Genomic DNA, 55397 nt, shown 5'->3' on the forward strand with positions numbered 1-55397 from the left:
CCTGGAACACGCCGATCTGCGGCGCGGCGCGGTTCAGGATGCCGAGCGCGAGGTTCGCGATCAGCAGCGCCGCGACCACCGGCAGCGCGAGCAGCAGCCCCATTTCGATCACGGTCGCGCCGAACGCGGCGAGCGTGCGCCAGCCGGGCGCATGCAGCAGGTCGGCCGACACCGGCAGCGACTGGAACGACGCGGCGAGCGCGGCGAACACCTGCAGGTGGCCGTCCACCGCGAGGAACGCGAGCATCGCGACCGCGTTCAGGAAGCGGCCCATCACGGGCGTCGCGCCGCTCGTGTGCGGATCGAAGAAGGTGGCGAAGCCGAGGCCCATCGACAGCCCGATGAAGTCGCCGGCCGCCTCGACGGCCGCGAACACGATCTGCATCGTGAAGCCCATCGCGACACCGATCAGGAACTGCGTGACGACGATCCAGATGCCCTGCGCGGAGAACACGGTGACGTCCGGCATCGCTCCGAGCGTCGGCGCGACAACCAGCGCCATGAACGCGGCGAGGCCGATCTTCACGCGCACGGGCACCGCCGCGTGGCCCACGACGGGCGCGGTCGCGACGAGCGCGAGCATCCGCACGAACGGCCACAGGAAGGCGGTGAGCCAGCCGTTGAGCTGCGCGTAGGTAACCGAGAACATCGCCGCCGGGTGTCGCGCGCGGCTCAGCCGGCGCCGAGCGTCGCGACGTGCAGCAGCGTTTGCCGCAGGTAGTCGAGCATCGTCGTCAGCATCCACGGGCCGGCGATCACGAGCGTCGCGGCGACCGCGAGCAGCTTCGGGATGAACGACAGCGTTGCCTCGTTGATCTGCGTCGCCGCCTGGAACAGGCTCACGACCAGGCCGACCGCGAGCGCGACCAGCAGCAGCGGGGCGGCGAGCAGCAGGCCGACCATCATCGCCTGGTGCGCGAGGGTCATCACTTGTTCGGGCGTCATTGCGCGATTCCTCCGCCGCTTACGTGAAGCTCTGCGCGAGCGAGCCGATCAGCAACTGCCAGCCGTCGACCAGCACGAACAGCATCAGCTTGAACGGCAGCGACACGGTGGACGGCGACACCATCATCATCCCCATCGACATCAGCACGCTCGCGACGACCATGTCGACGATCAGGAACGGGATGAATACCGTGAAGCCGATCTGGAAGCCGGTCTTCAGCTCGCTCGTGACGAACGCGGGCACCAGCAGCGACAGCGGCACGTCCTCGGGGCCCTGCATCGGCGCGGCCTTCGAGATCTTCGCGAACAGCGCGAGATCGGTCTCGCGGGTCTGCTTCAGCATGAAGGTCTTGAACGGCGCGACGCCGCGCTGCACGGCCTGCTCCATCGGCATCGTACCGTCGGAGAACGGCTTGTAGCCGTCGTTGTAGGCCTTGTCGAGCACCGGCGACATCACGAAGAAGGTCAGGAACATCGCCAGGCCGACGAGCACCTGGTTCGGCGGCGTCGTCGCGGTGCCGAGCGCCTGGCGCAGCAGCGACAGCACGATGATGATGCGCGTGAAGCTCGTCATCATCAACAGCATCGCCGGCAGGAACGACAGCATCGTGAGCAGCAGCATCGTCTGCACGCTCAGCGAATAGGTGGTGCCGCCATGCGGGCCCGGACTCGCGTTGAACGCGGGCAGGCCGTTCGCCTGCGCGCACGCGAGCGCGGGGGCGAGACAGAGGATCAGCGCGGGCGCGAAGCGCGCCGCGCGACGCAGGAATTCGTGTTTCATCGGAATGCGGAAACGGAAAGAGGGCGCGGCGCCATGTCAGCGGTCCTTGCCGCGGCCGAGGCGCTTCGCGGCTTCGCCCGCGAGCGCGTCGCGAAACCGCGAGCCGAACGTGCCCGGCAGGCCGCCTTCGGACGGTGCGGCGCCGGCCGAAGCCGATGCCGCCGTCGGGCCGGCCGGCAGCGTATGCAGCAGCCGCACGTTGCCCGGCGCGACGCCGAGCACGAGCCAGGTATCGCCGATCTCGACGAGCGTCGCGCTTTCCTTCGCGCCGACCGCGACGCTCGACACGACCTTCAGCGGGCCGCCGCGCCGCGCGGGCTGGAAGCCGAAGCGGCGCGCGAGCCACGCGCACGCGAAGACGAGACCGATCACGACCGCGAGCCCGACGAGCGTCTGCAGCACCGCGCCGATGCCGAGCGACGGCGCGGCCGAACCGACCATCACGCTCGACGCGATCGAACCGGCATGGTTTACCGCGTTCATGTCGGCGGCGCCGGCCGGCGCGCACGCGAGCGCAGCGGCGACGGCAAGCGCCGCCGCGATCGCGATGCGCACGCGGCGGCCGCGCTTCGCGACGTTCATCGATTCAGCTTCCGGATGCGTTCGGCCGGCGTGATGATGTCGGTCAGGCGGATGCCGAACTTGTCGTTGACGACCACGACCTCGCCCTGCGCGATCAGGCAGCCGTTCACGAGCACGTCCATCGGCTCGCCGGCGAGGCCGTCGAGCTCGACCACCGAACCCTGCGCGAGCTGCAGCAGGTTGCGGATCGCGATCTTCGTGCGGCCGAGTTCCACGGTCATCTTGACCGGGATGTCGAGGATCATCTCGATGTCGTTGTGCGTCGAGCTCGCCGCGGCCTTCGACAGCGGCTGGAACACGCCGGCGCCCGTCGCGCCCGCCTGCACCGGCTGCTGGTTCTGCTCGGCGAGCGCGGCGGCCCAGTCGTCGATGCCCGGATCTTCTTCCGCCGCGGCCGGTGCCGCGTGAGCGGCGGCGGCCGAAGCCGCGAGGGCCGCATCGGCCATCGCTTGCATGTCGTCCTCGGGCGTCTGGTTCAGCTCACTCATATCCACCTTCCTTCATCGTATCGCTCGCGCTGATCATCTTCTGCACGCGCAACGCATATTGACCATTGAAAATGCCGTAGCCGCATTCCATCACCGGCACGCCGTCGACCTTCGCGGTGATCGAGTCGGCGATCTCCAGCGGCAGCACGTCGCCCGTGCGCAGGTTCAGGATCTTCTCGAAGGTCGACGAGATCTCGGCAAGATCCGCGCTCAGCTCGACCTCGGCGGCCTGTACCTGCTGCGACAGCACGCGCACCCAGCGGCGGTCGACTTCGAGCGCCTCGCCCTGGATCGGCGAACTGAGCACGTCGCGGATCGGCTCGATCATCGAGTACGGCATGCAGATGTGCAGCGTGCCGCCCGTCGGCCCGAACTCGATCGAGAACTGCGTGACGATCACGATCTCGTTCGGCGTTGCGACGTTCGCGAACTGCGTGTGCATCTCCGAGCGCACGAATTCGAACTGCAGCGGCCGCACGCTCTTCCACGCGGTCGCGTAGTGCTCGAACACGAGGTTCAGCAGCTTGCCGATGATCCGCTGCTCGGTGGCCGTGAAATCGCGGCCCTCGACGCGCGTGTGAAAGCGCCCGTCGCCGCCGAACAGGTTGTCGACGACGAAGAACACGAGGTTCGGGTCGAACACGAACAGCGACGTGCCGCGCAGCGGCTTCACGTGCACCAGGTTCAGGTTCGTCGGGATCGGCAGGTTGCGGGTGAACTCGCTGTACTTCTGCACCTTCACCTGGCTGACGGAGATTTCCGCGGTGCGCCGCATGAAGTTGAAGATGCCGATCCGCAGCAATCGCGCGAAGCGGTCGTTGATGATCTCGAGGCCGGGCATCCGGCCGCGGACGATCCGCTCCTGCGTCGCGATGTTGTAGGGACGGACGCCCGATGTGTCGCGCTGCTCGTCGACTGCATCGGTTTCGCCCGTGACGCCCTTGAGGAGGGCATCGACCTCCTCCTGCGACATGAATTCTTCGTGGCCCATCCCCGCTCCTTTCGCGGCCGCGTTACTGGACGACGAATTCGGTAAACAGCACGTCGTCGACCTTCGCGCGCTGGTTGCCCGGCTGCGTCGGCTGCTCGATCAGGTCCCGCAGTTCCTTCGCGAGCGAACGTTTGCCGTCCGGCGTCGCGAGATCCTCGGGATGCTTGTTCGACAGCGCGAGCAGGATCCGGCTGCGGATCTCCGGCATCCGCGCGGTCAGTTGCTCCTGCGCCTTCGGGTCGGTGAGCTTCAGCGACAGGCCGACGCGCAGGTAGTGCTGCGCGCCGTCGTCCGACTGCAGGTTCACGGTCAGCGGGTCGAGCGGGAAGAACACCGGTGCGGCGAGCGGCGCCGGCTCGGCGGGCGCGCTCGCATGGCCGACGCCTTCCTTGCTCAGGAACACGTACATGCCGCCGGCTGCGGCGGCGGCCGCGCCCAGCGCGATGACGGCGATGAGCGCGATGCGCTTGAACTTGCCGGACGAAGCCGGCTTGTCGGCGGTCGGGTTTGCGGTCGTGGAGGCCATGTGAATGCGTGCGTGATGTCTCGTAGCATGCATTGTTCGGCATCCGGGCCGAGCCCGATGGGCGGAAAAGAGGGGGGATTTGCGGCTATCTCAGCCGATTGTCGGCCGGCGCGGCCCGATGCAGGGTGGGGGCAGCGGCGGAAAGCGGTTGTTCGGGGCGCGGCCGGGGCGGCCCGGCACGCCCGGCGGGCGTCGGCCGCCCCGGCGCGGGCCGTCAGATCGGCAGCAGCGTCAGCAGCGGCGCGATCAGCACCATCGCGACGCCCGCGATCATCATCGTGAGGCTCGACACGACGCCTTCCTCGCTGCCGATCTCGCGCGCCTTCGCGGTGCCCACGCCGTGGGCGGCCGCGCCGAACAGCGCGCCGCGCGCGAGCCGCGTGCGCATCGGCACGAGCGCGAGCACGATCTCGCCGAGCAGCATCCCGCAGATACCGGTCGCGATCACGAACAGCGCGGTGAGATCCTTCGGCGCGTGGATCTTGTCCGACACGGCAAGCGCGAACGGCGTCGACACCGAGCGCGTCATCAGCGAGCGCTGCAGCTCGGGCGACAGGTGCAGCAGCTTCGCGAGCAGCAGCGACCCGCACACGCCCGCGCCGATCCCGACCGCGACGCCGACCGACAGCGACAGCCAGTGCCGGCGGATCAGGTCGCGATACTCGTAGATCGGCACCGCGAACGCGATCGTCGCCGGGCCGAGCAGCCACATCAGCCAGCGCGTGTCGCGGAAGTAGACCGAATACGGGATGCCGGTCAACAGGACGAGCAGCACCAGCACGCCCGGCACGAACACGAGCGGCGAAAACAGCAGCGTCTTCTTGTACGCGTAGAGCCGCTTCGACGCGAAATACAGCACGACCGTCAGCACGAAGCAGCCGAACGAGATCGCGGTATTCACCTGGTCGGCGGACAGGTTCGACAGCAAGGCAGGCATGCGCGGCTCCGGTTCAGTGGGCCGACACGGCGCTCAGGCGCGCGCGGCGGCGTTCGGCGAACACGCGCTGCGCGGCGAGCCGGCGTTCGAGCTTCGCGGCGAGGTCGACCGCGACGGCCACCGCGACCATCACGAACGCGGTGCCCGCGACGACCACCAGCGCGAGGCGCCAGCCATCCTCGCGGAACAGCCCGCCATACTGCACGGCCGCGACGGCGGCCGGCACGAAGAACAACAGCATGTCGGACAGCAGCCAGTTCGCGCCGTCCTTCACCCACGCGGGCGCGACACGGCCCGAGAACAGCAGCACGAGGAGCACCGCGAGGCCGATCACGCCGGACGGAACCGGCAGCCCGACCCTCCGCACGGCCCAGTCGACGGCCATCCACAGCGCGCCGAGCGCGGCGGCCTGCAGCGCGATCCGGCTCGTGTGTGCCATGCTGCCCGGAGCGGCAGGGCGGGCGGCGGCAACGGCGATCGGCTTGTTCATGGCGGGCTCCATACAGATATTTCAACGATGGGGCAAGTATAGGATTCCCTTATCCATAAATAAAATGACTTGTCTCTATCCTTCACATTCCAATTCGGAATTCGTTTGAGATCGTTGCACCAATTTGGGGAGTGATCGATGGAATTGCGCGCGCTGCGGTACTTCGTCGAGGTGGTCCGCCAGCAGAGCTTCACCGCGGCAGCCGACAAGCTGTTCGTGACCCAGCCGACCATCAGCAAGATGGTGAAGGCGCTCGAGGACGAGATCGGTTCGCCGCTGTTGCTGCGCGACGGCCGGCAGATGGTGCTGACCGACGCGGGGCGGATCGTGTTCCAGCGCGGCCAGGACGTGCTTGCCGCACAGGCGCAGCTGCAGTCGGAGCTGAACGATCTCGGCACGCTCGGGCGCGGCGAGCTGACGATCGGTGTCCCGCCGCTCGGCGGGTCGCTGTTCACGCCGATCATCGCCGCGTACAAGCAGCGCTATCCGAACATCGAGCTGAAGCTGTTCGAGCAGGGCGCGCGGATGATCGAGGCGGCGCTGATGTCGGGCGAGCTCGAGCTCGGCGGGCTGCTGGAGCCGGTCGACCCCGGCACGTTCGAGCGGCTGCCGATGGTGCGCGCGCCGCTGTGGCTCGTCGCGCCGCGCGAATCGCGCTGGGAGGATCAAGCGGCCGTGCGGCTCGCCGATCTCGCGCGCGAGTCGTTCGTGTTCTACGCGGAAAGCCTTGCGCTGCACGACGCGGTGCTCGATGCGTGCCGTCAGGCCGGCTTCACGCCGTCGATCGTGAGCCGCAGCGGCCACTGGGATTTCATGGCCGCGCTCGTGCATGCGGGGGTCGGCATCGCGCTGCTGCCCGAGCCGTATTGCCGGCGGCTCGACACGGGCCAGTTCACGTGCCGGCCGATCGTCGAACCGGAAATCACGTGGGCGATCGCGCTCGGCTGGCTGAAGAAGGGGTATCTGTCGCACGCGGCGCGCGCGTGGCTGGAAGTTGCACGGGCGACGCTGCCGATCGCGCCCGGCGACGATCTCGCGTTCGGCGGGTTGCGGGCGAGGGCGTGATGCCCGGGCGTGGCGCGCGATCAGACGTGCTGGATGGGGCCTGATAAGAGCACCGGGCTTGTGCGGGAATGCAACATCATGCGTCGCCCTCGAACAGCTTCCCAATAGCAGTGTTGCCCATCGCACCGAAATCTTCCGGGATACGGATCTGCCCCTTCATGAAGCCGATCCGGCTCAGTGGAGCGGATTCGTGCGTATTGATCGGCACAACCTCGACGAGCGGCTTGCCGGTTTTCGTGATCACGAAGGGTTCGCCGGTATGGACGGCTTCATCGATCAGACGCGACAGATTCGTCTTCGCGTCATGTATGTCATAGGTTCGCATCGCATTTCCAGTACGTGCCAGGCTCAAACACCTTCCTGGTCCGACGCAATTGGGCAACGTGACGAAGGTTACGCCATCTCACGCCGCCCTCAATGCCCCATCGCCGGCCCCGCACCCTTCTTCGGCTTCGTGATCCACACGAGCGCCGCGAGCGCGATGAACATGAACGCCGACAACAGGAAGAAATCGTTGGTCGCCATCATGAAGCCCTGCTGCGTGACGAGCTGGTTGAGCTGCGCGTTGGCCGTCTGGCCGACGATGCCGAGCTGCGACAGCGCGCCCTGGTAGTCGGTCGTGTTCTGCGCATAGATGCTCACCGATTCCGACAGCCGCGCATGGTGATAGATCGCGTCGTTCTCCCAGAACGTCGAGCTGGCCGCGGTGCCGATCGCGCCCGACAGCGTGCGCAGGAAGTTCGACAGCCCCGACGCGCTCGCGAGCCGATCGTCGGAAATGCTCGACAGCGTGATCGTCGTCATCGGCACGAAGAAGCACGCGACGCCGATCCCCTGCACGAGCCGCGGCAGGATCACGTGGTTGAACGGCACGTCGAGCGTGAACGTCGAGTTCCAGATCGACACGCCCGCAAACACGATGAACGCGAAGCTCGCGACCATCCGCAGGTCGAGCCGGTGCATGTTGCGGCCGATCAGCGGCGACAGCACGAGCGCGAGCAGCCCGACCGGCGCGGTCGCGAGGCCGGCCTTGCCGGCCGTATAGCCCATCACCGTCTGCAGCCATAGCGGGAAGATCACGACCGAGCCGAAGAACGCCATGAAGCCGAACGAGATGATCAGCGCGCCGAGCGCGAAGTTGCGATCCTTGAACAGCGACAGGTCGACCACCGGCTCCTTCTCGGTCGCCTCCCACACCAGCATGAACGCCAGCGACACGACCGCGATCAGCGCGAGCGCAGTGATGAACGACGAGTTGAACCAGTCGCGATCCTTGCCGAGGTCGAGCATCATCTGCAGGCACGACACGCCGATCACGAGCAGTGCGAGGCCGATCGCGTCGATCCGCTGCTTCGACGTCTTCGTCTCGCGGCCGCGCAGCAGCACGTACGCGCAGGCCGCCGAAAAGATGCCGATCGGCAGGTTGATGTAGAAGATCCACGGCCACGTGTAGTTGTCGCTGATCCAGCCACCCAGCAACGGGCCGAAGATCGGCGCGACGATCACCGTCATCGCCCATAGCCCGAGCGCGAGCCCGCGCTTCGCGGGCGGGTAGCTGCGCATCAGGATCGTCTGCGACAGCGGCACCATCGGCCCCGACACGAGGCCCTGCAGCAGCCGGAAGGCGATCAGCGTCTCGAAGTTGGTCGCGAGGCCGCACAGCGCCGACGCGACCGTGAACGCGAGCACCGACAGCGTGAACAGCCGCACCTCGCCGACCCGCCGCGCGAGCCAGCCGGTGAGCGGCACCGCGATCGCGGACGCGACCGAGTACGACGAGATCACCCACGTGCCTTCGCTCGTCGCGACGCCGAGGCTGCCCGAGATGGTCGGCACCGCGACGTTCGCGATCGACGTGTCGAGCACTTCCATGAAGGTGCCGAGCGCAAGCCCGACGGTGAGCAGCGCGAGTGCGCCGCCGGTGAGCGGTGCGGGTTCGGCGGCGGGGGAGGCGGCAGATGCCGTGGTGGCGGACATCGGAATCTCCTAGACGCGGCGCGCGCGACGCGCCGGCACAACGCACGGGTGCGCGACGCAGCGCGGCCCGGCCGGGTGGAACGGATAAGAGGAAAAGCGGAGCGCGTGCCCTGTCATCTTCTGCCCAGACAGAGAAATAAGCGAATGCTTAACCTAGACATGGGGCCTCCGTGCGCATCAGCAGTCCGCTTCGTCGGGCTTCGGGCAACCGGGCGTGCCGGGCCCGTTGGCGATGAAGCGCTGCAGCAGGCCGGTGAGCATTGCGAGTTCGTCGGCCGAGAAACCGTCGAGCTGCGCGTTGAGCGCGGTCGCGATCAGCGACGGCAGCGCGCGGGCCGCATCGGCGCCGCGTTCGGTCAGCGTCAGCTCGATCATCCGGCGGTCCTGCTCGCTGCGCGAGCGCGCGACCAGCCCCTTGCGTTCGAGCCGGTCGAGCATCCGCGTCATCGAACCGCTGTCGTACGACATCTTGCGAGACAGCTCGAACGGCGTGCGCGCATAGCCGCGCGACAGCAACAGGATCACGCCGATCTGCTGTGCGGTGAGGTCGAGCGGCTCGAGCGCGCGGTCCATTCGCTCGACGAGCGCCTGCCGTGCCTTCGTCAAGTAATAGCCGAGGCTGGTTTCCAGCGCGATGTTCTCGGGATCGTAGAGGCCGCCGGTCATGCGATTGCGCTCGCAGCAATAGTGCGTTTCAGGTTAAAACGCGCCCAGTATCTTGAAAATTGATTGCTTAGTCAATATTATTTGAGGCAACCAGTTACGACGTGCATGTTGCACTGCCGGAGACGATGTTCTGACCGATTCGCCCGCGCTGCCGGGCACCCGAGGATGTTCGCGATGCTGTTCCTGAAAAATGCCGCCGGCGCGCTGCGCCGCAACCTGACCGATACCGCTCATCATGTGTTTTCCGGGCCGCACCGCGGCTGGAAGATCGCGCTGTACGTGACGATGCTGGTCGTGCCGGGCGGTTCGCTCGCGGCGCTCGGGTTCGCATGGTTCGATCATCACCGGCAGCGCAACGCGAAGGGCGGCGCACGCCGCACGAGCCAGCCGGCCGCGACGGAGCCGTCGTCATGGCGGGCCGCCGCCGAACCCGTGCCGGTGCCCGTGCGCTGTCACTGACGCCACGTCGCTCCCGCCATCCCGACTGATCGCCGGCCGCGCTACCCGCGGCCGCCGTCGCGCGCCTGTCTCGTCGCAAGCGATCCGTAATGGCCGGTAAACCGGCCGCTCGCGCCGGTAACACATTCCTGCCGTCGCGCACCGTACCCTTAGGGCTGCGCAGCTTCCCCGCCGTCAGTTACCATTTGTCCGCCAGCGGCATGACGACCGCATCGCGCGACGCCGCTCGCCGGCCGCCGCGCCCAGACAGGAAAACCACGATGCCGTACGCCTCCCTCCCGCGCGCCCTTCGCCCGCTGAGCGCCGCCGTCGCCGTTGCGACGGCCGTGCTGCTCGCCGGCTGCGCCGTCGGGCCCGACTATCATCGGCCCGACACGTCGATCCCCGCCGCGTTCAAGGAAGCGCCGGCCGGCTGGAAGGTCGCGCAGCCCGCCGACCGCACCGATCGCGGCGCGTGGTGGACGGTCTACAACGATCCGCAGCTCGATGCGCTGATCGGCAAGCTCAACGCATCGAACCAGACCATCGCGCAATCGGCGGCCGCGTACCGGCAGGCGCGCGCGCTCGTCACCGAGGCGCGCGCCGCATATTTCCCGACCGTCGGGCTGACCGCGTCCGGCTCACGCGCCCGCACGCCGCGCACGTCGCTGTCGTCGGGCTCGTCGTCGAACGTCGGCAGCGGCTCGTCCGGATCGATCGGCAACAGCTACAGCGTCGGCCTCGACGCAAGCTGGGAACCCGACCTGTGGGGCAAGGTGAGCCGCACCGTCAGCGCGCAGCGCGCCGGCGAAGCCGCCGCCGCGGCCGATCTCGCGAACGCGCGGCTGTCGCAGCAGGCGCTGCTCGCGCAAACCTATTTCCAGCTGCGCACGTCCGATGCGCTGCAGAAGCTGCTCGACGACACCGTGAAGTCGTACGAACAGTCGCTGAAGCTCACGCAGAACCAGTACGCGCAGGGCGTCGCCGCGCGCGCGGACGTGATCCAGGCGCAAACCCAGCTGCAGAGCGCGCAGGCGGCGCTGATCGACAACGGCGTCGCGCGTGCGCAGTTCGAGCATGCGATCGCCACGCTGATCGGCGAACCGGCGTCGACCTTCTCGCTGCCGCCGAACCCGCTCGCGGCCGAGCCGCCGATCACGCCGGTCGACGTGCCGTCCGCGCTGCTCGAGCGCCGGCCCGACATCGCGGCGGCCGAGCGCCGTGCGGCCGCCGCGAACGAGCAGATCGGCGTCGCGATCGCCGCGTTCTTCCCGACGCTTACGCTGTCGGCCACCGGCGGCTTCCAGAGCTCGGTGTGGTCGCAGCTGTTCACGCTGCCGGCGCGTTTCTGGACGGTCGGCCCGCAGCTCGCGGCCACGCTGTTCGACGCGGGGCTGCGCGCCGCGCAGACCGACGCCGCACGCGCGACCTACGACCAGGACGTCGCCGCGTATCGCCTCGCGGTGCTCACCGCGTTCCAGGACGTCGAGGACAACCTCGCGTCGCAGCGCATCCTCGCGCAGGAAATCGACGTGCAGCGGCAGGCCGTCGACAGTGCCGAACACGCGCTCGCGATCGTCACGAACCAGTACAAGGCCGGCACGGTCGCCTATCTGAACGTGCTGACCGCGCAGACCACCGCCTTCACCGCGCAGCAAAAGCTCGCGACGATCACCGGGCAGCGGATGACGTCGTCGGTCGGGCTCGTGAAGGCCCTCGGCGGTGGCTGGGATGCGTCGGACATGGCGCGCGAGAACGGCGACATGGCTGCGCCGGCGCCCGTCCCGGCGTCCGGTGCGGCCGCGCCGCTCGCGCAGAAGTAACGGAAGAAGGCGACGCGCGCGTCAGCGCATCGCGTCGCCGAAGATCAGCGAAACCTCGTTGTTCCCGATCGGGTGGCCGAGCAGGTTCAGCAGCCCCGCGAGGTTTGCCTGCTGCTCGGGCGCCGCATGCGCGGTGCCACGGAACGATCCCTGGCCGGCGCCGAAGTTGCCGTGCCCGTCGAGGAACAGCGGGCCCTGCGTCGTCGACAGGTCGAGATCGGCGCCCGCCCCCTTCGCCTGCAGCACCGCGCGGTACGAACCGAGCGGCTTCACGCGCGACACGCGCGAACTCATCGAGTCGATCGTCACCGTCAGCTGGCCGAACGCGTTGTGGCCGAACAGGCGCCAGTCGGTCCAGCCGAGCCGCACGTCACCCTGCAGGTCGAGCGTGTTGAACGGCGTGCCGAGCCCCGCGAGCAGCGACGCGGGCACGGCCATCGTGCCCGCCGACAGCACCGCGCCGCGCCACGTCGCATCCAGCGTGACGGCATCGGGCATCGCCTCGGTCTGCCGCATGCGCATCTGCACGCGCCCGGTCAGCAGCGGCCAGAAGCGCGTGGTCCATTCGACCCGGCCCGGCAGCAGCGTCGCCGCGCCCTGGTCGGCGCCCGGCGCGAGCATCAGCGTGCCCGAGCCGTGCCACAGCGACCCGTCCGGATCGACGAGATTCACGTGCCCGCCGGTCGCGCGGGCGAACTGTGGCGCGATCCACGCGGCCGGCGCGAGCGCGACGAGCGTCACCGCCGTCGCGAGCCCGCCTGCCACCACCCACGGCAACGCGGCGACGAGCCGCTTCGTCCACGGCCTCATCGGCGGACCGCCGCTTGCGTCATCCACTGCGTCATTTATTTCTGTACGGAAGGTTGCATCACGGCCGTCAGGTCGACCTGCCCGTCTTCCTTCAGCGCGGTCGCGTGCGCCTCGCCGACCTGCACCTTGAACTGCCGGCGCGCATCGTCGAGCCACTGCGTCCACGCCGGGAACGACACGTTCTTCATCTGGACCTGCACGCCGTTGCCGACGATCTGCACCTGCGCACCCTGCAGCCCGTGATCGGACAGCGACGCGATCAGCGCGTCCTTCAGCGCCAGGCCGGTCGGCGCGACGCCCTGCGCGGCGGCAGTCAGCGACTTCGCCTCGTTCGCCTGCGCGGTCATTTGCGCGAGCTCGCGACGCATCGTCGGCAGTTCGCGCAGGATCCGCGCGCGGCCTTCCTGCGCGGGCGACCACAGCACCGAATACGCGATCACGACCGCCAGCACGGCGCCGCCCCAGCCGAGCAGCGTTTTCTCGCGCGGCGAGCGCTCACCCCAGAACTGGGCCAGCGTCTGGTTCAGTTGTTCCGTCTTCATGAGCGGCTCCGGATCGTCCATTTGCCCGTGTTGCTGTCGACTTCGCCGGACAGTCCGTTGCGCGCGAGGCGCTGCGTGAAATCGGGATCGACCTTGACCTCCGGCTTGAAGCCGACGTCGAGCCGCCGGTCGTGATAGTCGAGCGACGCGATGCCGTTCAACGGCAGCGCGCCCATCGAGCGCGACAGCCCGCTCGACAGCGCGAGGAAATCGTTCGGCGACAGCTCGCCCGCCGCCAGACGCAACTGGTCGAGCTGCCGCTGCATCTGCGCGGGCGGATCGAGCACCGTCGTCGTCTTCGGGAACGCGGACAGCAGCGTCTCGGTGACCTGCGCGGACAGCGCATCGCGCTCGCGCGACAGCTTCCACCAGTGCAGGTTCATCCCGATCACTGCCACGCCGAGCGTCGCCGCGACGAGGGCGAGCGGCACGCGCAGGCGCTTCACCGTCGCGCGATCGAAGCGCCACGGCTGCGACTCGAATTCGAACTGGCACAGATCGAACCGCTCGGCCAGCGCGCGCCGCGCGAACGCGTCGAACGACAGCGGCGCGGCACCCGGCAGCAGCGGGCCGTCGGTGCGGCCGACCGATGCGAGCCGCGGCTCCGCGCCCGGTTCGCCGAGTTCGTACAGTTCGACGTCGCCGCCGCGCGCGAGCGCGGCAAGCGTGCCGGCGGCGCTCGACGCGGGCGCCGCAAAGCCTTCGCCGAGCGCACCGCGCGCAACCGCGAGTTCGAGGCGCGGCACACCGGCCGCGGCCGGCAGTGCGCCGGCCTCGACCAGCACCGGTTCGACCGACGTCGCGAGCCCGAGCACCGCGGCAACCAGCGCCGGGCGGGCGGGCGGCTCGACGGCGACCGCGGCAACCGCGGCATCGGCGAGGCCGGCGACCTCACCGTCGGCCGGCACGGCGGATGCCGCTTCGGCCGACGCGCGCGGCACCGGCAGGCAGCGGGTCGCGGGCACCGCGCTCAGGTGCCGATGGCCGGCCGCCGTGAACGCGTCGCAGATCGTGCGGAACCACGCGCGGTCGACCACGGCCAGCACGCGGCGCCCGTCGGGCAGCGCGTCCGGATCGAGCGCGATGTGGCAACCGAGCGGATCCTGGATCAGCTGATCCTCGACGATGTTGGGCAGCGCCTGGCGCAGCTTCGGTCCCTTGAGCGGCGGCACGGTCGCGGCCAGCAGCAGCACGTCGCGCGCGGCGACGATCAGCACCGTCGCATTCGCGCGCGGCAGCAGCGCGAGCGCGGCGCGGCCGGCGCGCTGCACATGCCCGGCCTTGTCGACGAGCGTGAACGGCAGCTCGGGCCACTGCCATTCCTGCAACGGCACGGCAGGCTCGCGCGGCGGCAAAGAAACAATCAACGTGCTCACAAGAGCTCCTCTCCCGAATGGCGTCGTTATAGCTGGTCGCGGATGCGCACGATCCGCGTCGAGTGCGTGGTCGGATCACGATACACGAGCGAAGTGCGGTCGACCTCCGCGCGGTCGTGCTGGATCCGGCCATGCACGATGAAATAACTCGAATTGACGTCGACGAGGCTCGAGTCGATCGTCACGTTCGGCGCGCCGGCGCCGCGCAGCGCGAGCTGCACGTCACCGACGTTGCGGAAAAACACGGTCTCGCGGCGCGACACGAGCGCCTGCGCGGACGACACGCTCATCCCCGGCACGAGCGCCGCGATCACCTCGGCCGGCGCGGTGTTCATGTTCACGGGCGTCGTGGTCGGCAGCACGGTGACGAACGGGCGCAGCCGCGCGACCATCTCGGGCGTCACGCCGTCGACGTCGAGCAGGCTGTCGACGCGCGTCATCATCAGCGGCGCGGGCCCGCGGTCGCCGCCGGACATGCCGGGATCGTCGGTGAAGTTGCTGCCGCCCTGCTGGTCGGTGGTCACCGGCGCGGTGGCCGGCGCCGTACCGCCGCCGCCGGGCAGCGTCGGCATCTGGAAACGCGTCGCCGAATGCATGAGGCCGGCGCGCACCTGCAGCGCGATGCGCTTCGCGAACGCGCCGTCGTAGCCGAGCGTCGTCAGCAGGCGCTGGAATGCCTTGAGCTGCGTGACGTTCAGCTGCAGCACGCCGGGCGCCGGCGCCGACACGAGGTTGCGCAGGTTGAACTTCGCCTGGGCGTCCTCGATCGAGCCGGAGATATAGGTGTCTTCGCCGCCCGTGTCGTTGGGCGCGCCGATCCGGCCGAGGAAGTCCGACAGCTTCGTCTTCGCGATCGGCACGCCCCAGATCCCGCCGAGATACGTGATGCCGGGCGCCGTGTCGCCTTCGGAGCGCAGGATCATCCGCGTCCAGTCGAGCGCGCCGCGCGCGACCCACTGCGCCTGCGCGATCACGCGCTGGTTCTCGATGCGGCGGATCTGCACCTGCTGGCGCCACAGCATCCCCGATACCAGGATCGCCGACAGCGCGACGACGAGCAGCGCGGTGATGATCGCCGCGCCGCGCTGGCGGCCGCGTGCATGCATACGTGCAGCAGTGCGGTTGGCGGGCGATGAGCGGTGAGGGCGCGCGCGCATCGTCATTCCCCGACGAGGAATATGCGCGTGACCGGCACGCGCAGCGACGTCGCGCCGATGCTGACCTGCAGCCCCGTCACCGCGCGCTGCGGCGGCGCGTTGCCGATCTGAGGCACCTTGAGCGCATCGTTGTTCTGCGCGAGCGCTTCATCGGCCGTCTGCAGGTTGGTGGTCCAGCCCACGCGCGGCACGTACAGCTTCGCGTCGATCGCGCCGACGCCGCCCATCAGCGCGACCCAGCTCCAGCCTTCGACGCTGCTGTCCTTCAGCACGCTCTGCAGCCGGTTCGCGTCGTCGAGCGGCGGCGACGCATAGCGCACGACGCGCCCGCCGGCGATCCGGTAGCGGACCACCTGCAGCCGCGGCGCGGCGCCCGGCACGTCGAGTTCGCGGACGATCTGCAGCGTACTGCCGGCGACGCCGATCGCGGGCTGGCCGGCCTCGTCGTCGGTCGCCGCAAGCCGCGCGTCGATGCGCATCTGGTCGAACATCTGCGCGAACACGCGCTCGTCTTCCATCGCGGACGCAACCTTGTCGCGGCCGCGCATGATCTGGTCGAGCCCGCGCCACGCGAGGATGGCGACCACCGCGAGGATCGCGATCGCGATCATCAGCTCGATCAGCGTGAAGCCGCGGGCGGGGCGGGCGGGCGGGCGGCGCATCGGCGCGTCAGAGCGGGCGGCTGGTTTCATTCGCGACCACCGTCACCATCTGCGCGAGCACGCCGGCATGCCCGGGCATGCTCACCGAAACCCGGACGCGCCGGAACACGGGGTTCGGCGTGGCGCTCACGCGCTGCGTGCAGACGAGCTGCACGTTGCCTTGCGAGCAGTCGAAGCTCTGCTCGCCGACCTGCGGCCACGCATGCGTGAGCCGCAACTGCGCGAGCGCGTTGTCGGCGCTCCAGCCGGCGAGCAGCCGGTGATGGAGGTCGGACGCATTGTTCGCCATCGTGCCGACCGCGCGGATCGACGCGGCGAGCGCGACCGCGATGATCGCCAGCGCGACGAGCACCTCGATCATCGTGAAGCCGTGCGCCCCGAGGAAACCGGACGCAGGCCGGTTTCCGCAGGACGTGCCGCGCCCCGCAGGAAGTCCCCTCGGGGGACTGGGGTGCGATGAGGAAATGGGGAAGGGCGAGCGACGACGCATCGTCATTGCACCTCGTAGCGGCCGTTGCCGGTGCCGACGATCGTCGCACTGCCGGCGGCCGAATGCAGCGTCACGCGCACCGGCGTGTCGATGCTCTCGGTGCCGAACACGACGCGGCTCGCGTGCGTGTCGGAGCCCGGATAGTCGATGTCGGCGCCCGTCACGCCGCCGTCCCAGTCGCGCGGGCGCAGCAGGTCGTCGCGCAGCGTGCGCCAGCCGTCGGGCGAACTCACGTCGAACCGGAAGCCGTGTGCGGTCGGTTGCCACGCGATCGGCCGGGCGCGCACCTGCGCTTCGTCGCCGGCGGTCTCGAACAGCAGCGCGACGCGCTGCGCTTCCTCGCGCAGGTCGGTGCGCGGATTGCGCGTCAGCGACAGCGACGCGAGCGACACGAGCAGCCCCGCGATCACGAGCACGACCAGCATTTCGAGCAGCGTGAAGCCGCGCGCGCGGTGATGTCGCGCGCCGTGCTTCATCGGCCCGCCATCGGCACGCGCCGATACGGACGGCACCGCACCGCGACGCACACGGCAATCGCGGCCGCAGCGGGAGGTCGTGCGAATGGCGCGCATGAAGAACGGGAACGAAGCGTCGGGCCGATCAGCGACGGCTTATTGCCACGAACCGATGTCGGTATCGTTGCCTTCGCCGCCTTCCTTGCCGTCGGCGCCGTAGCTGAACACGTCGATCTCGCCGTGCACGCCCGGGTTCAGGTACTTGTACCCGTTGCCCCACGGATCGTTCGGCAGGCGCTCGAGGTAGCCGCCGTCCTTCCAGTTGTTCGGGATCGGATCGGTGGTCGGCTTCTGGATCAGCGCGTTCAGGCCCTGCTCCTGGGTCGGATAGCGGCCGTTGTCGAGACGGTACAGCTTGAGGCCCTGCATGATCGTGCCGATGTCCTGCTTCGCGGCGATGCGGCGCGCCTCGTCCGGGCGGCTCATGATCTTCGGCACGATCAGTGCCGCCAGGATCCCGAGGATCGCGACCACCACCATGATCTCGATCAGCGTGAAACCGCGCTGACGACGCACGGCCGCGTTGCGGCGAGTGATCCACGTTTGCATGACTGACTACCTCTTTCCAAAAAATGTCGTCGATTGAGTGACGCACCCTGCGCACCCGGACGATTGCCTGACGGCAACCTTCCGAACCCGCGGGCGCGGAGCACGCATTGTAAGGCGCGCATCGCCGAGGGCTTTCACCCAACGCAAATTTCATATAGATCCGTACAATAGCGCGCATGAACGCGCTCTCGATCCGGATCCTTTCCCTAGCCCTCTTCGCGGGTTTGTGCGCGACGGCCACCTACTGGGTCGTCACGCTGTCGGCCCGCGAAGCGCCGCTGCCTGCCGCCGCCGCGCGGCTGCCGATCCGCACCGAGGACGCCGCGGCGCTCTTCGGCGGTCAGCTCGACAAAAATCCCGTGCAGGACATCCACCTGTTCGGCGTTCTCGCGCTCGATCACGGCGGCGCCGCGATCGTCGGCGTCGGCGGCGAACCGCCGCGCGCCGTGTCGCTCGGCGCGGACGTCGCGCCCGGTGCGAAGCTCGCCGAAGTCCGCCCCCGCTCGATCGTCGTCGACCGCAACGGCGCCCGCGCCGAAATCCAGCTCCCGGCGAACACGCCGTCCCCCGCGATCTACATGCGCTGAACGGTGACGGCCTGACCGACCATCAGGCCGTTACTGCACCATGTTGTTCAGCTCGATGATCGGCAGCATCACGGCCAGCACGATCACGAGCACGATGCCGCCCATCGCCAGGATCAGCAGCGGCTCCAGCAGGCTCGTCAGGAACATCGTGCGACGCTCGAGCTCGCGCGCTTCGCCTTCGGCCGCGCGATCCAGCATCGTCGTCACGTCGCCCGTCGCTTCGCCGGAACGGATCAGGTGCACGAGCACCGGCGGAAACGTCTTCACGTTGTTCAGCGCGCGCGACAGCGCGGAGCCTTCGCGCACACGCACGATCGCGTCGTCGATGTTCGCGCGCATCGCGCGGTTCGACAGCGTCTCGCCGGCCGCCTGCAACGCGCGCAGGATCGGCACGCCGGCCGCGGTGAGGATGCCGAGCGTGCTCGCGAAGCGCACCGTGTTGTAGCCGCGCACCAGCTTGCCCGCGAGCGGCGCGGTCAGCACCCAGCGGTCGAACGCGAGCCGCGGGCCGTCGCGCGACAGCGTCGCCTTCACGAACCACACGACGAGCACGACCGCGATCAGGATCGCCCACCACCAGTGCCGCACGAAATCCGACAGCGCCATCATCACGATCGTCAGCACGGGCAACTGTTGTTTCGTACTCGCGAACACGTTGACGACCTGCGGCACGACGTAGCTCAGCAGGAACGTGACGATGCCGAACGCGATCAGCGTGACGATCCCCGGATACGTGAAGGCCAGCAGGATCTTCTGCTTCAGCGCGTTGCTCTGCTCGATGTAGTCGGCCAGGCGCGACAGCACGATGCCGAGCTTGCCCGTGTGCTCGCCCGCGGCGACGAGCGCGCGGTAGATTTCCGGAAAATCGCGCGGATGCTGGCCCAGCGCATTCGCGAGCGAATGGCCACCGAGCACCTCGGCGCGGATCGCGGCCATCAGTTCGCGGATGTAGTCGCGCTCGGACTGCTCGGTCAGCACGCCGAGCGCCTCGTCGAGCGGCAGCCCCGCGATCAGCAGGCTCGCGAGCTGGCGCGTGAGGATCGCCTGTTCGCGCTGCGACAGCTTGCGGCCGAACGCGAGCCGCTGCGAACGCGCGCCGCGCGTCGCGCTGGCAGCCGGCTCGACGACGAGCGGCGTCAGCCCCTGGGTGCGCAACTGGCCGCGCGCGGCACGTGCGCTGTCGGCATCGATGACGCCTTTCTGCGCGCGTCCCGCCGAATCGATCGCTTCGAAACGGAATGCCGGCATCGCGCTACGCGCCTCCCGTCACGCGCAGCACTTCCTCGAGCGACGTCGCGCCGGCCGCAAGCCAGCGCTCGGCGTCGTCGCGCAGCGTGCGCATCCCTTCCGCACGGCTCGCGGCGAGAATCTCGGCATCGGCCGCGTTGCGGTGGATCAGCGCGCGGATCGAATCGTCGACCAGCAGCAGTTCGTATACGCCGCGCCGGCCCGAGTAGCCCGAATGCCCGCACTTGTCGCAGCCGACCGGATGCCACACGGTGCGGCCTTCCTCATGCCGCTCTTCCTTGCAGACGGGGCAGAGCTGCCGCACCAGGCGCTGCGCGAGCACGCCGAGCAGCGACGATGCGAGCAGGTAGGGTTCGACGCCCATGTCGGTCAAACGCGTGACGGCCGATGCCGCATCGTTCGTGTGCAGCGTCGCGAGCACGAGGTGGCCCGTCAGCGACGCCTGCACCGCGATCTGCGCGGTTTCGAGGTCGCGGATTTCGCCGATCATGATCACGTCCGGATCCTGGCGCAGGATCGAGCGCAGCGCACGGGCAAAGGTCATCCCGATCCGCTCGTTCACCTGCGTCTGGCCGATGCCGCCGAGGTCGTATTCGATCGGGTCCTCGACGGTCATGATGTTGGTCGTCGCGGTTTCGAGCCGCGACATCGACGCATACAGCGTCGTCGTCTTGCCCGACCCCGTCGGGCCGGTGACGAGCACGATGCCGTGCGGGCGCGCGATCAGCTTGTCGAACTGGCCGAGCGTGTCGCGGCCCATCCCGAGCGCTTCGAGGTTCAGGCGCGCCGCATCCTTTTCCAACAGACGCAGCACCGCGCGCTCGCCGTGCCCGGTCGGCAGCGTCGACACGCGCACGTCGACCGGCCGGCCGCCGACGCGCAGCGTGATGCGGCCGTCCTGCGGCAGGCGTTTCTCGGCGATGTCGAGCTGCGCCATGATCTTGATCCGCGAGATCAGTGCGCCGTGCAGCGCCTTCTTCGGGCGCACGACGTCGCGCAGCGTGCCGTCGACGCGAAAGCGCACGACCGATGCATTCTCGAACGGCTCGATGTGAATGTCCGACGCCTGTTCGCGCGCCGCTTGCGTGAGCAGCGCGTTGATCATCCGGATGATCGGCGCATCGTCTTCCGATTCGAGCAGATCCTCGACTTCGGGGATGTCCTGCATCAACCGCGACAGGTCGACTTCGCCTTCGACCTCGCCGACCACCTGCGCGGCGCTGCCGTCCTGGCGCGAGTACGCCTGGTTGATCGCCTGCGCGAGCTCGTCGGCCGGCACGCGATGCACGGAAATCGAGCCGAAGTTGCGCGCGATCTCCGCGAGCGCGGCGTCGCTCGTGCGTTCGCTGATCCACACCTCGAGCGTGTCGTCGAGCTGGTGCGCGATCAGCACCTGGCCGTTCTTCGCGAAGCCGTACGGCAACAGGCGCGCGGCGAGCGGCGACGGCGGCTGCCGTTCGCCCGGCGCGCCGTCGTGCGCGGAAGACGCGAGCACGTCGCTCACTGCGAGGCTCCCGGCGTGGCGGTCAGCGGCTGTTGCGGCACCGCCTGCTGCGGCACGCTCTGCGGCTGCGCGGGCGTCGCCTCCGGCACCGGCTGGGCCGGCACCGGCACCACCTGACGCTGTACCTGCTGGCGACGCATCTTGTCGAGATCGAACAGGTTGCCCGCGGCCGTACCGCCCTGGCTCGGGCCGATCGGCATCGGCGGGACGATCGGGTCGTCCTTGTCGCGGATCACGTTGTTGTCGGACTTGTACGCGCCCGTCACGCCCTGGATGTAGTCGTAGCGGTTGGCCGTGACTTCCTGCGCGGTGCTGCGATCCGAGATGATCACCGGGCGCAGGAATACCATCAGGTTGGTTTTCGCGCGCACCTTCGATTCCGAACGGAACAGCTGGCCGATCCACGGAATGTCGCCGAGCAGCGGCACCTTGCTGTTCGACACCTGGTAGTTGTCCTGCATCAAGCCCCCGAGCACGATGATCTCGCCGTTGTCGGCCAGGATCGTCGACTGGATCGAGCGCTTCGTGAAGGTCGGGCCGGTCTGCGCGCTCGTCGTGCCGGCAACGACTGCCGAATCCTCGGTATAGAGCTGCAGCTTCAGGATCCCGCCGTCGGTGATCTGCGGCTTCACGTGCAGCGTCAGGCCGACGTCGCGACGATCGTAGGTATTGAACGCGTTGCTCGTCGTGCCGCTCGTCAGGTTCGAATACGAGCCGGTCGCGATCGGCACGTTCTGGCCGACGACGATCTTCGCTTCCTCGTTGTCGAGCGTAATCAGGTTCGGCGTCGACAGCACGTTCGCGTCGCTCACGCCCGCGAAATACTGCAGCAGCGCGCCGAGTCCCTGTACGCCGAACATGTTGTGCAGCCAGCCGATGTTGAGCCCTTGGGACAACTGCCCGAGATTGGAGGCAAGCCCGCCGCCGGTGACCCCGCCGGCGGCGTTGGCCACGCCGCCGGCCGTCAGGTTGATGATGCTGTTGCCCAGACCCAGCCCGGGGTTCAGGTTCGTGCCGCCGAGAAACTGGCCGCTTGCGACCTGCCACTGGATGCCGAGGTTGCCCTGCGACGTCGAGTTCAGCTCGACGATCAGCGCTTCGATATAGACCTGCGCACGACGCGCATCGAGCTGGTCGATCACCGAGCGCAGGTTCCGGTAGACCGGATCGGACGCGGTGATGATCAGCGAGTTGGTCGCCGAGTCGGCCTGGATCATCCCGCCCGGCTGGTTGTCGTCGCTCTTGTCCTTGTCGCCGCCGAGCAGGCCGGCGGTGCCGAGACCGCCGCCACTGCCCGACGAGCCGCTGCCATAGGATGACGACGAAGACGACGAGCCGCCGAGGCCGCCCGACGGCAGCGGCGGGGTGCCGGACGTGCCGGTCGAGAAGTTGCCGCTCGACGACGAGCCGCCGCTCTGGTTGAAGCTGTTCGCATCGTTGGACGACGCCGACGAGCCGCTTTCGTTGCCGCCCTTGCCGAGCATCCCGCGCAGCGTCTTCGCGAGCTTCACTGCATCGGCGTTGCGCAGCGGCACGACGTGCATGTTGCCGGGTACCGCGCTCGGTGCGTCGAGCTGCTGCACGAGCCGCTTCGCGGCCGCGAGGCGCGACGCGTTCGACGCGCGCAGCATCAGCGCGTTGGTGCGCGGATCGGCCGTGACCGACACCTTCAGCGTCGCATCGCTGTTGCCGATCGCGCCCGGGTCGAGCATTTTCTGCAGCTGCGCGGCGAGGTCGATCGCGTTCGCGTTGCGCAGCGGAATGACCTGCACCTGCGCGCCCGCGGCGCTATCCACGCCCGCGATGATCTGCGCGATGCGGCGCACGTTGTCCGCATAGTCGGTCACGATGATCGTGTTGTTCGCCGGGTAGGCCGTCACCGTGTTGTTCGGCGAGATCAGCGGCCGCAGCACGGGCAGCAGGTTGTTCGCCGATTCGTTGTGCAGCTCGAACACCTGCGTGACCACCTGGTCGCCGCGCGCCTGCGGCACATTGCCGATATAGGTCGGCACGCCCTGCAGCTTCGCGTCGGCCTCGGGCACGACCTTCAGCACGCCGTGATCCTGCACGAGCGCGAAGCCCTGCATGCGCAGCGCCGACTGCAGCGTCTTCAATGCCTGGTCTTCCGGCACCGGGCGTTCGGCAACGAGGTTGAGCTGCCCCTTCACACGGGGGTCGACGATGATGGTCTTGCCGGTTGCGGCGCCGATCGCCTTGGCGACCTGGTCGATATCCGCATTGACGAAGTTGAGCGTGACCTGAGCGTAGGCGGCCTGCGAGACGATGATGCCGGCGACGATCAAGGTCGTGGCAACTCGCCGCATAACGAAGCGATTTCTTGTCATGGATGAATGGGTCGATGCCGGCTCAGGCCACTTCCGGCGGTAGTGCTGGGATCCAAGTCCGAAAGAGGCGACATTAGCAGTTTTTCATGTCCGAAATATCACATTGATCCGAGGACTGTCTCACATACGACATGTATCCGGCGAGCCGTATGCAATATGTAAGATTCGACGCTATCTCGGCATGCCGGCCATCGCCCCCGTTTTCGCGATGAACCGACACGGAAATGCGGTATAACCGGACTGCCGTATTTCTGTATGTCGCAACCTGACGGACTGTCGGTATGATACGGGCGGCGCGTTTCGCGTCGCACGAATAACAGGCGCGGGTTTTCCCGACCCTCGCGCAATTCCTTTTCGTTTCCGCACCATGAACAGACGGTTCGCTTCGATCGCGTTGATCGCCGCCGGCGCGTGGTTCGCCAGCGCAAACGCACGCGCGGACTGTTTCGACGAGGCGGCCAAATACCAGCAGGTCAATCCGCTGATCCTGCGCGCGATTGCATGGCAGGAGTCACGCAACCGGCCCGGCGCGCTGAACAAGAATACGAACGGCTCGATCGACTACGGCCTGATGCAGATCAATTCGATCCACCTGTCGGCGCTGTCGCGCTACGGGATCGACCGCGACACGCTGATGGAACCGTGCAAGAACGTCTACATCGCCGCGTGGCATCTCAAACAGAAGATGAACCGCTACGGCAACACGTGGCAGGCCATCGGCGCCTATCATTCGGAAACCCCGTCGTTGCGCGACAAGTACGCTCGGCAGATCGCCGGCATCCTGACGCAGTGGAAGCTGCTGCCGCCCGCGCAATGACGCTGCGCCGTCGTGCGGCCTGACGCCGTGCCGGCCGGCCGGCGCGCGTTTGATGCACAATGCGGGCTCACGCCGCAAGTTCGCCCGTCCACGGGCCGATCGCGCCCCGGAAGGGCGCCGCGGCCGCTTTTTCATTTTTTCCGTTGGTGCTTATCGTTATGAATCCGGCAATGAACCAGCCGTTGCCCGTCACCGTGCTGTCCGGCTTCCTCGGCGCCGGCAAGACCACGCTGCTCAACCACATCCTCGCGAACCGCGCGGGCCTGAAAGTCGCCGTGATCGTCAACGATCTCGCGGCAGTCAACATCGACGCGTCGCTCGTGCGCGAAGCGCAGGCGCTGTCGCACGTCGAGGAACGCCTCGTCGAAATGTCGAACGGCTGCATCTGCTGCACGCTGCGCGACGACCTGCTCGTCGAGATCCGCAATCTCGCGGCCGAAGGGCGCTTCGACGCGATCATGATCGAATCGACCGGTATCGCGGAGCCGATGCCGATCGCCGAAACCTTCACGTTCGTCGACGACGACGGCACGTCGCTGTCGGCAATCGCGCGGCTCGACACGCTCGTCACCGTGGTCGACGCGTACAACTTCCTGCGCGACTACGGCTCCGACGACGCGCTCGCAACGCGCGGCATCGCCGCGTCGGAAGACGACGACCGCACGCTCGTCGAGCTGCTGATCGAGCAGATCGAATTCTGCGACGTACTGGTGATCAACAAGGCCGACCTCGTCGGCGCGGACGAACTCGCACGCCTGCAGCACATCCTCGCGCGGCTCAATCCGCGCGCGCACCAGGTCGTGTCGACGTTCGGCAACGTGCCGCTCGGCGAAGTGCTGAACACCGGCCGCTTCGATTTCGACGAGGCCGCGAACGCACCGGGCTGGCTCGCGTCGCTCGATCACGATCACACGCATTGCGACGACCCCGACTGCCACGATCAGCATCATGCGCACGTGCACGGCGAAGCCGACGAATTCGGGATCGGCAATTTTGTTTACCGTGCACGCCGGCCGTTTCATCCGGCGCGACTCTGGGCGCTGCTGCACCAGGAGTGGCCGGGCGTATTGCGCAGCAAGGGCTTCTTCTGGCTCGCCACGCGCAACGACATCGCGGGTTCGCTGTCGCAGGCGGGCGGCGTATGCCGGCATGGCCCGGCGGGTCTCTGGTGGGCCGCGCAGGATCGCGCGGAATGGCCGGACGACGACGAGCTGCTCGCGGAAATCCGCGCCGAATGGCAGGGCGATCTCGACGATCGCGCGGTCGGCGATCGCCGGCAGGAACTCGTGCTGATCGGCATCGCGCTCGACGCCGATGCATGGCGCGCGAAACTCGACGCGTGCCTGCTGACCGATGCAGAATTCGCACTCGGTGCGGCGGGATGGCACGCGTTCGACGATCCGTTCCCGGCGTGGGATGTCGATTCGCACGACGACGACGATCACGGCGACACGCAGATCGTACACGCGTAACGGCTTGTAAAAACAACCGTTAAATCTTGCAAGGGCGGCGCGGACTGTGGCGAAAATGCCGCGCGCGCCCAACAAAAAACCCGCCGAAAGGCGGGTTTTTTCTGGAACAGGCGCTGGTTTAACGCTTGTTGACGGCGTCCTTGAACGCCTTGCCAGCCGTGAACTTGACCGTCTTGGCTGCCGGGATCTTGATGGTTTCGCCGGTCTTCGGGTTGCGGCCCGTACGTGCTGCGCGCTTGCCCGAACCGAAGCTGCCGAAGCCGATCAGCTGAACCGCATCACCCTTCGACACGGCCTTCTTGATGACTTCGAGCAGCGTGTCCAGCGTTTCGCCGGTTTGAGCCTTGCTGGCGCCCGTTTGGGCGGCGACGGCGTCGATCAGTTCCTGTTTGTTCATTAAGGTTCCTTTATCAGGTTAGGTTGACACGAACAGCGCGAACGCGCCGATTATACGTGCGCGAACCGTGCCGTCGAGAGTCAGACTCCGACGGCACAGCGCCGAATCCTGGCCCGCGCGACGCGCCCTCCGGCTTGCCGGCGGCCACCCCGCGGTACGGCGTTGCTATGATAGCGCAGCGCAAACCCAATAACGACAAGGGTTTCAAAGATTTTCATCGGTATTTCGCCGAATGAATCGTCGATTGCCCGTTTTTTGACCTGCGCCAACCTGACAGGATACGCAGCGCGGTCCGCCCGTGCGCCGCCCCGTTGGCTTTTTCCAACGGCCGGTTGGACGGCCCCGCGCAATCCCTTTCCAGGCTTGGCTGCCACGTTTTTTGTTTCGCATGCCAGACCGACTTGTTCCCGCCACGCTCGCCCTTCGCGACGACGGCACGCTCATCTCGCCCGAGTTCGGCGACCTCCATCGCGGTGCGTCACGCGCGCTCGCGCACGCGCATCCCGTGTTCGTCGCGGGCAACGGGCTACCGGCGCGCTGGCAGCGGCGCCGCACGTTCACGATCGTCGCGACCGGATTCGGCGCGGGCGGCACCTTCGTCGCGACATGGGCCGCGTGGCGCGACGATCCCGCGCGCTGCGAGCGGCTGCATTTCGTCGCGGTCGAGCCGCACCCGTTCTCGCGCGACGACCTGCGCCGCGCGATTTCGTATATCGTTGCTAACACAACCATATCGGCGGACGTCGATGCACTGGTCGACGCGTGGCCGATGCTCGTGCCGGGCCTGCACCGGCTCGAATTCGACGAAGGGCGCGTGGTGCTCACGCTCGCGTTCGGCGAGGCGACCGAGATGTTGACGAAGCTCGTCGCGCGCGCAGATGCATTCTGTCTCGACGGCTTCGCGTCATCGGGCGACGCGGATCTCCGGTCGCCCGAGATGATCCGCGCGCTCGCGAAGATCGCCGGCGAAGGTGCAACGTTTGCGACGCAGGCGAATTCCGGCGTCGTAAAACACGCACTCGGCGAAGCAGGCTTCACGTATCGCGAAGTCGACGATGTGCTCGTCGGCGAATATGCGCCGCGCTGGCGCACGCGCCGGCACGAGCCGCCGCGCGCACTGCCCGTTACGACGTGCCGCGCGATCGTGATCGGCGCGGGTCTGGCGGGCTGCGCGGTGGTCGAACGCCTGGCCGCGCGCGGCTGGGATGTCACGCTGATCGAGCGGCACGAACGGATCGCGAGCGAAGCGTCAGGCAATCCGGCCGGCGTATTCCATCCGCTGATGACGCGCGACGACAACGTCGCGAGCCGGCTCACGCGCGGCGGCTTCCTGCATGCGATCGCACGCTGGCGTGCGCTCGAACGCGCAGGTCATGTCTTCGCGCACAGCACGCACGGGATGATCCATCTCGCCGAATCGGCTGACGACTTCGCGCGGATGCGCGACGCATTCGATGCGCTCGGCGCGCCGTCCGACTATGCGTCGCTGCTCGATGCCGATGCCGCGCGCGCCCATCTGAACCTGCCGGTCGCGCAGGGCGGCCTGCTGTTTCCGCACGGCGGCGCCGTCTGGCCGGCCGGGCTTTGCGCGGCGCAATGCGCCGCGGCCGGCGAACGCGTGCGATTGCTCGCATCCACCGGCGTCGCGCGGCTCGAGCGGCGCGGCGACGCATGGCATGCGCTCGACGCGGCGGGCGGCACGCTGGCCGACGCCCCCGTCGTCGTGCTCGCGAACGCGGGCGACGCCGTGCGCCTCGCCGGGTTGCAGCATGTCGCGCTGCAACCCGTGCGCGGCCAGCTCACGCTGCTGCCGCCCGGCAGTGCGGCGCCGCTGCCGTGCCCGGCGATCGGCGACGGTTACGCGGTACCGCTCGACGACGGCTCGCTGCTGATCGGCGCGACGTTCGAACCCGACGACGTCGATCCCGCGATGCGCGCGGCCGGCCACCTCGAAAACCTCGACCGCGTGCGGCATCTGCTGCCGGGCCTGATCGGCGAGCTGCCGAATCTCGACACGCTGCGCGGCCGCGTCGCGTTCCGCTGGGTCGCCGGCGACCGTCTGCCGCTGATCGGCCCGCTCGCGGACGAGACGCAGGCCGTCGCGAACGCGCGCGCACTGAGCGGCGCCAAGGCGCGCGACCTGCCGCGCACGCCCGGCCTCTACGGCGCATTCGGCTTCGGCTCGCGCGGCCTCGTATGGGCCGCGCTCGGCGCCGAACTGATCGCATCGCAACTAGAAGGCGAGCCGTGGCCGCTCGAGCGCGAACTCGCCGAAGCCGTCGACCCCGCACGCTTCCTGATCCGCGCACTGCGCGCGCGCCGCGTCGGTTCAGCCGGCTGAACGGTCGCACGAATTGCTCACAGTTTCCCGACTTTCTCGCACAAGGTTATCCACCCGACGCTGTGGATAACCGCTCGGAATCCGCGCGCACTTCGTGTGTAATCACAGTGGACGTAAACTGGGCAACTCGCACAGCTGTGAAACGGCCCCAAAGTTACTCATCTCAAACCTCTGTGCACGAACAGCCTGTGCAACGGGTTATAGATTCTCCAACGCCTTGATCTGTCAGCGTAAACCGAAGTTATCCACAGAATTGTGCGTCCTTTGTTAACTTCTACTACGTATATATACAAGTAAACCGTTGAAACCAAAGACCTTGTGCTGCCGCACAGCGCCGCGAGTCGATCCAATGGGTTCCAGACCGAAAAAGCTGTGGCACAATCGGTTTCCTTCGCGTTCGTCCGGCCAGGCGCCGGACATGCATCAATGGAACGGTCCGCACGATTTCGAATCTGAATCTTCGAGACTGCGCAGTCCGTTCACACACCAGGCCGACAATCCAGATCGGCAACCTGAGCGACTTTCCGCCGAGTGGCGGAACAGGCGGATCCCATGTCCCGCCGTCGTCGACCACAACAATCACATTCGGGGCGATACCCAGCCGGCGCGCATCCATTTCTGACGCTTGACCCCGTGTCGCTGGCGGTCGCTTCCAAAGGAGAAGTCACCACGATGAAGTCGGCGTTCTCATTCCTGCCCAACTGGCCGCTCGCGCCGGATGCCGTGTTCTGGGCCGGGCTCGCGTTGTTCGCGGCCGGCCTGTGCGGCGAGCTGTGCTATCGCGCGTGGCGCCTGCCGCGCATCACCGGTTACGCGGTGATCGGTCTCATTGCCGGTTCGTTCGGATTCGGCGTGATCGACGCGAGCACCGACGAAACGTCGCGGCTGCTGATCGACGTTGCGCTCGGCCTGCTGCTGTTCGAGCTCGGCAGCCGCCTCGACCTGCGCTGGATCCGGCGCAATCCGTGGCTCGTCGCGTCGAGCCTCGCGGAAGCCACGCTGACGTTCGTGCTCGTGCTGTTCGTGATGCTCGCGCTCGGCGTATCGGGGATGGTCGCGCTCGTGCTGTCGGCGATCGCGATCGCGACGTCGCCGTCGATGGTGATCCAGCTCAAGACCGAACTGCGCGCGGAAGGGCAGGTGTCGCAACGCCTCATCACGCTGACCGCGCTCAACAGCGTGTACGCGATCGTCCTGACCAAGCTCGTGACGAGCTGGCTCCACCAGGAAGCGTACGGCAACGTTTTCGCGACGATCCTGCAACCGCTTTACCTGCTCGCCGGGTCGTTCATCGTCGCGTATCTCGTCGCGCGTTCGTGCAATTTCCTGTTCCGTCACATGACGTCGACGATGCGCGACGAGCATTCGTTCGTCGCGCTGTTCGGGCTCGTGATGCTCGCGATTGCCGTCGCCCAGGCGCTGAAGCTGTCGACGCTGCTCACGCTGCTGCTGGCCGGCATCATCGTGAAGAACCTCGAAGCGCGCCCGCAGCTATGGCCCGAGCACTTCGGCACGGCCGGCTGGCTGCTGACGGTGGTCCTGTTCGTGCTGACGCTCACGTCGTTCACGTGGGGCGACATCGCGCTCGGCGGGCTGCTCTCGATCGTGCTGATCGTCACGCGGCTCGTCGCGAAGCTGGCCGGCGTCGTCGCGTTCGCGAAGCCGAGCGGCATCGGGATGAAGCAGGGCGTCGCGCTCGGCATCGCGCTCACGCCGATGTCCGCGCTGTCGTACCTGCTCGTCGACGATACCTACCAGCTCTATCCGAATTTCGACCCGCACCTGCGCGCGATCGTGATGTGCACGATCGTGATCCTGCAGCTCGTCAGCCCGTTCGTCGTCTACCGCTGCCTGTCGGCGGTCGGCGAACGCAGCGACAGCAACTGATTCCGGAACCTGCCATGGCACTCGAAACCTTCGTCAATTCCGAGCCGTTCACGTTCGGCGTCGAACTGGAGATCCAGGTCGTCAACACGCACAACTACGACCTGACCAAGGCTGCATCCGACCTGATGCGCCTGATCCAGGGCGAGACCTTTCCGGGCAACATCACGCCGGAAATCACCGAGAGCATGATCGAGCTGTCGACCGGCATCTGCCATTCGCACGAGCAGGCGGTCAGCGAACTGCACGCGATCCGCGACGTGCTCGTGAAGGCGGCCGACCAGCTCAACGTCGGGCTGGCCGGCGGCGGCACGCACGCGTTCCAGCAATGGAGCGACCGGCAGATCTACGATGCGCCGCGCTTCCAGTACATCTCCGAGCTGTACGGCTATCTCGCCAAACAGTTCACCGTGTTCGGCCAGCACGTGCACATCGGCTGTCCCGATCCCGACAGCGCGCTGTTCCTGCTGCACTCGATGTCACGCTTCATTCCGCACTTCATCGCGCTGTCCGCGTCGTCGCCGTTCGTGCAGAACGTCGACACGGGCTTCCATTCGGCACGCCTGAATTCGGTGTTCGCGTTCCCGCTGTCGGGCCGCGCGCCGTTCGTGCTGACCTGGGACAGCTTCGAGGAGTACTTCATGAAGATGGTGAACACGGGCGTCGTCAACTCGATGAAGGACTTCTACTGGGACATCCGCCCGAAGCCCGGCTACGGGACGATCGAGGTGCGCGTGATGGACACGCCGCTGTCGGTCGACCGCGCGGCGGCGATCGCCTGCTACATCCAGACGCTCGCGCGCTACCTGCTGACCGACCGGCCGCTGAAGCTGTCGGAGGACGACTACCTCGTCTACACGTTCAACCGTTTCGAAGCGTGCCGCTTCGGGCTCGAGGGCACCTGCGTGAATCCTCAGACGGGTGAACGCCGGACGATCGCGGAAGACATCCTCGACACGCTCGACCGGATCGCGCCGCATGCGGCCGCGCTCGGTTCGCGCGCGGCGCTCGACGAGATCGGCGCGCTTGCCAAGGCGCGCGTGAACGACGCATCGTGGTTGAGAACCGTTTTCAAACAGGAAAAATCGCTGAACGAGACGGTCCGCCAGCAGTGCTTACGTTGGCGTGAATGAAAATATGTTTTGCAGATTGCAGGCTCGACCGCGTCGCGATTCGCTGAACGACGGTCGGCATCGTTTCAAGACGAAATCGTTGCCAGTCGTCCTGAAAATCTGTGGATAACCCAATATTCCGCTGAAAAGTCAACGGTCTGCGGGCTGGATAACCCGGTGGATCATTGCCATCGACCCGATGGCCGATCCGAGCAGGAAAATGCTGGCGCGCCCCGTTCCGCGGGTGCGCGGCATAGCAGGCACAACGAAAAATTTCAGTTATCCAGCGATTTTCCACAGAATGCAGGGGATAACTTAGCTGTGCGATTTTCCGCTCTCGCTTAGAATGTCGGCTTTGCGGACACCGGAACGACGCGTGTCTCACCGGTCGCCGCGAACGCGACCGCCGCGTGTGCCTCGCGACGGCCGTGCTGACTCACTTGCAAGAGTGCGTCTGTTTTGAGATAGACATTCGATCTCCACACTACGGCTGCTCGGCAACCCGGGCGGCGGCAAAGCGAAAAGACTATGAGCGAAGGCGTTTACGGGAATCAGGCTGCGGGACGTGTGACCCACAGCCTGCTGCGGTTGAGTACGGCCATGCGAAGCGAGGCATGGGATTGGGCGGAAGGCGCAGGCCTTACGCCGACGCAGGGCGAGATTCTCGTGCTGCTGCTGCAGCGCAAGGGCCCGATGCGGCTCGGCGAGATCGCGCGCGAGACGCAGCTCACCGCGGCGACCACGAGCGATGCGGTCAGCACGCTCGAGACGAAGGGGCTCGTCGAGAAGCGCCGTGCGCTGGACGATGGCCGCGCGCTGGCCGTGCGCCTGTCGGCCCGTGGCCGGACGGCCGCGAAGAAGGCGCTGCAATGGCCTGAATTCCTGACGAAAGCGGTCGGCAAGCTCGGCGCGGACGAGCAGGGCGCGCTGTATCGCGCGCTGCTGAAGACCCTGCGCGAACTGCAGGTCGCCGGTGCGACGCCGCCGCAGCGCATGTGCGTGACGTGCGCCCACTTCAAGCCGGGCAAGCTGTCGAAGAAGACCGTGCATTACTGCGAGGCGCTCGATATCTCGATGTCCGACAGCGACCTGCGTCTCGACTGCTCGGTGCAGGAAGAAGCCGACGCGGCGACGCAGAAGAAGACCTGGAAGATTTTCGCAGGCTGACGTCCGTCGATCGACCGGGAGGCCGATGATGAACGCTGAAGTCGTGGCGATCCGTCACGTGCATTTCGAGGACCTCGGGAGCTTCGAGCAGGTGCTCGGCGAACGGGGCCGGCGGGTGCGCTACGTCGACGTCGGCTCGTCGCGGGTCGAGGTACTCGACGTGCTCGTGCCGTCGTTGTTCGTCGTGCTCGGCGGGCCGCTCAGCGTGTACGACGATGCGCAGTATCCGACGATCGCGCCGCTCGCGGCGCTCGTGCGCCAGCGCATCGACGCGGGGCTGCCGATCCTCGGCATCTGCCTCGGCGCGCAGTTCATCGCCCGTGCGCTCGGTGCGCGCGTCTATCCGGCTGCGCAGCACGAACTCGGCTGGGCGCCGCTGACGCTCACCGATGCCGGCCGCGCGTCGCCGCTGCGCCATCTCGATGGCGCGGCGACGTCGATGCTGCACTGGCATGGCGATACGTTCGACCTGCCGGGCGGCGCGATCCATCTCGCGTCGACGCCGGCCTGCCGCCACCAGGCATTCGCCTGGGGGCAGCACGTGCTGGCGCTGCAATGCCATCCGGAAATCCGCACCGACCGCTTCGAACCGTGGCTGATCGCGAACGCCGGCGAAATCGCATCGACGCCCGGCGTCGACGCACGCCAGTTGCGCGCCGATACCGCGCAGCACGGCCCCGCGCTCGAGACGGCCGCGCGACACATGTTCGCGGAGTGGCTCGACAGCGTCGGGCTCTGACGCCACGGGCGGTGCCATTCGCGGCGCGCCTGTTGCCCGGCCTGCACTCGTTGGAGGCCGGCGCATCGCTGCGGGTCACGCATTTCCCGCATCGCCGGCAACCTGCTGCCGGCCGTACCTGACCATCCGCTTACTGCCGGCCGCGCCATCTGCACGCTTCGGGCCTGCGTGCTACGCTCGTCCGCTCTTTCCCTTTCCTGGCGAGCGGCCTCCATGACTGCGCTGTTTTCTCCGTTCACGCTGCGCGGCGTGACCCTTCCGAACCGGATCGTGATCTCCCCGATGTGCCAGTATTCGGCCGAGCGGGGTGAAGCGACCGACTGGCACATGATTCACCTCGGCCATCTCGCGCTGTCGGGCGCGGGGCTGCTCTGCATCGAGGCGACCGCCGTGGAACCCGACGGGCGCATCACGCATGGCGACCTCGGCCTCTGGGACGACGTGACCGAAGCCGCGCTGAAGCCCGTGCTGGCTGCGATCCGCAAGCATTCGCCGGTCCGCATCGCGATGCAGCTGTCGCATGCGGGACGCAAGGCGTCGAGCGACGTGCCATGGCAGGGCGGTCAGCTCGTGTCCGTCGCCGACGGCGGCTGGCTGCCACAAGCACCGTCGGCCGTGCCGCACAAGGACGGCGAGACGCCGCCGCTCGCGCTCGATGCCGCGGGCCTGAACCGGATCCGCGAAGCGTTTGCGGCCGCCGCGAAGCGTGCCGCGCGGCTGGGCATCGACGCGATCGAAGTGCACGCGGCGCATGGCTACCTGCTGCACCAGTTCCTGTCGCCGCTCGCGAACCAGCGCACCGACGAATACGGCGGCTCGCTCGAAAACCGGATGCGTTTTCCGCTCGAGATCTTCGAGATCGTACGCGCGGCGTTTCCGGAAGACCGGCCGGTCGGCGTGCGCGTGTCCGCGACCGACTGGGTCGAAGGCGGCTGGGAGCTCGACGATACGATCGCGTTCGCGCACGAACTGAAGCGCCGCGGCTGCGACTGGATCGACGTGTCGTCCGGCGGTGTGTCGCCGCTGCAGAAGATTCCGCTGTCGCCCGGCTACCAGGTGCCGTTCGCGCAGGCCGTGAAGCGCGCGGTCGGTATGCCGACGATGGCGGTCGGCCTGATCAACGACCCGGCGCATGCGAACCGGCTCATCGAGACCGGCGATGCCGATTTCATCGCGATGGCGCGCGCGATGCTGTACGACCCGCGCTGGCCGTGGCATGCGGCGGCCGAGCTCGGCGCGCAGGTGACGGCGCCGCCGCAATACTGGCGCTCGCAGCCGCGCGAGCACAAGGCGTTGTTCGGCGACATCGCATTCGGCCAGCGTTGAGCTTCAGGCACGCAATATTGCGCGCGATGTTGAACGAAGCAATCGCGAACGTGTAGGATGCGGGTGATTCGCCGCATGCCCCGACGCGGCACCAACCGGTGCCGCGTTTTCGTTTTGCGCGACGCCAGGCCGCGATCGCGGCCGTCTTCCATTCAAGTCGTCTTCACAAGGATTCGTTCGATGAGTTCACGCAGGATCGCGGTGCGCCGCTCGGGAGTACACGGCAAGGGCGTGTTCGCCGTGGCGCCGATCAAGTCCGGCGAGCGTGTAGTGGAATACAAGGGCGAGCGAATTTCGTGGAAGGAAGCGCTGCGTCGCCATCCGCACGATCCGAGCGAGCCGAACCATACGTTCTACTTCGCACTGGACGAAGGCGGCGTAATCGACGGCAAGATCGACGGCAACAGCGCGCGCTGGATCAACCATTCGTGCGCGCCGAACTGCGAAGCCGAGGAAGTCAAAGGCCGCGTGTACATCCACGCGCTGCGCGACATCGGGCCGGAAGAGGAGCTGTTCTACGACTACGGCCTGGTGATCGACGCGAAGCTGACAAAGACGCTCAAGCGCGAATACGCGTGTCATTGCGGTGCGGCCGCGTGCCGCGGCACGTTGCTCGCGACGTCGGACGACGGCGGGAAGAAGAAAAAGAAGAAGGACAAGAAGGACGGCAAGTCCGAGCCCAGGTCGAAGGACAAGAAAAACAGGAAGTAATGCCGACGGCGGCGCACCGAGCGCTGCCGCTTCGGCAGACGGCTGCCGCGTTGCGCGGCAGTCCTTTCCGATTCCTTGCCCGTCGGGCGGCCCGGTCGACGGGCACCCGACGCGGATCGCCTGGGGAATCGCTCAGTGCGTCGACGCGGCGGCCGGCGTTTCGCTGGCCGGCGTCTCCGTGCGCCCGACGAGCGGCACCTTCACCACGAAGCGCGAGCCGCCTTCCGACGCATCCTCGTACGACACGGTGCCGCCATGCATCGCGATGATGTCGTGCACGATCGCGAGCCCGAGCCCGGCACCTGTCTCCACGCCATTGCCGCTTTGCGCGTCGCCGCGGAAGAATCGCTTGAACAGGTCGGCCTGCTGGTTCGCGGGCACGCCCGGGCCGTTGTCTTCGACGACGATCTCGGCAGCCGGCTGGCCGTCGTCGAGCGCACTGCGCGCGACGTTCAGCGTGATCCGCGCGCCGTACGGCCGCGCGAGCGGCACGTATTTCAGCGCATTGTCGAGCAAGTTTGCGATCACTTCGCGCAACAGCACCGGGTTGCCGCGCACGGTCAGCTTCTCGTCGTCGTCGGGTTCGTCGCTGCGCTGGAAGCCGAGGTCGACATGCGACGCGAGCGCGCGCGGCACCCATTCGGCGCCCGTCTCGAACGCCATCGCCGCGAGGTCGACGTCGACGAACCGCGCGGCCTGTTCGCCCGGTTCCGCGCGGGCGAGCGATAGCAACTGGTTCGACAGCCGCACCGCGCGGTCGGCGGCCGCGCGCAGTTCGCGCACCGCGGCGTAGGTCTGGTGCGGGTCGCGCGCGACGGCTGCCTGCTCGGCATGCAGCTTCACAGCCGTGAGCGGCGTGCGCAACTGGTGCGCGGCATCGGCGATGAACTTGCGCTGCGCGTCGAGCGCGGTCTTCAGGCGACCGAGCAGCGCGTTCATCGCGCTCGTCAGCGGCCGGATCTCGAGCGGCACTTCGGTTTCGTCGACCGGTTCCAGCGACGTGTGGGTCTGCCGGTTCAGCGAATCGGCGAGATGCGTGAGCGGGCCGAGCTGCTGGTTCACCACGCGCCATACGATGCCCCAGCCCGCGAGCAGCAGCAGCAGCAGCGGCATCATGATCGCGACGAGGAATTCGGCTGCGATCCGGTAGCGGTGCCGCACCGGCTGCGCGACCTCGACGACCATCGGCTTGCCGCCCTCGACGTTGTCGACGCGCACCTGCGCGACCCGCACCGCGCGGTTGTCGTACTCGGCCTCGAACACGTACGCGTGATGCATGCGGCGCACGTTGATGCCCCGCAGCGGCAGCTTCGGATCGCCGGCGAGTTCCTGCTCGCCGTCGCTGATCCGGTAGATCAGCGCTTCGGCGGGATCGGAGAACATCGCCTGCGCGAGCGGCGGCACCGTGAACGGCGCGTCGGGGCCGGCGATCTGGATCTGTTTGGAGATGGCGGTCGCGAGATCGGCGAGCGAGCGGTCGATCACGTGCTGCGTGTATTGCCACGCGAGCCAGTAGGCGATCAGGCCGCTCATCAGCGCGAGCATCGACAGCGGTGCGGCGAGGCGCCGGAGCAGCGAGCGGCGCAGGCTGGTGGTCACAGCCGGATCAGGAGACATGTCGACGGGCAAATGGATAAGCGCCGCTCACGGGGAGCGGCGCGGTCGTGCGCCGGGTGGCGACGCGGAGCAGGGCGCATACGCCGGCGGCACGCGGCCGGCCGGCGCGCGGCGCCGCTCAGACGCTCGCCGTCTGGCGGATTTCCTGAAGCAGGTAGCCGAAGCCGCGCACCGTGACGATTTCGACACGGCACTGCTCGAGTTTCTTGCGCACGCGGTGCACATAGACTTCGATCGCGGTGTCGCCGAGATCGCCGCCGAAGTGCGTGAGGTGATCCTGCAGCTGGGCCTTGCTGACGACGCGGCCATGACGCAGGAGCAGCATTTCGAGCACCGCGAATTCGCGCGGCGACAGTTCGAGCGGCTTGTCGTCGTTGAAGATGCGGCGGTCGACGCCCGACAGGCGGACGCCGCCGAGCGACACTTCCGGACGCGGCATGTCGCTGTGCGGGCCGCTGCGGCGCATCACCGCGCGGATGCGCGCTTCGAGCTCGGCCGGCTCGAACGGCTTGAGCATGTAGTCGTCGGCGCCGGAGTTCAGGCCCTGGATCCGGTCGTTCAGTTCGTCACGCGCGGTCAGTACGATCACGGGCGTGTGGCGGTTGGTCTGGCGGAAGCGCGTGAGCAGCGTCATCCCGTCGATGCCCGGCAGGCCGAGGTCGAGGATCACGAGTTCGTGGCGGTTTTGTGCCAGCGCCTGTTCGGCAAAAATGCCGTCATGCACCATGTCGACGGTGAAGCCAGCCTGCTCGAGGCTGCTCTGGATACCGCGTGCGATGGGGCGGTCGTCTTCGATCAGAAGGAGTCGCATGAAGTTCGCTCAAGTACAATGGGTTGGCGGTTCAGGCACGCGGACAGCACGACGCCGTTTCCACAGGGGCGCCGCATCACCTGACAATCAAGCATGGCGGCCAGCGAACGATTAAATCCAATCATGTCCGATATTTCGATCAACGACCTTGAAGCCGCGATCAATTTCTGGCGCGCCCGCTCGCCGTCGAGCGGCGACGAACTCAAACTCTGCGAAGAGGCCAGCGCGCTCTCCAAGCCGTATGCGCTGCTGATTGTACAGCGCGAAGGCGCGCTGCAACTGGAAGGTTTGGACCCCAAAGCGCGGAAAGCGTACGAGACTTACGTGCGCCTTAAGGATGGCTTGGAAAGCTGAAGGCTTTCGCTGACTACATCCTAGAAAACGTTCATCGAAATGAAAAGTTGACGCGCCGCGCATCGAAAGACGCGCGGCGGTAGAGGCAGGGCTCAGGCGGCCGGTCGCGCGTGCGCGCCGGCCTGGTCGATGAACAGCGCCAGTTCGATGTCGCGTTCGGTCAGGCCGTCGGCGTCGTGGGTCGACAGCGTGACGTCGACGCGGTTGTACACGTTGAACCATTCCGGATGGTGGTTCATTTCCTGCGCCTTGATCGCGACGCGCGTCATGAAGCCGAATGCTTCGTTGAAATCGGCGAAGCGCAGGCTGCGCTGGATCGCGTCGCGGCCCGGCATGGCCGTCCAGAGCGGCAGGCCTTCGAGCCGGGTCTTGCGTTCTTCTGATGTGAGCTTGTGGATCATCTTGCACCTCGTTCGGTAACGGCGCCCGCGCACGGCAGAGGCCGCGCGGCGAAGCCGGCGCCGTTCATTGTTTCATAGTTGGGCGACGGGCATCCGGCGACGGCCATCCGGTACGCGCATCCAGTGCGCGTTGGCGCGTCACGCGTCGTCGGGCCAGCCTTCGCCGGTGCCGCGGTGCAGCACGCGGTCGGTATCGAGCACCGCGCCGGCCGCGAATTCGGGCAGCGCCGCCAGCCGGTCGGCCAGCGCGCGGCCGTCTACGTCGGCGAGCGCGAACAGCTGCGCGAAATCGTCGATCACGAAATAGGTCTTCTGGAACGTGTCGATCCGGTACTGCGTGCGCATCACGCGCTCGAGGTCGAAACCGAGCCGGTTCGGCGCCGCGCTTTCGAGGCTGTACAGGCTTTCGCCCTTGCTCGACACGATCCCGGCACCGTAGATCGACAGCCCGTTCGTGCCGCGCGGGTCGCGGATCAACCCGAATTCCACCGTATACCAGTAGAGCCGCGCGAGCCGCGCAAGCGCCGCTGCGTCGTCGGCGACCGCGAGCGCGGTACGGCCGTACGCCTGCATGTAGTCGGCGAACACCGGGTCGATCAGCAGCGGCACGTGGCCGAACAGGTCGTGGAAGCAGTCGGGTTCCTGCAGGTAGTCGAGCTGGTCGGGACGGCGCATCCACCAGGTGACCGGAAAACGCCGGTTCGCGAGGTGCTCGAAGAACACGCGGTCGGGCACGAGGCCCGGCACCGCGACGATCTCCCAGCCCGTCGCGGGCTTCAACTGGCGGTTCACGTCGGCGAACGACGGCACGCGATCCGCCGGCAGGTCGATCTTGCCGAGCCCCGCGACGAACGCGTCGCAGGCGCGCCCGCGCAGCAGCGCCGACTGGCGCGCATAGAGCTGTTTCCACACCGCATGGTCGACCTGGCCGTAGCGCGCCAGCGGCTGGTCGATGGTGAAATCTGCGCGGGTTTCGAGGCCCGCGTCGAACTGCTCCTGCAGTTTCGCGGTGACGACGGTGGACATGATCAGGCTCTGCACGCGTGGTTGGGAACCATGCAAGTGTAGAGCGGCCCGCGCGCGGAATGGGCGCAAAATTGGCGTTGATTCGCTTGATGATGCGATAATCGCGCATCAAATAACGAATCGATGCGGAGAATACTCATGCTGGAACTCGATCACTTCGATCTCGCGCTGCTGGACGTACTGCAGCGCTTCGGTCGCGCGACGCATCAGCAGCTCGGCGAGGAGGTGCCGCTGTCGCCGTCGCAGATCGGCCGGCGGTTGCAGCGGCTCGAGGCGGCGGGCGTGATCGAAGGCTACCGCGTGATGCTGCGCCCCGAAAGGCTCGGGCTCGGCGTCACCGCGTTCACGAGCCTGAAGCTCAAGCACCACGGCGATTCGATCATCGAGCAGTTCCAGCAGCAGATCGACGTGCTGCCCGAAGTGCTCGAATGCCATGCCGTCGTGGGCGATGCCGACTACCTGCTGCGGATCGTCGCGCCCGACCTGAACGCGCTGTCGCAGTTCGTGATGAAGAAGCTGATGCGCGTGCCGGGCGTCGACAGCGTGCGCTCGAACATCGTGCTGACGACCTTCAAGCGCAACGGCGCGCTGCCGCTCGCGCATCTGGCGCCCGGCGCCGCGTGACGCGGCGCCGGGGCTGAAGGCGCCGCAGGCCGCACCGCCGCCGGCAGGGCCGGATCAGGCCGCCTCGTGCTGCGTGTCGGCGTTCAGCAGGTCGACGTACGCGACCGCGACGAGATCGTCCTGCGACACGCCGAGCTTCGTGAACACGTCGTGCGCTTCGGCTTCGCCACCGGCTTCGTCGTCGTCGGGGCCGAGCACGACTTCCAGTTCGATGAAATCGCCGAGGCCGTCGACGCGGTCGAGGTGGATGCGCGTGCGGCCCGCGAGGTAGACGTGCCGTTCCTTCGTCACGATCCCGCGTGTGGTCAGCGCGGTCGCGAGCAGCGCGTGCATCGCGTCGGGATTCGTCACCGGGCTGCGCGTGTAGTACGACGCCTTCGGGCCGTCGCGGTCGTCGCGCTGGTAGAAGATCAGTTCGGCCGGCGTGCCGTCCTCGAAGCGGCGCAGCTTCAGCCGGCCGCGCGGCACGTCATAGAAGAAATCCTGCTGGCGATAGAACAGCGGCGCGTCGGTCGCGAGCGTCGCCGCGCGTTCGCGCAGCTGGTCGAATTCGCGGGCGCGGGCTTTGATCTCGATGTTGCGGGCCATGCGGATCTCCTTCAATCGGGGTCTCGCGGTGTGCGAACGCACAATCTAGCAAAAAGGCGGGGGCGGTGGCGTGACGACGGGCGGGGGGCGTGGCGAGATGACGCGTGCGTGCCCGGCGGCGCCCGACACACGGCCGGCCGCGCCTTCATCAGCACCGCTCATATCGCCCACTGCGCTTCGATCAGCCGCAGCGCGGCCGCGATCGCCGGTTCGTCGCGCCGCTCGGCGAGCGTCACGAACGTCAGTTCGGTCGGCACCGTCACGCGCTCGACGATCGTCAGCGCATGCGCGTGCGCTTCGGCCAGCGCGGTCGAGTCGCGCGCGAGCGTCAACCCGATGCCCGATTTGACGAGGTCGAGCATCGACTGCTCCTGGTCGACCTCGGCAACCTTCACGGGCTGCGCGCCGGCGTCCGCGAAGCGCCGCGACAGCAGCCGGTGGTGCGCGGACGCCGGCGGCGTCCAGATCCACGGCAGCGCGGCGAGCGCACGCCAGTCGTGCGCGCGCTGCACGCGCTCCTTCCAGCCGGCCGGCGCGAGCACGCGGTACTGGAAATGCGTGAGCGTGACGGTGTGGAACAGCGCGCCGTCGAGCGGATCGTCCTCGCCCGGCCGGCCGATGTAGTAGCCGACGTCGAGCGCCTGCGCGCGCACCTGTTCGATCACCCAGCCCGACATCCCGTGCCGCAGCGCGGTCTCGATCTGCGGATGGGTCTCGACCAGCGCGCGCAGGAAGCCGCCGAGCCGCAGGAAGCCCGGATCGAGAATCGTGCCGATCCGCAGCCGGCCGCGCACCTCGTGCCGCAGCGCAGCAGCGGCACGCTGTACGTCGGCGGCCGCGGCGAGCGCGCGTTCCGCATGCGGCAGCAGCGTCTGGCCGTCGCGCGTGAGCGCGAGCCCGCGCGACGTGCGCGTGAACAGCGCGACGCCGAGCGTTTCCTGCAGATGCTTGATCTGCAGGCTGACGGCCGGCTGCGTCAGGTGCAGTTGCGCGGCGGCGCGCGTCAGGTTGCCTTCGCGCGCGACCGTCGCGAACGCGCGGAGCAGGGTGAGATCCATCGTCGTGATATGAGCGCAGCTTATAACGCAGTTCAGCATAACTCATTGGATCGGCGGCCGGCAGCCGGAGTACGCTTCACCGGTCGTGGTGCGCGGGGCCGCGCGCGCGGCCCGCGACGCACTATGCTGGAAATGACGCGCGGCATCGCGCCGCGCGGCGCACAACAATGGGCTTTGCATGGGGCCTGCGTAGGCGCTGAAGCGCTAACTCCATCCAACCACGCCATGGGACCCGAGTAAGCGCTAAAGCACTAACTCCATCCAGCCACGCCATGGGGCCCGAGTAAGCGCTAAAGCGCTAACTCGGGTCGACCGCCGTGGGGATGGAGTAAGCGCTGAAGCGCTAACTCCATCCAGCCACGCCATGGGACCCGAGTAAGTGCTAAAGCACTAACTCGGGTCGACAGGAGACAAGCAGTGACTACTCAACGCACGCTCGAAGGCGAATTCGATTACGTGATCGTCGGCGCAGGCACCGCGGGCTGCGTGCTCGCGAACCGCCTGACCGAGGATCCCGACATCCACGTGCTGCTGCTCGAAGCGGGCGGCAAGGACGACTATCACTGGATCCACATCCCGGTCGGCTATCTGTATTGCATCGGCAACCCGCGCACCGACTGGCTATACAAGACGCAACCCGAAGCGGCGCTCAACGGCCGCGCGCTGGCGTATCCGCGTGGCCGCGTGCTGGGCGGCTGCTCGTCGATCAACGGAATGATCTACATGCGCGGCCAGCGCGAGGATTACGACGGCTGGGCGCAGGAAACCGGCGACGCCGGCTGGTCGTGGGACAGCGTGCTGCCGATCTTCAAGCGCAGCGAGGATCACCACGCGGGCGCGAGCGACGCGCACGGTGCAGGCGGCTACTGGCGCGTCGAGAAGCAGCGGCTGCGCTGGGAGATCCTCGAATCGTTCGCGCAGGCCGCGCAGCAGACGGGCATCCCCGCCACCGACGATTTCAACCGCGGCGACAATTCGGGGGTCGGCTATTTCGAGGTGAACCAGAAGCGCGGCGTGCGCTGGAATACGTCGAAAGCGTTCCTGCGGCCCGCGATGGCGCGCCCGAACCTGACCGTGATCACCGGCGCGCAGGCGCAGCGCGTGATCTTCGACGGGCGGCGCGCGGTGGGCGTCGAGTATCACGGCGGCGGCACCGATTACGTCGCGCGGGCGCGCTCGGAAGTGCTGCTGACGTCCGGCGCCGTGAATTCGCCGCAGCTGCTTGAACTGTCGGGCGTCGGCTGCGGCCGGCGGCTGCAGGCGCTCGGCATCGACGTCGTGCAGGATCTGCCGGGCGTCGGCGAAAACCTGCAGGATCACCTGCAATTGCGGATGGCGTTTCGCGTCGAAGGCGTGCGCACGCTCAACACGCTTTCCGCACACTGGTGGGGCAAGCTGATGATCGGCGCCGAATATGCGTTGCTGCAGCGCGGGCCGATGTCGATGGCGCCGTCGCAGCTCGGCGCATTCGCGAAATCCGATTCCGAAGATCCCGCGCTCACGCGCCCCGATCTCGAATACCACGTGCAACCGCTGTCGCTCGAACGCTTCGGCGAGCCGCTGCACAGCTTCAACGCGTTTACCGCGTCCGTGTGCCATCTGCGGCCGACGTCGCGCGGCAGCGTGCATATCGCAAGCGCCGATCCGGGCATGGCGCCCGCGATCGCGCCGAACTATCTGTCGACCGACCAGGATCGCCATGTCGCCGCGAACGCGCTGCGCCTCACGCGACGGATCGCGTCCGCGCCGGCGCTCGCGCGCTACCGTCCCGAGGAAATCCTCCCGGGCGCGCAGTATCGGACCGAGGCCGAGCTGATCGATGCGGCCGGCGCCGTCGGCACGACGATCTTCCATCCGGTCGGCACCTGCCGGATGGGGCGTGCCGATGATGAACGCGCGGTCGTCGACAGCCGGCTGCGCGTGCGCGGCATCGCCGGTCTGCGGATCGTCGATGCGTCGGTGATGCCGTTCATTACATCGGGCAACACCAATTCGCCGACGCTGATGATCGCCGAGCGCGCGAGCGACATGATCCGTGCCGATCGCCGCGCAGCGCGCGACGCGACGCCGGTGCGAACGGAGCCGGCGGTGACAGCCGCGTGACGGAACCCTGACACGCGCGACAGCGGGCCGTCATGCTGGCGCCCGCTGATTCGATATGCGAAACAAGCTGCCGTTGCATCGGTCGTGCCGATGACGGCGGTTCGAACGGCAAGATCCATGCAAGCCGCGCAGCCGCGCGGCTTTTTTCGTTGCGCGTGTGCCGGGCCATGCGGGTGGTCGACCGTCGATGATGCACGTGTCAAAAAAGCGTGGCGAAAAACCGTGCACGGCTGCACGCGACATGGCGGCCAGCCCTATAAGTGCAAATCCCGATGATTGCACTGCACCAACGGCGCGACAATGTTGCGCAATGTGCATACGCGTCGGCGCGGGAGACCACCCTCGAGGCGTACCACGGCGCCCGGGGGCAGCGCGCTGATCCGCTGACCTGTTCGCGGTCGCTTGCCAGGCTTCCCGGTGCTTCGCCTGACTTCGTACGGAAGGGAACATGATTCTCGGCGACACGATTCTGGAAACACGCGGACTGACGAAGGAATTCAGGGGTTTCACCGCCGTGAGCGGCGTCAACCTGCGTGTGCGTCGCGGTGCGATCCACGCGCTGATCGGGCCGAACGGCGCGGGCAAGACCACCTGCTTCAACCTCCTCACCAAGTTCCTGACACCGACGGCCGGCCAGATCGTCTTCAACGGGATCGACATTACCGACGAGCGGCCCGCGCAGGTCGCGCGGCGCGGCATCATCCGCTCGTTCCAGATTTCGGCCGTGTTCCCGCACCTCACCGCGCTGCAGAACGTGCGCATCGGCCTGCAGCGTGCACTCGGCACCGAATTCCACTTCTGGCGCAGCGAACGCACGCTGAAGCGGCTCGACGATCGCGCGATGGACCTGCTCACGCAGGTCGGCCTCACCGATTTCGCGAATGTGCCGACGGTCGAGCTCGCATACGGCCGCAAGCGCGCGCTCGAGATCGCGACCACGCTCGCGATGGAACCCGAACTGATGCTGCTCGACGAGCCCACGCAGGGGATGGGCCACGAGGATGTCGACCGCGTGACCGCGCTGATCAAGAAGGTCGCGAGCGGCCGCACGATCCTGATGGTCGAGCACAACATGAACGTGATCGCAGGCATCTCCGACACGATCACCGTCCTGCAACGCGGCGAGGTGCTGGCCGAAGGCTCGTATGCGGAGGTGTCGAAGAATCCGCTTGTCATCGAGGCCTACATGGGCAGCGCCGACGCGGCGCTCGCGGGGGCGCACGCATGAAGCACAGCGAACGGGAGGAACGCGAATTGAGCGGCGTCGAAAGCGGTACGCCCGCGCTGGAGATCACGGGCCTGGAGGCTTGGTACGGGGAATCCCACATATTGCACGGTGTCGACCTGACGGTGCATCGCGGCGAGGTCGTCACGCTGCTCGGCCGCAACGGCGCGGGCCGCACGACGACGCTGCGCGCGATCATGGGCCTCACGGGCCGCCGCAGCGGGTCGATCAAGGTCGCGGGCAACGAGACGATCGGCCTCGCGACGCACCGCATTGCGCATTTCGGCATCGGTTACTGCCCGGAGGAGCGCGGGATTTTCTCGAGCCTGTCGTGCGAGGAGAACCTGATGCTGCCGCCGCCGATCGGGCCGCGCGAGCACGCGATGTCGCTCGACGAGATCTACGCGATGTTTCCGAACCTCGCGTCGCGCCGGCAGAGCCAGGGCACGCGGCTGTCCGGCGGCGAGCAGCAGATGCTCGCGGTCGCGCGGATCCTGCGCACCGGCGCGAACCTGCTGCTGCTCGACGAGATTTCCGAAGGCCTCGCGCCGGTGATCGTGCAGACGCTCGCACGGATGATCGTCGCGCTGAAGGCACGCGGCTACACGATCGTGATGGTCGAACAGAATTTCCGCTTCGCCGCGCCGCTCGCCGACCGGTTCTACGTGATGGAGCACGGCAGCATCGTCGAGCATTTCCGCGCGGCCGAACTGGAACGCAAGATGCCGACCCTGCATGACCTGCTCGGGGTGTGACGCCGCCCCATTTCTCTTGCCGCTAGCCGTGGCGGCCCTCGAATAACCACAACGCATCAGAACAACAGGAGACGTCAATGAAAATGAAGACCCTCGCACACGCCTGTCTCGCGCTCGCGACCGCCGCGTTCACCGCCGGCGCCGCCCATGCCGCGGATACCGTGAAGATCGGCTTCATCACCGACATGTCGGGGCTTTACGCGGACATCGACGGGCAGGGCGGCCTGGAGGCGATCCGCATGGCGGTTGCCGACTTCGGCGGCAAGGTGCTCGGCAAGCCGATCGAGGTCGTCTATGCCGATCACCAGAACAAGGCCGACATCGCCGCATCGAAGGCGCGCGAATGGATGGATCGCGGCGGGCTCGACCTGCTGGTCGGCGGCACGAACTCTGCCACGGCGCTGTCGATGAACCAGGTCGCGGCCGAGAAGAAGAAGGTCTACATCAACATCGGCGCGGGCGCCGATACGCTGACCAACGAGCAGTGCACGCCGTACACGGTCCACTATGCGTACGACACGATGGCGCTCGCGAAGGGCACCGGTTCGGCGGTGGTGAAGCAGGGCGGCAAGACGTGGTTCTTCCTGACCGCCGACTATGCGTTCGGCAAGGCGCTCGAGAAGAACACGTCGGATGTCGTGAAGGCGAACGGCGGCCAGGTGCTCGGTGCGGTGCGCCACCCGCTGTCCGCGTCGGATTTCTCGTCGTTCCTGCTGCAGGCACAGGCGTCGAAGGCGCAGATCCTCGGTCTCGCGAACGCGGGCGGCGACACGATCAACGCGATCAAGGCCGCGAAGGAGTTCGGCATCACGAAGACGATGAAGCTCGCCGCGCTGCTGATGTTCATCGACGACGTGCACAGCCTGGGCCTCGAGACGACCCAGGGCCTCGTGCTGACCGACAGCTGGTACTGGAACCGCGACGCGGCGTCGCGCCAGTGGGCGCAGCGCTACTTCGGCAAGATGAAGAAGATGCCGTCGAGCCTGCAGGCGGCCGACTACTCGTCGGTGACGACCTACCTGAAGGCCGTCCAGGCCGCCGGCACGACCGATTCCGACAAGGTGATGGCCGAGCTGAAGAAGATCAAGATCAACGACTTCTACGCGAAGGGCTACATCCGCACGGACGGCAGCATGATCCACGACATGTACCTGATGGAGGTGAAGAAGCCGTCGGAATCGAAGGAGCCGTGGGACTACTACAAGGTGCTCGCGACGATTCCGGGCGAACAGGCGTTCGGGACCAAGAAGGAATCGCGCTGCGCGTTGTGGAAGTAAGCGCGGCATGGCGGCGCGCGCAGGCGCGCCGCGCGGCGGCGGCCGCAGCGATGTGCCCGCTGCGCCGCCCGCGTGCGCAGCGCACGAAGGTTGCCGCACAGAGGTTGCGCGCGCAACGAAACTCATTCTGACGGCTAAGTCGATGGAAATCTTTGGCATTCCGTTGCCGGCGATGCTGAGCCAGTTGCTGCTCGGGCTCGTCAACGGCTCGTTCTACGCGATCCTGAGCCTCGGGCTCGCGGTGATCTTCGGGCTGCTCAACGTGATCAACTTCGCGCACGGCGCGCTGTTCATGCTGGGCGCGATGCTCGCGTGGATGGGCCTGTCGTACTTCGGGCTGCCGTACTGGGCGATGCTCGTGCTGGCGCCGCTGGTCGTCGGCGCGTTCGGGATCGTGATCGAGCGCTCGATGCTGCGCTGGCTGTACAAGCTCGATCACCTGTACGGGTTGCTGCTCACGTTCGGCCTCACGCTGGTCGTCGAAGGCGTGTTCCGGTCGATCTACGGATCGTCAGGCCAGCCGTACGACGTGCCGTCGCAGCTTTCCGGCGCAACCAACCTCGGCTTCATGTTCCTGCCGAACTACCGCGCGTGGGTGGTAGTCGCGTCGCTCGCGGTGTGCCTCGCGACGTGGTTCGTGATCGAGAAGACGCGCCTCGGCGCATACCTGCGCGCGGGCACCGAGAATCCGAAGCTGGTCGAGGCGTTCGGCGTGAACGTGCCGATGATGATCACGCTCACCTACGGCTTCGGCGTCGCGCTCGCCGCGTTCGCGGGCGTGCTGGCCGCACCGGTGATCCAGGTGTCGCCGCTGATGGGCCAGCCGATGATCATCACCGTGTTCGCGGTGGTCGTGATCGGCGGGATGGGCTCGATTCTCGGCTCGATCGTCACGGGCCTGCTGCTCGGCGTGATCGAAGGCTTCACGCGCGTGTTCTATCCCGAAGCGTCGGCGACGGTCGTGTTCGTGATCATGGCGATCGTGCTGCTGTTCCGCCCGGCGGGCCTCTTCGGCAAGGAAAAATGATGCAGAGAAAAGTGCTCTACGGCGTGCTGCTTGCCGCACTGCTCGCCGCGCCGTTCATCGGCGCGTATCCGGTGTTCGTGATGAAGGTGCTCACGTTCGCGCTGTTCGCGGCCGCGTTCAACCTGCTGATCGGCTATACGGGGCTGCTGTCGTTCGGTCATGCGATGTTTCTCGCGACCGCCGGCTACGCGACCGGCTATTCGATGCAGACGCTCGGTTTCACGCCGGAGCTCGGCGTACTCGCGGGCATCGTCGCCGCGACGCTGCTCGGGCTCGTCGTCGGGCTGTTCGCGATCCGCCGGCAGGGCATCTACTTCGCGATGATCACGCTCGCGTTCGCGCAGATGGTCTACTTCATCTACCTGCAGGCGCCGTTCACGCACGGCGAGGACGGCCTGCAGGGCGTGCCGCGCGGTCATCTGTTCGGGCTGCTCGACCTGTCGAACGACGTCGCGCTGTACTACGTCGTGCTGGCGGTGGTCGTCGCCGCTTGCGCATTCATCGTGCGGGTCGTCCATTCGCCGTTCGGCCAGGTGCTCGTCGCGATCAAGGAGAACGAGGCGCGCACGATCTCGCTCGGCTATGACACCGACCGTTTCAAGCTGCTCGCGTTCATCCTGTCGGCCGGGCTCGCGGGGCTGGCCGGCTCGCTGAAGGTGCTCGTGCTCGGCTTCGAGACGCTCTCCGATGCGTACTGGACGATGTCGGGCCTCGTCGTGCTGATGACGCTGGTCGGCGGGATGGGCACGCTGTTCGGGCCGCTGCTGGGGGCGGCGCTGATCGTCGCGCTGGAAGACCGGCTCGGCGACATCGGCGAATGGCTCGCGTCGACGACGGGCGTCGCGTGGTTCCATTCGCTCGGCGAATCGGCGACGATCGTCACGGGGCTGATTTTCATCGCATGCGTGCTTGCATTCCGGCGCGGCATCGTCGGCGAGATGGTCGCGCGGATCAAGCCGCTCAGGGCGTCCTGAGCGCGTGCCGCGCACGTCGCGACACGTTGATGCGAAGCACCATCCGGCACGCGTCGGAAGGGCGTCGCAGCGGGCTCGGGCCGGCGCCGCGCGGCAGGCTGGCGCCCCATTTTCGTGCGGCGATGCACCATAGGGGTAAATGCTAAGTTGTCGCAGGGTGAAAGGTCCATTAATCTTCGTTTCAGTTCTGATGCACCGCGAAACGAATTTGCAGGTGGAGAACGAGGAGACAATCGAGGCACAAAGTGCCCGGCCCCAAAGCGCTGTTGGACGGAATCCAACAGCGCTTTTTCATTTGCGTGCACGGATTCTCACCGCTGGTGCATCGTCCTGCGCAAGTGCCGTATTTCGCGCTTGCGTTCGCACCGCAACTCTTCCGCGCTTCGCCGCGTCCCCCGTTTTTCCTTGTCCCGCAATCCGGTCGCAGACGGCGCGCAACCCTGCGCAGGCTGTCCGGGCTTACCCGGTTGGCGTGCGGGAAAGGCGTCCGTTACACTCGGCTTTCGCCGACCGCGCGGTCGGGAAAATCGGTCGGCAGTTCTCCTACAAGCAGAATGCAGAAGAGGGAGTACGGTTGGATGAGAAGCGCAGGGCGGTGGATCGGGGCAGGAAGGGCGGCTGGCGCCGCTCGTTCGTCATGGGGTGCGCCGTGGGTCATCGCGGCTTTCCCGAGCCGCTCTGCCGCCCGTATGGGCGTTCCGGTGCCATCTCTGGTCGTTGCGTTCGCATCCGTATCCGCATTCGCATGAACCGCCGGCTTTCCGCTATTTCGCCGCTCGCGTACACGGCCGTGCCAGGCCGGATCGACGCGCCTTCCGACGATCGTTGCGCATGCATCGATCGCCCGCACGATCCCGCATTTCTTCGCTTTCTTCATCCTGACGACACTGCTGCTGCGCATCGTGGCGGTCGAACGACCGTTTCGGCCGGTACGCGGCGCGTGCGTGCGTGGTGCCGTCCGGGCCCTGTCGCGGGGGCGGCGTTTCACGGGAAAACGAGCGTAGGCGCGGCAAGGCGAGATAGTTAAATTATTAACTTGTTTGGGGACCGGGAGCCGCCCGAGCGCCCCGTGGCTTTTTCGAGCAGCGTTTGGAGACAACGTAAATGAAGATGAATCGATGGATGGAAGCCGTGCTCGCCGCGGGCCTCGTGTGTGCGGCGGCAACGGCGTCGGCGCAGGTGAAGATCGGCGTGACGCTGTCGGCCACCGGGCCGGCTGCATCGCTCGGGATTCCGGAAAAGAACACGATTGCGCTGCTGCCGAAGGAAATCGCGGGCAAGAGCGTGCAGTACATCGTGCTCGACGACGCATCCGACACGAGCCGCGCGGTGCAGAACGTCCGCAAGCTGATCGACGAAGACCACGTCGACGCGATCATCGGCTCGTCCGTCACGCCGAACTCGCTCGCGATGCTCGACCCCGTGTCGCAGGGCAAGACGCCGACGATCTCGCTCGCGGCGAGTGCGCAGATCATCGCGCCGATGGACGCGAAGCGTGCATGGATGTTCAAGGTGCCGCAGAACGACCAGCTGATGGCCGATGCGATTGCCGGCTACATGGCGAAGCACGGCGTGAAGACGGTCGGCTTCATCGGCTTCGCCGATGCGTACGGCGACAGCTGGTACAAAACGTTCGACGCGGCGGCCGCGAAGAACGGCCTGAAGGTCGTGGCGAACGAGCGCTACAACCGTACCGACGCGTCGGTGATGGGGCAGGTGCTGAAGCTGATGGGCTCGAATCCCGATGCGATGCTGATCGCCGGCTCCGGCACGCCGGCGGCGCTGCCGGCCAAGACGCTGAAGGAGCGCGGCTACAAGGGCAAGGTGTACCAGACGCACGGCGTCGCGAACAACGACTTCCTGCGCGTGTGCGGCAAGGATTGCGAAGGCGAGATCCTGCCGGCCGGCCCGGTGCTCGTGACCGACCAGCTCCCCGATTCGAACCCGGTGAAGAAGGCGGCACTCGGGTACAAGGCCGCGTACGAGAAGGCCTACGGCGCGGGCTCGCTGTCGACGTTCGGCGGCCATGCGTGGGATGCGGGGCTGCTGCTGCAGCGTGCGATTCCCGACGCGCTGAAGAAGGGGCAGCCGGGGTCCGAGGCGTTCCGCGAAGCGCTGCGCGCGTCGCTCGAGAGCGTGAAGGACCTGCCCGTGTCGCACGGCGTGATCAACATGACGACGACCGATCACAACGGCTTCGACACGCGTGCGCGCGTGATGGTGCAGATCGTCGACGGCAAGTGGAAGTTGCAGGCCGACTGAGCATCACGTGAAACCGGCGTGCACGGCGCGAATGGCGCCGCGCGCGCCGTCGGCAGGGCGCCGGGCCTGACGGGCCGCGCCCGTGCCGCATGGAACCACCGGGGCTCGCCGCGTGGCGCCTGACGTGCCGATCTTGCCGTCCGTGCGCTCCGGCCGTTCCCGTCGCCGTTTCTCCGCAGCATTCTCGATATACGAAACGTATGGATCTCTCGATTGCGGCGATCCTCGCGCAAGACGGCATCACGACCGGCGCCATTTACGCATTGTTGTCGCTGGCGCTCGTACTGGTGTTTTCCGTCACGCGGGTGATCTTCATTCCCCAGGGCGAATTCGTCGCCTACGGTGCGCTGACGCTTGCGGCGTTGCAGGCGCAGAAATTCCCCGCCACCTGCTGGCTGTTGTTCGTGATGGGCATCGCGTGCTTCCTGCTCGAAGTCGGCGGCCTGATTCGGCATCGCGAACGCCGCCATCAACTCGGCCGCACGCTCGCGACGCTCGGCAGCCGCTACATCCTGCTGCCGCTCGCGGTGTTCGCGATCACGCACAGCTTTGCCGCGCAGCCGCTGCCGATGCTTGCGCAGATCGCGCTGACGCTCGCGATCGTCGTGCCGATGGGGCCGTTCGTCTATCGGCTCGTGTACCAGCCGATCGCGGAAGGCACGACGCTGCTGCTGCTGATCGTGTCGGTTGCCGTCCATTTCGCGATGGTCGGCCTTGGGCTCGTGATGTTCGGTGCGGAAGGTTCGCGCACCAACGGATTCTCGGATGCGTCGCTGTCGATCGGCAGCATGACGGTGTCGGCACAGAGCATCCTGGTCGTCGTTACGGCAATCGTGCTGATCGGTGCGCTCTACGTGTACTTCGGCCGCACGATCGCGGGCAAGGCGCTGCGCGCGACGTCGGTGAACCGGCTCGGTGCGCAGCTCGTCGGCATCGGCACGACCGAAGCAGGGCGGCTCGCGTTCACGTTCGCGGCGGGGCTCGGCGTGCTGTCCGGGATTCTCGTCGGCCCGCTGACGACGATCTACTACGACTCGGGTTTCCTGATCGGCCTGAAGGGCTTCGTCGGCGCGATCATCGGCGGGCTCGTCAGCTATCCGCTCGCGGCCGCCGGCTCGCTGCTCGTCGGCGTGCTCGAATCGTATTCGTCGTTCTGGGCGAGCGCATACAAGGAGGTGATCGTGTTCACGCTGATCATTCCGGTGCTGCTGTGGCGGAGCTTCGCGACGCCGCACGCGGAAGAGGAAGAGGAGTGACGCGATGAAGACGATGGTACGCAACAAGACCTTCTGGGTGTTTCTCGTTGTGCTGTTCGCGCTGCCGGTGCTGCCCGGCGCGCTGCAGGTGCCCGAGTACTGGATCACGCTGCTGAACTACATCGGCCTCTATGCGATCGTCGCGATCGGGCTTGTGCTGCTGACGGGCGTCGGCGGGATGACGAGCTTCGGGCAGGCCGCGTTCGTCGGCATCGGCGCGTATGCGACCGCGCTCCTGACGACGCGGTACGGCGTGTCGCCATGGCTCGCGCTGATCGTCGGCGTCGTGCTGACGGCGCTCGTCGCGCTCGTGCTCGGCGCGGTCACGATGCGGTTGTCCGGGCACTTCCTGCCGCTCGGCACGATCGCGTGGGGCCTCGCGCTGTTCTACCTGTTCGGCAACCTCGAACTGCTCGGCAAGTACGACGGGATCAACGGGATTCCGGCGCTGAACCTGTTCGGCATCGAGCTGGAAAGCGGCCGCAGCCTGTATTTCCTGATCTGGGCCGTCGTGCTGGCCGCGATCGTGTCGGTGCAGAACCTGCTGAACAGCCGCCCGGGCCGCGCAATCCGCGCGCTGCGAGGCGGCGGCGTGATGGCCGAGGCGATGGGCGTGAACACCGCGTGGATGCGCGTCGTGATCTTCGTCTACGCGGCCGTGCTCGCGGCCGTATCGGGCTTCCTGTATGCGCACCTGCAGCGCGCGGTGAACCCGACGCCGTTCGGCCTGAACCACGGGATCGAATTCCTGTTCATGGCCGTGGTCGGCGGCGTGTCGCACGTCTGGGGCGCGGTGCTCGGCGCGGCGATCCTGACCGTGCTGCAGGACTACCTGCAGACGCTGCTGCCGAAGCTGCTCGGCTCGGAAGGCAACTTCGAGATCATCGTGTTCGGCGTGCTGATGGTGCTGCTGCTGCAGTATGCCCGTCAGGGCGTGTGGCCGTTCGTCGCGAGATTGTTCCCGCGCGGGCCGCGCGCGCATGTGCCCGAGCACGCCGATCCGTTGCCGCAGCGCGCGAAGCCCGCGGCCGGCGAGCCGCTGCTCGTGGTCGACAACGCACGCAAGCAGTTCGGCGGGCTCGTGGCCGTCAACGACGTCAGCTTCGACGTGAAGGCGGGGCAGATCATCGGGCTGATCGGCCCGAACGGCGCCGGCAAGTCGACCACGTTCAACCTCGTGACGGGCGTACTGAAGCCGACGGGCGGCACGATCACGTTCCGTGGCGAGCGCATCGACGGGCTCACGTCGCGCCAGATCGTCCGCCGCGGCATCGGCCGCACGTTCCAGCACGTGAAGCTGTTGCCGGCGATGACGGTGCTCGAGAACGTCGCGATCGGCGCGCATCTGCGCGGCCATACGGGCGTTTGGCGCAGCATCGCGCGGCTCAATGCGCATGAGGAAGCGCAGTTGCTGGCCGAAGCCGCACGCCAGATCCGCCGCGTCGGACTTGAGAAGCACATGTACGACGAAGCCGGCAGCCTCGCGCTCGGCCAGCAGCGAATTCTCGAAATCGCGCGGGCACTGTGCTGCGATCCGACGCTGCTGCTGCTCGACGAGCCGGCCGCCGGGCTGCGTTACCTGGAGAAGCAGCAACTCGCCGACCTGCTGCGGCGGCTGAAGGCGGAAGGCATGAGTGTATTGCTCGTGGAACATGACATGGATTTTGTGATGAATCTCACCGACCGGCTGGTGGTGATGGAGTTCGGTACACGGATCGCGGAAGGACTGCCGCAGGACGTGCAGCAGGATCCGGCGGTGCTCGAAGCGTATCTGGGCGGGGTGGAGTGATGACGGACACGACGATGCCGATTCTCGACGTGCGCGGACTGGCAGTCAGGTACGGGAAGGTGGAGGCGCTGCACGGCGCGGCGATCAAGGTTGGCGCGGGACAGATCGTCAGCGTGATCGGTCCGAACGGGGCCGGCAAATCGACGCTGCTGAACGCGATCATGGGCGCGCTGCCGGTGACCGGGCATGCGTCGGGCGCGGTCGTGTATCGCGGCAACGACGTCGGCGCATTGCCGGTCGAGCAGCGCGTCGCGCGCGGGATGTGCCTTGTACCGGAAAAGCGCGAGCTGTTCAGCACGATGACGGTCGAAGACAACCTCGTGCTGGGCGCGTATCGGCGCAAGCGGGCCGGTGAATCGAACTTCCTCGATCAGCTCGATCACGTGTTCGCGCTGTTTCCACGGCTGAAAGAGCGACGCAAGCAGGCGGCCGGTACGCTATCCGGCGGCGAGCGTCAGATGCTCGCGGTCGGCCGCGCGCTGATGGGCAAGCCCGACCTGCTGATGCTCGACGAGCCGAGCCTCGGGCTGGCGCCGCTGATCGTGAAGGAGATCTTTCATATCATTAGCGCGTTGCGCGGTACGGGCGTGGCAACGCTGCTGATCGAACAGAACGCACGGGCCGCGTTGCAGATCTCCGACTACGGTTATGTGCTGGAGACGGGCGAGTTTGCGCTGGAGGGGCCGGCAGCCGAGCTTGCGCAGAATCCGAGCGTGATCGAAACCTACCTCGGGTTGGCAAAGAAGACGGCTTGATCGTTGGCGCGGTTGGCGGGAAGCGGGCGGCGTGT

The 55397-nt window shown here is 67.3% G+C and carries 56 protein-coding genes (1 of these 56 only partly in view); 25 read left to right on the plus strand and 31 right to left on the minus strand.

What is annotated here, in order from left to right; genetic code table 11:
- The 9 genes from fliR to CUJ89_RS00295 all read right to left on the minus strand — a co-directional run.
- A protein-coding gene (fliR, locus tag CUJ89_RS00255) for a flagellar biosynthetic protein FliR (RefSeq protein ID WP_114175326.1) crosses the window boundary here: on the minus strand, nt 1-649 show its 5' portion. Its footprint begins 134 nt before the window's first position; 649 of the gene's 783 nt are visible here — the first part of the coding sequence; the start codon lies at nt 647-649; the stop codon falls past the left edge of the window.
- Between the two features lie 23 nt (nt 650-672).
- Nucleotides 673-945 carry a flagellar biosynthesis protein FliQ gene (gene fliQ / locus CUJ89_RS00260; protein ID WP_006401718.1) on the minus strand — a complete coding sequence of 91 codons (273 nt, stop codon included), beginning with the start codon at nt 943-945 and terminating at the stop codon, nt 673-675.
- Between the two features lie 19 nt (nt 946-964).
- On the minus strand, nt 965-1726 hold the full coding sequence (gene fliP / locus CUJ89_RS00265) for a flagellar type III secretion system pore protein FliP (RefSeq protein WP_114175328.1): 762 nt from the start codon (nt 1724-1726) through the stop codon (nt 965-967).
- A 36-nt stretch (nt 1727-1762) separates the two neighbouring features.
- The gene (gene fliO, locus CUJ89_RS00270; RefSeq protein ID WP_114175330.1) at nt 1763-2308 is read right to left on the minus strand and encodes a flagellar biosynthetic protein FliO; all 546 of its coding nucleotides are present in this window, start codon (nt 2306-2308) and stop codon (nt 1763-1765) included.
- Nucleotides 2305-2796 carry a flagellar motor switch protein FliN gene (gene fliN / locus CUJ89_RS00275; protein WP_114175332.1) on the minus strand — a complete coding sequence of 164 codons (492 nt, stop codon included), beginning with the start codon at nt 2794-2796 and terminating at the stop codon, nt 2305-2307. Before fliN ends, fliO begins: the two co-directional genes overlap by 4 nt.
- Nucleotides 2789-3787, minus strand: coding sequence for a flagellar motor switch protein FliM (gene fliM / locus CUJ89_RS00280; RefSeq protein ID WP_114175333.1), 999 nt, complete (start codon nt 3785-3787; stop codon nt 2789-2791). The genes fliN and fliM overlap by 8 nt, the downstream gene beginning before the upstream one ends.
- A gap of 22 nt (nt 3788-3809) precedes the next feature.
- Complete coding sequence (gene fliL, locus CUJ89_RS00285) at nt 3810-4346, minus strand: flagellar basal body-associated protein FliL (protein WP_114175335.1); 537 nt, start codon at nt 4344-4346, stop codon at nt 3810-3812.
- Nucleotides 4347-4527: 181 nt separating this feature from the next.
- A complete protein-coding gene (locus CUJ89_RS00290; protein WP_114175337.1) occupies nt 4528-5250 on the minus strand; it encodes an LrgB family protein in 723 nt (240 codons plus the stop codon).
- Nucleotides 5251-5263: 13 nt separating this feature from the next.
- The gene (locus CUJ89_RS00295; RefSeq protein WP_114178429.1) at nt 5264-5740 is read right to left on the minus strand and encodes a CidA/LrgA family protein; all 477 of its coding nucleotides are present in this window, start codon (nt 5738-5740) and stop codon (nt 5264-5266) included.
- A gap of 138 nt (nt 5741-5878) precedes the next feature.
- Here CUJ89_RS00295 and CUJ89_RS00300 point away from each other — a divergent pair, with 138 nt between their 5' ends.
- A complete protein-coding gene (locus tag CUJ89_RS00300; RefSeq protein ID WP_114175339.1) occupies nt 5879-6805 on the plus strand; it encodes a LysR family transcriptional regulator in 927 nt (308 codons plus the stop codon).
- Nucleotides 6806-6881: 76 nt separating this feature from the next.
- Here the strand turns inward: CUJ89_RS00300 and CUJ89_RS00305 are convergent, their stop codons facing one another.
- The 3 genes from CUJ89_RS00305 to CUJ89_RS00315 all read right to left on the minus strand — a co-directional run bounded on the left by CUJ89_RS00305 (nt 6882) and on the right by CUJ89_RS00315 (nt 9448).
- Nucleotides 6882-7130: a type II toxin-antitoxin system Phd/YefM family antitoxin gene (locus CUJ89_RS00305; RefSeq protein ID WP_114175341.1), complete on the minus strand. Its 249-nt coding sequence runs from the start codon at nt 7128-7130 to the stop codon at nt 6882-6884.
- 89 nt (nt 7131-7219) lie between these two features.
- On the minus strand, nt 7220-8782 hold the full coding sequence (locus CUJ89_RS00310) for a DHA2 family efflux MFS transporter permease subunit (RefSeq protein WP_114175343.1): 1563 nt from the start codon (nt 8780-8782) through the stop codon (nt 7220-7222).
- A 177-nt stretch (nt 8783-8959) separates the two neighbouring features.
- Complete coding sequence (locus CUJ89_RS00315; RefSeq protein ID WP_114175345.1) at nt 8960-9448, minus strand: MarR family winged helix-turn-helix transcriptional regulator; 489 nt, start codon at nt 9446-9448, stop codon at nt 8960-8962.
- Between the two features lie 174 nt (nt 9449-9622).
- Here CUJ89_RS00315 and CUJ89_RS00320 point away from each other — a divergent pair, with 174 nt between their 5' ends.
- Nucleotides 9623-9907, plus strand: coding sequence for a multidrug ABC transporter ATPase (locus CUJ89_RS00320; protein ID WP_114178430.1), 285 nt, complete (start codon nt 9623-9625; stop codon nt 9905-9907).
- A 260-nt stretch (nt 9908-10167) separates the two neighbouring features.
- Nucleotides 10168-11709, plus strand: a complete 1542-nt coding sequence (locus tag CUJ89_RS00325; RefSeq protein WP_114178431.1) for an efflux transporter outer membrane subunit — start codon at nt 10168-10170, stop codon at nt 11707-11709.
- A 21-nt stretch (nt 11710-11730) separates the two neighbouring features.
- On the opposite strand, the gene CUJ89_RS00330 is transcribed toward CUJ89_RS00325, so the two are convergent.
- Genes CUJ89_RS00330 through gspG form a run of 8 tightly spaced genes read right to left on the minus strand, consistent with a single transcriptional unit; the run spans nt 11731 to nt 17810 of the window.
- Entirely contained in the window at nt 11731-12519 is a 789-nt protein-coding gene (locus tag CUJ89_RS00330; protein WP_114178432.1) for a type II secretion system protein N, read from the minus strand.
- Between the two features lie 35 nt (nt 12520-12554).
- The gene (gspM, locus tag CUJ89_RS00335; protein WP_114178433.1) at nt 12555-13061 is read right to left on the minus strand and encodes a type II secretion system protein GspM; all 507 of its coding nucleotides are present in this window, start codon (nt 13059-13061) and stop codon (nt 12555-12557) included.
- Nucleotides 13058-14437 carry a type II secretion system protein GspL gene (gene gspL / locus CUJ89_RS00340; RefSeq protein WP_114175347.1) on the minus strand — a complete coding sequence of 460 codons (1380 nt, stop codon included), beginning with the start codon at nt 14435-14437 and terminating at the stop codon, nt 13058-13060. The genes gspM and gspL overlap by 4 nt, the downstream gene beginning before the upstream one ends.
- A gap of 26 nt (nt 14438-14463) precedes the next feature.
- Entirely contained in the window at nt 14464-15594 is a 1131-nt protein-coding gene (gene gspK / locus CUJ89_RS00345; protein ID WP_114178434.1) for a type II secretion system minor pseudopilin GspK, read from the minus strand.
- A 2-nt stretch (nt 15595-15596) separates the two neighbouring features.
- Nucleotides 15597-16286: a type II secretion system protein J gene (locus tag CUJ89_RS00350; protein ID WP_114175349.1), complete on the minus strand. Its 690-nt coding sequence runs from the start codon at nt 16284-16286 to the stop codon at nt 15597-15599.
- Complete coding sequence (gspI, locus tag CUJ89_RS00355) at nt 16264-16746, minus strand: type II secretion system minor pseudopilin GspI (protein ID WP_415859040.1); 483 nt, start codon at nt 16744-16746, stop codon at nt 16264-16266. The genes CUJ89_RS00350 and gspI overlap by 23 nt, the downstream gene beginning before the upstream one ends.
- A gap of 2 nt (nt 16747-16748) precedes the next feature.
- Nucleotides 16749-17318: a GspH/FimT family pseudopilin gene (locus CUJ89_RS00360; protein ID WP_114175353.1), complete on the minus strand. Its 570-nt coding sequence runs from the start codon at nt 17316-17318 to the stop codon at nt 16749-16751.
- A 39-nt stretch (nt 17319-17357) separates the two neighbouring features.
- Nucleotides 17358-17810, minus strand: coding sequence for a type II secretion system major pseudopilin GspG (gspG, locus tag CUJ89_RS00365; RefSeq protein WP_114175355.1), 453 nt, complete (start codon nt 17808-17810; stop codon nt 17358-17360).
- A gap of 176 nt (nt 17811-17986) precedes the next feature.
- Here gspG and CUJ89_RS00370 point away from each other — a divergent pair, with 176 nt between their 5' ends.
- Nucleotides 17987-18397, plus strand: a complete 411-nt coding sequence (locus tag CUJ89_RS00370; protein WP_114175357.1) for a type II secretion system protein N — start codon at nt 17987-17989, stop codon at nt 18395-18397.
- Between the two features lie 30 nt (nt 18398-18427).
- Here CUJ89_RS00370 and gspF read toward each other — a convergent pair whose 3' ends face one another.
- Genes gspF through gspD form a run of 3 tightly spaced genes read right to left on the minus strand, consistent with a single transcriptional unit; the run spans nt 18428 to nt 23494 of the window.
- On the minus strand, nt 18428-19645 hold the full coding sequence (gene gspF, locus CUJ89_RS00375) for a type II secretion system inner membrane protein GspF (RefSeq protein ID WP_114175359.1): 1218 nt from the start codon (nt 19643-19645) through the stop codon (nt 18428-18430).
- Between the two features lie 4 nt (nt 19646-19649).
- A complete protein-coding gene (gspE, locus tag CUJ89_RS00380; protein WP_114175361.1) occupies nt 19650-21149 on the minus strand; it encodes a type II secretion system ATPase GspE in 1500 nt (499 codons plus the stop codon).
- On the minus strand, nt 21146-23494 hold the full coding sequence (gene gspD, locus CUJ89_RS00385; RefSeq protein ID WP_114175363.1) for a type II secretion system secretin GspD: 2349 nt from the start codon (nt 23492-23494) through the stop codon (nt 21146-21148). The genes gspE and gspD overlap by 4 nt, the downstream gene beginning before the upstream one ends.
- 367 nt (nt 23495-23861) lie before the next feature.
- Here gspD and CUJ89_RS00390 point away from each other — a divergent pair, with 367 nt between their 5' ends.
- Complete coding sequence (locus CUJ89_RS00390; RefSeq protein WP_114175365.1) at nt 23862-24311, plus strand: lytic transglycosylase domain-containing protein; 450 nt, start codon at nt 23862-23864, stop codon at nt 24309-24311.
- Nucleotides 24312-24469: 158 nt separating this feature from the next.
- Nucleotides 24470-25783, plus strand: coding sequence for a GTP-binding protein (locus CUJ89_RS00395; protein WP_114175368.1), 1314 nt, complete (start codon nt 24470-24472; stop codon nt 25781-25783).
- 118 nt (nt 25784-25901) lie between these two features.
- Here CUJ89_RS00395 and CUJ89_RS00400 read toward each other — a convergent pair whose 3' ends face one another.
- Nucleotides 25902-26180 (minus strand): HU family DNA-binding protein, encoded by a 279-nt coding sequence (locus CUJ89_RS00400; RefSeq protein ID WP_006401505.1) that lies wholly within the window; start codon nt 26178-26180, stop codon nt 25902-25904.
- A 388-nt stretch (nt 26181-26568) separates the two neighbouring features.
- Here CUJ89_RS00400 and mnmC point away from each other — a divergent pair, with 388 nt between their 5' ends.
- The 7 genes from mnmC (at nt 26569) to CUJ89_RS00445 (ending at nt 35460) form a co-directional block, all read left to right on the plus strand.
- A complete protein-coding gene (mnmC, locus tag CUJ89_RS00405; RefSeq protein ID WP_114175370.1) occupies nt 26569-28521 on the plus strand; it encodes a bifunctional tRNA (5-methylaminomethyl-2-thiouridine)(34)-methyltransferase MnmD/FAD-dependent 5-carboxymethylaminomethyl-2-thiouridine(34) oxidoreductase MnmC in 1953 nt (650 codons plus the stop codon).
- A 672-nt stretch (nt 28522-29193) separates the two neighbouring features.
- On the plus strand, nt 29194-30408 hold the full coding sequence (locus tag CUJ89_RS00420; RefSeq protein ID WP_114175372.1) for a cation:proton antiporter: 1215 nt from the start codon (nt 29194-29196) through the stop codon (nt 30406-30408).
- Nucleotides 30409-30422: 14 nt separating this feature from the next.
- Nucleotides 30423-31538 (plus strand): YbdK family carboxylate-amine ligase, encoded by a 1116-nt coding sequence (locus CUJ89_RS00425; protein ID WP_034183814.1) that lies wholly within the window; start codon nt 30423-30425, stop codon nt 31536-31538.
- Nucleotides 31539-32045: 507 nt separating this feature from the next.
- The gene (locus CUJ89_RS00430; protein ID WP_114175374.1) at nt 32046-32684 is read left to right on the plus strand and encodes a MarR family winged helix-turn-helix transcriptional regulator; all 639 of its coding nucleotides are present in this window, start codon (nt 32046-32048) and stop codon (nt 32682-32684) included.
- 28 nt (nt 32685-32712) lie between these two features.
- Nucleotides 32713-33423, plus strand: coding sequence for a glutamine amidotransferase (locus tag CUJ89_RS00435; RefSeq protein WP_114178436.1), 711 nt, complete (start codon nt 32713-32715; stop codon nt 33421-33423).
- A 213-nt stretch (nt 33424-33636) separates the two neighbouring features.
- Nucleotides 33637-34749: an NADH:flavin oxidoreductase/NADH oxidase gene (locus CUJ89_RS00440; protein WP_114175376.1), complete on the plus strand. Its 1113-nt coding sequence runs from the start codon at nt 33637-33639 to the stop codon at nt 34747-34749.
- 180 nt (nt 34750-34929) lie between these two features.
- Complete coding sequence (locus CUJ89_RS00445) at nt 34930-35460, plus strand: SET domain-containing protein (RefSeq protein WP_114175378.1); 531 nt, start codon at nt 34930-34932, stop codon at nt 35458-35460.
- A gap of 132 nt (nt 35461-35592) precedes the next feature.
- Here CUJ89_RS00445 and CUJ89_RS00450 read toward each other — a convergent pair whose 3' ends face one another.
- Together CUJ89_RS00450 and CUJ89_RS00455 are read right to left on the minus strand one after the other, a co-directional pair.
- The gene (locus CUJ89_RS00450; protein ID WP_114175380.1) at nt 35593-37077 is read right to left on the minus strand and encodes a sensor histidine kinase; all 1485 of its coding nucleotides are present in this window, start codon (nt 37075-37077) and stop codon (nt 35593-35595) included.
- 118 nt (nt 37078-37195) lie between these two features.
- Nucleotides 37196-37888: a response regulator transcription factor gene (locus tag CUJ89_RS00455; RefSeq protein WP_006401494.1), complete on the minus strand. Its 693-nt coding sequence runs from the start codon at nt 37886-37888 to the stop codon at nt 37196-37198.
- Between the two features lie 123 nt (nt 37889-38011).
- Between CUJ89_RS00455 and CUJ89_RS00460 the strand changes: the two genes are divergently transcribed.
- Entirely contained in the window at nt 38012-38242 is a 231-nt protein-coding gene (locus tag CUJ89_RS00460; protein WP_114175382.1) for a DUF3717 domain-containing protein, read from the plus strand.
- Nucleotides 38243-38334: 92 nt separating this feature from the next.
- On the opposite strand, the gene CUJ89_RS00465 is transcribed toward CUJ89_RS00460, so the two are convergent.
- Nucleotides 38335-38643: a 4a-hydroxytetrahydrobiopterin dehydratase gene (locus CUJ89_RS00465; protein ID WP_114175384.1), complete on the minus strand. Its 309-nt coding sequence runs from the start codon at nt 38641-38643 to the stop codon at nt 38335-38337.
- A gap of 138 nt (nt 38644-38781) precedes the next feature.
- On the minus strand, nt 38782-39669 hold the full coding sequence (gene phhA / locus CUJ89_RS00470; protein WP_236654905.1) for a phenylalanine 4-monooxygenase: 888 nt from the start codon (nt 39667-39669) through the stop codon (nt 38782-38784).
- A 138-nt stretch (nt 39670-39807) separates the two neighbouring features.
- On the opposite strand from phhA, the gene CUJ89_RS00475 reads away from it, so the two are divergent.
- Nucleotides 39808-40293 carry an Lrp/AsnC family transcriptional regulator gene (locus CUJ89_RS00475; RefSeq protein WP_034188251.1) on the plus strand — a complete coding sequence of 162 codons (486 nt, stop codon included), beginning with the start codon at nt 39808-39810 and terminating at the stop codon, nt 40291-40293.
- A gap of 54 nt (nt 40294-40347) precedes the next feature.
- On the opposite strand, the gene CUJ89_RS00480 is transcribed toward CUJ89_RS00475, so the two are convergent.
- The gene (locus CUJ89_RS00480) at nt 40348-40881 is read right to left on the minus strand and encodes a class IV adenylate cyclase (RefSeq protein WP_114175390.1); all 534 of its coding nucleotides are present in this window, start codon (nt 40879-40881) and stop codon (nt 40348-40350) included.
- 158 nt (nt 40882-41039) lie between these two features.
- Nucleotides 41040-41939, minus strand: coding sequence for a LysR family transcriptional regulator (locus CUJ89_RS00485; RefSeq protein WP_114175392.1), 900 nt, complete (start codon nt 41937-41939; stop codon nt 41040-41042).
- A 417-nt stretch (nt 41940-42356) separates the two neighbouring features.
- Between CUJ89_RS00485 and CUJ89_RS00490 the strand changes: the two genes are divergently transcribed.
- The 6 genes from CUJ89_RS00490 to CUJ89_RS00515 all read left to right on the plus strand — a co-directional run bounded on the left by CUJ89_RS00490 (nt 42357) and on the right by CUJ89_RS00515 (nt 49300).
- A complete protein-coding gene (locus tag CUJ89_RS00490) occupies nt 42357-44042 on the plus strand; it encodes a GMC family oxidoreductase (RefSeq protein ID WP_114175394.1) in 1686 nt (561 codons plus the stop codon).
- A 448-nt stretch (nt 44043-44490) separates the two neighbouring features.
- Nucleotides 44491-45270: an ABC transporter ATP-binding protein gene (locus CUJ89_RS00495; RefSeq protein ID WP_114175396.1), complete on the plus strand. Its 780-nt coding sequence runs from the start codon at nt 44491-44493 to the stop codon at nt 45268-45270.
- A complete protein-coding gene (locus CUJ89_RS00500; RefSeq protein ID WP_114175398.1) occupies nt 45267-46022 on the plus strand; it encodes an ABC transporter ATP-binding protein in 756 nt (251 codons plus the stop codon). Before CUJ89_RS00495 ends, CUJ89_RS00500 begins: the two co-directional genes overlap by 4 nt.
- A gap of 77 nt (nt 46023-46099) precedes the next feature.
- Nucleotides 46100-47299, plus strand: coding sequence for an ABC transporter substrate-binding protein (locus CUJ89_RS00505; protein WP_114175400.1), 1200 nt, complete (start codon nt 46100-46102; stop codon nt 47297-47299).
- A 142-nt stretch (nt 47300-47441) separates the two neighbouring features.
- Nucleotides 47442-48326: a branched-chain amino acid ABC transporter permease gene (locus tag CUJ89_RS00510; protein WP_031397096.1), complete on the plus strand. Its 885-nt coding sequence runs from the start codon at nt 47442-47444 to the stop codon at nt 48324-48326.
- Entirely contained in the window at nt 48326-49300 is a 975-nt protein-coding gene (locus CUJ89_RS00515; protein WP_201752255.1) for a branched-chain amino acid ABC transporter permease, read from the plus strand. The genes CUJ89_RS00510 and CUJ89_RS00515 overlap by 1 nt, the downstream gene beginning before the upstream one ends.
- Before the next feature lie 490 nt (nt 49301-49790).
- Here CUJ89_RS00515 and CUJ89_RS00520 read toward each other — a convergent pair whose 3' ends face one another.
- A complete protein-coding gene (locus tag CUJ89_RS00520; protein ID WP_152036565.1) occupies nt 49791-50177 on the minus strand; it encodes a hypothetical protein in 387 nt (128 codons plus the stop codon).
- A 227-nt stretch (nt 50178-50404) separates the two neighbouring features.
- Between CUJ89_RS00520 and CUJ89_RS00525 the strand changes: the two genes are divergently transcribed.
- The 4 genes from CUJ89_RS00525 to CUJ89_RS00540 all read left to right on the plus strand — a co-directional run bounded on the left by CUJ89_RS00525 (nt 50405) and on the right by CUJ89_RS00540 (nt 55362).
- The gene (locus CUJ89_RS00525; RefSeq protein ID WP_114175406.1) at nt 50405-51562 is read left to right on the plus strand and encodes an ABC transporter substrate-binding protein; all 1158 of its coding nucleotides are present in this window, start codon (nt 50405-50407) and stop codon (nt 51560-51562) included.
- Nucleotides 51563-51762: 200 nt separating this feature from the next.
- A complete protein-coding gene (locus tag CUJ89_RS00530; protein WP_114175408.1) occupies nt 51763-52818 on the plus strand; it encodes a branched-chain amino acid ABC transporter permease in 1056 nt (351 codons plus the stop codon).
- A gap of 4 nt (nt 52819-52822) precedes the next feature.
- Nucleotides 52823-54607 (plus strand): ABC transporter permease subunit, encoded by a 1785-nt coding sequence (locus tag CUJ89_RS00535; protein ID WP_114175410.1) that lies wholly within the window; start codon nt 52823-52825, stop codon nt 54605-54607.
- A complete protein-coding gene (locus CUJ89_RS00540) occupies nt 54607-55362 on the plus strand; it encodes an ABC transporter ATP-binding protein (RefSeq protein WP_114175412.1) in 756 nt (251 codons plus the stop codon). Before CUJ89_RS00535 ends, CUJ89_RS00540 begins: the two co-directional genes overlap by 1 nt.
- Nucleotides 55363-55397 lie beyond the last annotated feature (35 nt).

Origin of the sequence: Burkholderia pyrrocinia (genome assembly GCF_003330765.1) — a bacterium.
In the GTDB taxonomy this organism is placed as follows: domain Bacteria; phylum Pseudomonadota; class Gammaproteobacteria; order Burkholderiales; family Burkholderiaceae; genus Burkholderia; species Burkholderia pyrrocinia_B.

Coding starts and splice junctions, on each gene's coding strand:
- fliQ (WP_006401718.1), bottom strand. CDS start 945: ATGACGCCCGAACAAGTGATGACCCTCGCGCACCAGGCGATGATGGTC.
- fliP (WP_114175328.1), bottom strand. CDS start 1,726: ATGAAACACGAATTCCTGCGTCGCGCGGCGCGCTTCGCGCCCGCGCTG.
- fliO (WP_114175330.1), bottom strand. CDS start 2,308: ATGAACGTCGCGAAGCGCGGCCGCCGCGTGCGCATCGCGATCGCGGCG.
- fliN (WP_114175332.1), bottom strand. CDS start 2,796: ATGAGTGAGCTGAACCAGACGCCCGAGGACGACATGCAAGCGATGGCC.
- fliM (WP_114175333.1), bottom strand. CDS start 3,787: ATGGGCCACGAAGAATTCATGTCGCAGGAGGAGGTCGATGCCCTCCTC.
- fliL (WP_114175335.1), bottom strand. CDS start 4,346: ATGCATGCTACGAGACATCACGCACGCATTCACATGGCCTCCACGACC.
- CUJ89_RS00290 (WP_114175337.1), bottom strand. CDS start 5,250: ATGCCTGCCTTGCTGTCGAACCTGTCCGCCGACCAGGTGAATACCGCG.
- CUJ89_RS00295 (WP_114178429.1), bottom strand. CDS start 5,740: ATGAACAAGCCGATCGCCGTTGCCGCCGCCCGCCCTGCCGCTCCGGGC.
- CUJ89_RS00300 (WP_114175339.1), top strand. CDS start 5,879: ATGGAATTGCGCGCGCTGCGGTACTTCGTCGAGGTGGTCCGCCAGCAG.
- CUJ89_RS00305 (WP_114175341.1), bottom strand. CDS start 7,130: ATGCGAACCTATGACATACATGACGCGAAGACGAATCTGTCGCGTCTG.
- CUJ89_RS00310 (WP_114175343.1), bottom strand. CDS start 8,782: ATGTCCGCCACCACGGCATCTGCCGCCTCCCCCGCCGCCGAACCCGCA.
- CUJ89_RS00315 (WP_114175345.1), bottom strand. CDS start 9,448: ATGACCGGCGGCCTCTACGATCCCGAGAACATCGCGCTGGAAACCAGC.
- CUJ89_RS00320 (WP_114178430.1), top strand. CDS start 9,623: ATGCTGTTCCTGAAAAATGCCGCCGGCGCGCTGCGCCGCAACCTGACC.
- CUJ89_RS00325 (WP_114178431.1), top strand. CDS start 10,168: ATGCCGTACGCCTCCCTCCCGCGCGCCCTTCGCCCGCTGAGCGCCGCC.
- CUJ89_RS00330 (WP_114178432.1), bottom strand. CDS start 12,519: ATGAGGCCGTGGACGAAGCGGCTCGTCGCCGCGTTGCCGTGGGTGGTG.
- gspM (WP_114178433.1), bottom strand. CDS start 13,061: ATGAAGACGGAACAACTGAACCAGACGCTGGCCCAGTTCTGGGGTGAG.
- gspK (WP_114178434.1), bottom strand. CDS start 15,594: ATGCGCGCGCGCCCTCACCGCTCATCGCCCGCCAACCGCACTGCTGCA.
- CUJ89_RS00350 (WP_114175349.1), bottom strand. CDS start 16,286: ATGAAACCAGCCGCCCGCTCTGACGCGCCGATGCGCCGCCCGCCCGCC.
- gspI (WP_415859040.1), bottom strand. CDS start 16,746: ATGCGTCGTCGCTCGCCCTTCCCCATTTCCTCATCGCACCCCAGTCCC.
- CUJ89_RS00360 (WP_114175353.1), bottom strand. CDS start 17,318: ATGCGCGCCATTCGCACGACCTCCCGCTGCGGCCGCGATTGCCGTGTG.
- gspG (WP_114175355.1), bottom strand. CDS start 17,810: ATGCAAACGTGGATCACTCGCCGCAACGCGGCCGTGCGTCGTCAGCGC.
- CUJ89_RS00370 (WP_114175357.1), top strand. CDS start 17,987: ATGAACGCGCTCTCGATCCGGATCCTTTCCCTAGCCCTCTTCGCGGGT.
- gspF (WP_114175359.1), bottom strand. CDS start 19,645: ATGCCGGCATTCCGTTTCGAAGCGATCGATTCGGCGGGACGCGCGCAG.
- gspD (WP_114175363.1), bottom strand. CDS start 23,494: ATGACAAGAAATCGCTTCGTTATGCGGCGAGTTGCCACGACCTTGATC.
- CUJ89_RS00390 (WP_114175365.1), top strand. CDS start 23,862: ATGAACAGACGGTTCGCTTCGATCGCGTTGATCGCCGCCGGCGCGTGG.
- CUJ89_RS00395 (WP_114175368.1), top strand. CDS start 24,470: ATGAATCCGGCAATGAACCAGCCGTTGCCCGTCACCGTGCTGTCCGGC.
- CUJ89_RS00400 (WP_006401505.1), bottom strand. CDS start 26,180: ATGAACAAACAGGAACTGATCGACGCCGTCGCCGCCCAAACGGGCGCC.
- mnmC (WP_114175370.1), top strand. CDS start 26,569: ATGCCAGACCGACTTGTTCCCGCCACGCTCGCCCTTCGCGACGACGGC.
- CUJ89_RS00420 (WP_114175372.1), top strand. CDS start 29,194: ATGAAGTCGGCGTTCTCATTCCTGCCCAACTGGCCGCTCGCGCCGGAT.
- CUJ89_RS00425 (WP_034183814.1), top strand. CDS start 30,423: ATGGCACTCGAAACCTTCGTCAATTCCGAGCCGTTCACGTTCGGCGTC.
- CUJ89_RS00430 (WP_114175374.1), top strand. CDS start 32,046: ATGAGCGAAGGCGTTTACGGGAATCAGGCTGCGGGACGTGTGACCCAC.
- CUJ89_RS00435 (WP_114178436.1), top strand. CDS start 32,713: ATGAACGCTGAAGTCGTGGCGATCCGTCACGTGCATTTCGAGGACCTC.
- CUJ89_RS00440 (WP_114175376.1), top strand. CDS start 33,637: ATGACTGCGCTGTTTTCTCCGTTCACGCTGCGCGGCGTGACCCTTCCG.
- CUJ89_RS00445 (WP_114175378.1), top strand. CDS start 34,930: ATGAGTTCACGCAGGATCGCGGTGCGCCGCTCGGGAGTACACGGCAAG.
- CUJ89_RS00450 (WP_114175380.1), bottom strand. CDS start 37,077: ATGTCTCCTGATCCGGCTGTGACCACCAGCCTGCGCCGCTCGCTGCTC.
- CUJ89_RS00455 (WP_006401494.1), bottom strand. CDS start 37,888: ATGCGACTCCTTCTGATCGAAGACGACCGCCCCATCGCACGCGGTATC.
- CUJ89_RS00460 (WP_114175382.1), top strand. CDS start 38,012: ATGTCCGATATTTCGATCAACGACCTTGAAGCCGCGATCAATTTCTGG.
- CUJ89_RS00465 (WP_114175384.1), bottom strand. CDS start 38,643: ATGATCCACAAGCTCACATCAGAAGAACGCAAGACCCGGCTCGAAGGC.
- phhA (WP_236654905.1), bottom strand. CDS start 39,669: ATGTCCACCGTCGTCACCGCGAAACTGCAGGAGCAGTTCGACGCGGGC.
- CUJ89_RS00475 (WP_034188251.1), top strand. CDS start 39,808: ATGCTGGAACTCGATCACTTCGATCTCGCGCTGCTGGACGTACTGCAG.
- CUJ89_RS00480 (WP_114175390.1), bottom strand. CDS start 40,881: ATGGCCCGCAACATCGAGATCAAAGCCCGCGCCCGCGAATTCGACCAG.
- CUJ89_RS00485 (WP_114175392.1), bottom strand. CDS start 41,939: ATGGATCTCACCCTGCTCCGCGCGTTCGCGACGGTCGCGCGCGAAGGC.
- CUJ89_RS00495 (WP_114175396.1), top strand. CDS start 44,491: ATGATTCTCGGCGACACGATTCTGGAAACACGCGGACTGACGAAGGAA.
- CUJ89_RS00500 (WP_114175398.1), top strand. CDS start 45,267: ATGAAGCACAGCGAACGGGAGGAACGCGAATTGAGCGGCGTCGAAAGC.
- CUJ89_RS00505 (WP_114175400.1), top strand. CDS start 46,100: ATGAAAATGAAGACCCTCGCACACGCCTGTCTCGCGCTCGCGACCGCC.
- CUJ89_RS00510 (WP_031397096.1), top strand. CDS start 47,442: ATGGAAATCTTTGGCATTCCGTTGCCGGCGATGCTGAGCCAGTTGCTG.
- CUJ89_RS00515 (WP_201752255.1), top strand. CDS start 48,326: ATGCAGAGAAAAGTGCTCTACGGCGTGCTGCTTGCCGCACTGCTCGCC.
- CUJ89_RS00520 (WP_152036565.1), bottom strand. CDS start 50,177: ATGAAGAAAGCGAAGAAATGCGGGATCGTGCGGGCGATCGATGCATGC.
- CUJ89_RS00525 (WP_114175406.1), top strand. CDS start 50,405: ATGAAGATGAATCGATGGATGGAAGCCGTGCTCGCCGCGGGCCTCGTG.
- CUJ89_RS00530 (WP_114175408.1), top strand. CDS start 51,763: ATGGATCTCTCGATTGCGGCGATCCTCGCGCAAGACGGCATCACGACC.
- CUJ89_RS00535 (WP_114175410.1), top strand. CDS start 52,823: ATGAAGACGATGGTACGCAACAAGACCTTCTGGGTGTTTCTCGTTGTG.
- CUJ89_RS00540 (WP_114175412.1), top strand. CDS start 54,607: ATGACGGACACGACGATGCCGATTCTCGACGTGCGCGGACTGGCAGTC.